Raw genomic sequence first — 57,671 nt, 5'->3', positions numbered from 1 at the left:
CTCATGGCCGGGGAAAATCTCTCGGCGGCGGCGCACGCGGCCGGCTTCGCCGACTCTGCACACCTGTCGCGGACGGCGCGAAGGATGTTCGGGCTGCCGCCCTCTGTATTGCAGATGCGCGGCCCCCTGAGCTCGCAGACGCGCGAGCAACATCACCTGGCCTGATCGACGGGGCCGGTGAGCATTCCCAGGAATGCGGCCAGGTCCTGAATGTCGGCGGCGAACGCGGCGGCCAAGGACCCAACCGCTTTCGGGCTCCCAGAGGCCGCCGCCACCGCGATCAGCGACCGGCTGAAGCGCTTCTCGAATCAATCCCGAAGTTCTATAGTGGCCGCCCGTGAGGTTGGCTGCCTGTCCGAAGGGCAACCAGCAAACGGGCAAGCAGGAGGCGGGCATCCGAACATCTTCGAATCGCCCTGCAATGGTTGAAAGCGAACTGCCAATGAGAAAAATCTCTTCGCACAGCCGCAAGCCATTGATCGCTGACGAGCCGCTCAGGCTGGCTGGCCTGGTGCTGGCACTGTCTGCAACCGGCAACGTCTGGGGCGCGTGCGCGACCAGCGGCCTCACGGTGACGTGCGACACGGGGGTTCCCAACCCCTGGACAACCCTCATTGGCAGCGGCCCGAACACGGCTACCGCCTTCACGGTGACGCTCAATCCCGGCGCACAGATCTCCGTCAGCAACGCAAGCGCGATCAGCCTGAACGATGGCGCGATCATCACGCTCGGCGATAACACGTCGGTCACCAACAATGCCACCATCGCCGGCAACAGGGGCCTGCACGGCGCGGGCGACAACACGATCGAGTTCGGCTCCAACGGCCGGCTCACCATCGGTAACGGCGCCAGCGTCTCTGCCATCGGCACGCAGAACATCGGCGAGCCGATCAACGTGATGGGCGTGGGCAATGTCATCACGAACGATGGAACGATCTCATCGCGCAGCGGGGCGGCCATCTGGTTCGAGGACAAGATCACGGGCGGCACCAACGCCATAGACAATTTCGGCATCATCCGCACCCAGCTCGGCACGAACTCCAACGTTATCGGCAACTCGAGCAATGGCAGCGTCACCTTCACCAACCGCACCGGCGCGCGCGTGGAGGGCAGCCTCTCGTTTGCTTCCGGCAACGACCAGCTCACGCTCGAAGCGGGCTCGGTCATTACCGGCAGCTTCAACGGCGGCGGCGGCACCAATACGCTGAACCTCAGCGGCGCGGTCGGCTCCTCGGACAGCCTGCCGGGCGACATCCGCAACTTCCAGACCCTGACCAAGACGGGGGGCGGCATCTGGACCTTGACCGGCTCCATCGGCGCCAACGGCGGCGGCGTGCCGCTGCAGGTGCTGTTGAGCCAAGGCACGCTGGCGCTCACGGGCAGTAATTCGTCCTTCAACGGCAGCATCACGGTCAACCCCGCCGGCACCCTCGCCGCGCGCGCGCAGAGCCTGCCGCCGCTGGTCACCGACAACGGGCTGGTGCGATTCGTGCAGGACAACCCGGGCACCTATACCGGGCGCATTCTGGGATCGGGCAGCGTCGAGAAGACCCTCGGCGGCACCGTCACCCTCTCGGGCGCCAACAACTACACCGGCGGCACGGCGATCCTCAGCGGCACGATCCTGATCTCGGCCGATGCCAACCTGGGCGCGGCAACGGGCCCCCTGACCCTGAACAGCGGCACCCTCGGCGTCACGGCCAACGTGACGACCGGGCGCGCCACCACGCTGGGCCCGGCCGGCGGCACGCTCGGCGCCGCGGCCGGCACCACCCTGACGCACAGCGGCTTCGTCACGGGCAGCGGCGACCTGAGCAAGACCGGTGCCGGCACGCTCGCGCTTACAGGCAGCAACACCTACGCCGGCACGACGGTGATCGAGGCCGGCGTGCTGCAGGTGGGAGCCGACATCAATCTCGGCGCGCCTTCAAGCAATATCCTGTTCAGCGGCGGCACGCTGCGCACCACCACCGACACGGCGACGGGGCGGGTGACCACGGTCGATGCCGACGGCGGCACGATCGAAACCGTTGCCGGGACCGGCCTCGCCTACAACGGCACCATCACCGGCCCCGGCACGTTGACCAAGATCGGCACGGGAACGCTGAACCTGACGGCCGCCAACAGCCAAGGCGGCACCGCCATCAACGCCGGCGTGGTCCAGATCTCCAGCGACGCCAACCTGGGCGCGCCGGCAGGCCAGTTGTCGTTCAATGGCGGCACGCTGCAGACCCTCAATGGCATGACCATCGCGCATGCCACGATGCTGAATGCGGGCGGCGGCACGTTTCAGGTGGGAGGCGAATCCGGGCAGGCATCGGCCCTCGTCTTCCATAACGGCCTCATCACCGGCCCGGGCGGCCTGGCGAAAACCGGCACGGGCAGCCTCCTCCTCAACGGCGCCAACAGCTATACCGGTCCTACCGCCGTCACCGGTGGCGTTCTCTTTGTCAACGGAAACCAGACCGCCGCGACGGGGCCGATGACCGTTACCGGCAGCAGCACCCGCTTGTCCGGCGCCGGCATCATCGGCGGCGACGTGACGATCACCGGCGGCGCGGCGATCGGGCCCGCCCTCCTGCCGTTCACCCCCGCCACGCTGACGATCAACGGCAACCTGACCCTCAGCGGCGATTCGGCCCTCTTCTACAACCTCGTCGAAGCGAACGTCGCAGGCGGCCCACTGAACGACCTGCTCGTCGTGGGAGGCAACCTCACGCTGGACGGCACCTTCAATGTGCTGGACCAGCGCCAGGAATTCGGGGACCTCGGCCCGGGCGTGTACCGCATCATCAATTACGGCGGGACGCTCACCGACAACGGCCTGACCATCGGCTCCCTGGTACAGCCTCCGACCACGCCCGTCGCTCCCCTGCCGCCCTTCATCGTGCAGACCTCGATCGCTCACCAGGTGAACCTGGTCAATGCGACCGGGCTCACGCTCAACTACTGGGACGGAGCCGCCGGTCCGAAGAACGACGGCCTCATCGCCGGTGGCAACGGCGTGTGGCAGAACCAGACCGGCAACGACAACTGGACCACGGCCATCGGCACGCCCAATGCCGCCTTCAGCAACGGGGACTTCGCAATCTTTGCCGGCGCGCCCGGCACGGTGACGGTCGATACCTCGCTCGGCGCGATCAATGTCTCGGGGATGCAGTTCGCCACCGACGGCTACCAGGTGCAGGGCGGCCCGATCCAGCTGGTCGGCACGGAAGGGGTCGTTCGCGTCGGTGACGGCACTTCCGCGAGCACCGGGATGACCGCGACGGTGAACTCGGTGCTGAGCGGCAGCGCCAGCCTGAGCAAGACCGACCTCGGTACGCTGGTGCTCAGCGGCGCCAACACCTACACGGGCGGCACCCAGATCAACGGCGGCGTGCTGCAGGTAGCCAGCGATGGGAACCTGGGCGATGCCGCAGGCGCGCTCGGCCTCGACAGCGGCACGCTTCGTACCACCGCGAACATGACGCTCGCGCGCGCCACCAGTTTGAACGACGATGGCGGCACCTTCGAGACCGCCCCCGCGACCACGCTGAACGTCGCCAGCGCGCTCGGCGGTGCAGGCGCATTGACCAAGACCGGCGCCGGCACGCTGCTGCTGAGCGCCGACAACACCTACGCAGGCGGCACCACGATCAGCGCCGGCACGCTGCAGCTCGGCAACGGCGGCACGACGGGCAGCGTGTCAGGCGCCATCGTCAACGACGCCACGCTGGCGATCAACCGCAGCAACACCCTGGTGCTCGGAGACGGCATCTCGGGCCTCGGCAGCCTGGTCCAGGCCGGCACCGGCACCACCATCCTGAGTGCCGCCAACACCTACTTTGGCGGCACCACCATCAGCACCGGAACGCTGCAGCTCGGCAACGGCGGCACCACCGGCAGCGTCGTCGGCAACGTCGTCGACAACGCCACGCTGGCCTTCAACCGCAGCGACCAGTCGATCTTCGCCGGCGTCATCTCGGGCACGGGAGGCCTCAACCAGGTCGGCAGCGGCACCACCATCCTGACCGGCAGCAACGGCTATGCGGGCAACACGGTGGTGTCGTCCGGCTCGCTCTACATCGATGGCGACCAGACTGCGGCCGCCGGCCCGACCAACGTCGCGAACGGTGCCCGGCTCGGCGGCAACGGCATCGTCGGTGGAGCCGTGGTGATTGCCGACGGCGCCACGCTGGCGCCAGGCATCTTGCCCGGGACCCCGGCCACCTTGACCATCAACGGCAGCCTGAATCTCAGCGAGAACTCGATCCTGGCCTACAACCTGGTCGAGGCCAACGTGGAGGGCGGCCTGCGCAACGACCTGACGGTAGTGCGCGGCAACCTCACGCTCGACGGCGTCATCAACGTCATCGACGAAAACCAGACCCTCTTGCCGGGGGTCTACCGCCTGATCAACTACAGCGGCGCGCTCACCAACAATGGCCTGAGGATCGGCAACTTCACGCCGGATGGCAGGGCGCTCACCGGCCCCATCACCGGCTTTGCGGTTCAGACCGCGGTGAGCCGACAGGTGAACCTGGTCAGCACGTCCGGTCTCGCCCTGACGTACTGGGATGGCACCGCCGGCCCGAAGAACGATGGCGTCATCAATGGCGGCAACGGCTTCTGGCGGCGCTCGGACTCACCGAACGACCAATCCAATTTCACCGGCTCGGACGGCGCGGTCAATGCCCCATGGTCCACCGGCGGCTTCGCCATCTTCACCGCGGCGCCGGGGACCGTGACTGTCGATGCCGAAGGAGGACCGAACATCGAGGTCTCGGGCATGCAGTTCGCATCCGACGGCTATGTGATCCAGGGCGATCCGATCGCCTTAGTCGGCGGCAGTCCGGACATTCGCGTCGGCGACGGCACGGCACAAGGGGCGGGCATCACGGCCACGATCAATTCGGTCATCACGGGCGCCACGGCCTTCAACAAGATCGACTCGGGCACTCTCGTCCTGGGCGCCGCCAACACTCTCGTGGGCGGGATCAACGTCCTGGGCGGCACGCTGCAGATCTCGAGCAACGCGAACCTCGGGGAGGAGAGCGGCCGCCTGACGCTCGACAACGGCACGCTCAGGACCACGGCCGACATGCGCCTGGTCAGCCCGACGGGGACCAATCGCGCCGTGCAAGTGGGCCCGGACGGCGGCACCTTTGAAACGCAGGGCGGAACGACGCTCACCGTGCCGGGCGCGATCGACGGCACGGGCTCGCTTGCCAAGACGGGGGACGGCACGCTGGTGCTCGCCGCCAACAACATCTACAGCGGCGGCACCACGATAAGCGCGGGCACTTTGCAGCTCGGCAATGGCGGCACGACGGGCAGCGTCGTGGGCGCCATCGTCGACAACGCCAGGCTGGTCGTGAACCGGTCGGACACTTTTACCTTTCCGGGCGCGATCTCGGGCACCGGCTCGCTGGAGCAGGCCGGTCCCGGAGGCCTCATGCTCATCAACGAGAACACCTACACCGGCGGCACGACGATCAGCGCTGGCACGCTGCAGATCGGCGACGGCGGCACGACCGGCAGCATCGTCGGCAACGTGGCCGGCAACGGCACGCTCGTCTTCAACCGGTCGGATGTGGTCACCTTCTCCGGCGCGGTGTCCGGCACCGGCAGGCTCGAGCAGCAGGGCTCGGGCACGACGATCGTGACAGGTAGCAGCACCTACACGGGGGGCACCACGGTCAGTGCGGGGACGCTGCAGATCGGCGACGGCGGCACCACCGGCAGCATCGTCGGCAATGTGGCCGACAACGGCACGCTCGTCTTCAACCGGTCGGACGCAGTTACTTTCTCCGGCGCGGTGTCCGGCACCGGCAGGCTCGAGCAGCTGGGCTCGGGCACGACGATCCTGACGGGTAACAACACCTACACGGGCGGCACCACGGTCAGCGCGGGCACTCTGCAGATTGGCGACGGCGGCACCACCGGCGCCATCCTCGGCGATGTGCTCAACGAGGGCATCGTCGTCATCAACCGCGCCGACGACCTCGTCTACGGCGGCGTGGTCTCGGGCATCGGCTCGGCGATCAAGGCCGGTGCCGGCAGGTTCATCGTGACCGCCAACCAGACCTACACCGGCGGCACGACCATCAGCGGCGGCGCGCTGCAGATTGGCAACGGCGGCACCAGCGGCAGCGTGCTCGGCGACATCGTCGACAACGCCGCGCTCGTCATCAATCGCTCCGACCAGGTGGTGCTCAACGGCACGATCTCGGGCACCGGTTCGTTCGAGCAGGCCGGCACCGGCACCACGGTATTCGGCGGAGCGAATACCTATACGGGCGGCACGCTGATCAGTGCCGGCACGCTGCAGGTCGGCAACGGCAGCGTCATCGGCAACCTCGTCGGCGACGTGGTCGACAACGGCATCCTGTCCTTCAATCGCGCCGATAGCCTCACCTATTCGGGCACCGTTTCTGGCAGTGGCGAACTGGTGCAGGCAGGTCTCGGCACGCTGATCCTCACTGCAAGCAACAGCCACACGGGTGGCACCGCGATCGAGGAAGGAACGCTGCAGATCTCCAGCGATGCGAATCTGGGTGCGGCCACGGGCGACCTGCGGCTGTCCGGCGGCACGCTGGTCACCACGGCCACCATCAGCTCCTCCCGCCCGACGGTGCTCGCGCAGCGCGGCGGCACCTTCGCCACCGCGGTGGGCACCACCTTGACCATGACAGGCATCGTCGACGGCGCCGGCGGCCTCACCAAGAGCGACGCGGGCGGCCTGGTGCTGACCGGCGCCAACAGCTATGCAGGGCCGACGACCGTCACCGCCGGCACACTGCTGGTCAATGGCGACCAGACCCTGGCGACAGGGCTGGCGACGGTGCAAGCCGGGGCGAGGCTGGGCGGCATCGGCAAGCTCGGCGGCAGCCTGGTGGTGGCCGACGGCGGCACCCTGGCGCCGGGCCAATCGCCGGGCACGATCACGGTCAACGGCGACCTGAACCTGAGCCCTGGCTCGGTGCTCGACTACGAGTTCGGCCGCTCAAATGTTGTGGGCGGCCCCTTGAACGACCTCACCGTGGTGGGCGGCAATTTGGCACTCGACGGCACGATCAACGTGACGATCTCGCCCGGCGGGCTGTTCGACCCGGGGGTCTACCGCGTCATCAGCTATGCCGGCACGCTGACCAACAACGGCTTGCAGGTGGGCACCATTCCCTCGCCAACCTACAGTGTGCAGACATCGATCCCGAACCAGGTGAACCTGGTCAACACAACCGGGCTGACGCTCAACTTCTGGGACGGCGCCGCCGGCGCGCGCAACGACGGCCTCGTCGCCGGCGGCGACGGCCTGTGGCAGCACGCCAGTGGCAACGACAACTGGACCACCGACACCGGCACGCCCAATGCAGGCTTCAGCGACGCCGCCTTCGCGATCTTCATGGGCGCGCCCGGCACGGTGACGGCCGACCCTTCGCTCGGCGCGATCAATGTCTCGGGGATGCAGTTCGCGACCGGCGGCTACGTGGTGCAGGGGCAGTCCATCAACCTTGCGGGCAGCGCGGCGACGATCCGCGTCGGCGACGGCACCGACGCCGGCCTCGGCATGACGGCGACCATCAACTCGGTGCTGACCGGCAGCGCGGTTCTGATGAAATCCGACCTCGGCACGCTGATCCTGAGCGGCGCCAACACCTACACCGGCGGCACCGAGGTCAACGGCGGCGTGCTTCAGGTGGCCAGCGACGCCAGCCTCGGCGCGGCCGCGGGATCGCTCAAGCTGGATGGCGGCACGCTGCGCACCACCAGCAGCTTCGACAACTCCCGCGCGACCATCCTCGGCGCCCTGGGCGGTACCCTCGAGACCGCCAACGATTCGACGCTCACACTGAATGGCCCCATCTCGGGCGAGGGCAGCTTCACCAAGGCCGGCGACGGCACGCTGATCCTGAGCAGCGACAACAGCTATGCCGGCGGCAGCCAGGTCAAGACTGGCGTGCTCCAGGTGGCCAGCGATGCGAACCTCGGCGCGGCTGCCGGAGCGCTCGGGCTGGACGGCGGCACGCTACGCACCACCCGCAGCTTCACCAGTTCGCGAGTGACCACCATCGGCGCCGCAGGCGGCAGCTTCGAGACCATCAACGGCACGACACTCACGCTGAACGGCGCGCTGTCGGGCACGGGTGGCTTCACCAAGGCCGGCGACGGCACGCTGGTATTCACCGCCGACAACGCCGGCTACGCCGGCCCCGGGCGGATCGCCGCGGGCACCCTGGCGGTCGACGGCGCGCTGGGCAGCCTGATCGATGTCCAGGCCGGCGGGAGGTTGGAGGGCAATGGCCGCGTCGGTGGCATCACCAACAGCGGCGTCGTGGCGCCCGGCCGGAGCTTCGGCGTCCTCACCGCTGCGGGCAACTATGTCGGCAACGGCGGCCGGCTCGAGATTGAGGCGCAGCTCGGCGGCGATGCTTCGCCTGCCGACCGGTTGGTGATCGGGGGCGGCACCTCGGGCGGCACCCTGGTCATGCTGCTCAACCGCAACGGCCCCGGCGCGCAGACCGTCGAGGGCATCAAGGTCATCGACGTCGCCGGTCCCTCCGACGGAAGTTTCACGCTCGAAGGCGACTATATCTTCCAGGGGCAGCCGACGGTGATCGCGGGCGCCTACGGCTACCAGCTGCAAAAGAACGGCATTGCCAGTCCGAACGATGGCGACTGGTATCTGCGCTCCACGCTGCTCGAGCAGCCGGACCGGACGCCGCCACCGCTTTTCCAACCGGGCGTACCGGTCTACGAGGCCTATCCACAGACCCTGCTGGCGCTCAACGGCCTGCCCACGTTGCAGCAACGGGTCGGCAACCGGACCTGGATCGGCGACCGTCCCGATGGCCGCGGCGCCTGGATCCGCACCGAGCGCTCGAGCGATCGTCCAGATGGGTCGGTCTCGACCAGCATGATGGAGCGCAAGACCGACCGCTGGGAAGTGCAGGCGGGCATCGAGACTGAGCTGGTACGCGACGGCCAGGAGAGCGTGCTGATTGGCGGCATCACCGCGCACTACGGCAAGGCAGACACCGACGTCCGCTCGATCTATGGCGACGGCACCGTCAAGACCGAAGGCCATGGGGCGGGCCTCACGCTCACCTGGTACGGCCCGCAAGGCGTGTACGTCGATGCCCAGGCGCAGATGTCCACCTTCCAGAGCGATCTGCGCTCGGTCACCCTCGGAAACCTCGCCAAAGGAAACGACGGAATCGGCAAGACGTTCAGTGCCGAGGCCGGCCAGCGCATCCCCGTGAATGCCAACCTGAGCGTCACGCCGCAGGTCCAGTTGCAGTACTCGAGCGTCGACTTCGACCGCTTCACCGACCCGGCGGGCGCAGTGGTTTCCGCGAGCAGCGGCGACAGCCTGAGAAGTCGGCTGGGGATTTCGCTCGATCGGCAGGACCGCTGGGCCGGCAATCGTCGCAGCCATGTCTATGGCCTGGTCAACCTCAACTACGAATGGCTCAACGGTACCCGCGCGGATGTCTCCGGCACGCCGATCATCAGCCGGGACAACCGCTTGTGGGGTGAGTTCGGCCTGGGCGGAAGCTTCAGCTGGGTGGACAGCCAGGTCATTCTGTACGGAGAGGTTTCGGTGAATACGCCGATGCAGGACTTCGGCGATCATTACAGTGTCAAGGCAGCGGTCGGCGTTCGCATCGGCTTCTGACCGGGGTTCCGGCCCGCCTGCGCACAAAGCTGCATGCAATCGAATTTCGACTTCGCGAGTCCCCAAACCATCGACGAGGCCGCCCGACGCTCCCTCAGCCTGACCAATGAGCCGCTGCCCGGCTGCTACAGGCCGCGCTTTCACGGTGTCCATCACGACGACGCAAGTCGAGACCGCCAGGAAGGACCTCAAGGAAGGCTTCGACGTGATCGTGTTGGACGCCCGTTGCTCGCTTGATGCCCTGCAAATACCAGCTCGGCAAGAGAGTCGGCCAATTCCTTGCTTTCGCCGAAGAAGAAGGCTTCGTAGAAGCGCTTGTCTTTCACGCCGCCAACGGAGGCAGCGAAGGTGTTCCACCAATCGGTCACGCGCGCGGTAGTCATCCTGTGCGGCCGTACGTTTGAGCAGAGACGCATGCTCACCGAGGCAGCGCCGACAGGATAGCTGTCGCTCGTGGCCGACTGCTCATGGCCAATCGTGTTGAAAAACTCGTTTGCGCGAGGACGCGGGTCAAGGCCCGATTGCATGTCGCAGCGCCCGTGTGATGCATTGATGGCCGTCAGAGCCGCGCACAAGGGTTCTGACAGGATTCCCATTGAGGCGGGTCCCGAGGAGCAGTCAACGCCTGGTCGTTGGCCCCTGGATCGAAATCGCTCAAGGGACAGCGTTGATTCCGAGTTTTTCAACACAATTGGCCGCGAGCACCAGTTCGCGGCCGCGCTTGAGGACTGAACCGCTCCGCTCGCGGTAGCCCGCCGCTGAGCTCGGCGCGGAAGGCAAACATTGCGCCCCTGTCCATGTTGCGGAGCGAGGCCATCGGCCTCGTTCTTCGACAGGAGCACGACCATGACCCCAGCGACACCCGCGGTCCCTGCGTTGCGCCAACGCATGCTCGACGACATGCGCATGCGCAAGCTCGAACCCAAGACCCAATCCACCTGCATTCGCGCGATGCATCTCGCCGGCTTCCTGCAGCTGTGGCGCGACGATCCGGGTGAAAGGCTTCTCATCCTGATTTGACGCGCCGCAGGCATTCCGCGGGTTCCTCCCGCAAGGCTTGTCCGGGCCAAACGCCGTTCACCTTGCCCTGCTCCACGCGGGCTTCGAGAAGTCGCACACGCCCTGCGGGAAGATGCCTTGCAGGTGCAGCTTCTCCGGGCCCGTGAAGGCCACCGGCGCGCAGTCGGCGTGGCGCGGGAGTCTTCGGGTAACGCAGGGTCGTTGGGAGAGTGATCGCCGAGTCCGCTGCGCGCAACGCCCACCCCCTCCCGCAGGCAGGGGGACAGACAACCAACATGGACCTATCCTGACGGTTTGGTGTGAAACCACTCTTGGGTCCGAGATGGCCGGAGGCAGGTGGTTTCGCGAAGAGACATACAAGCAATGGTCACAAGCACCGCGAGGCGGACAGCTTTGCATTGCTTCCAAGGATGAGTTGGAGGTTTGGTAAGCATGCAGCAGTCCGAGCGAAACCTGGATCGGTTCCTGGCGTGGCTCAGAAGCGAGGGGCCGGAAGCGGCCTTGCAGTACCTCAATAGCGGCGTACCGCATCGCTACAGCGCAATCTACAGATTCGAAGGAGAGCTGCTTCGCAACGTGGCCCTCCATGACAAGCGCAGGCAGATGCGTCCACAGTTTCTGATTGCTGTACCGTTCAAGCAAAGCTTCTGCCAGTTCGTGCGCAGGGACCAAGTCTTTCGCACTGAAGATTCCGCAAGCGATGAGCGTCTCGCAGGCCATCCCTATCGAGGTGTTGTCGTCTCCTATCACAGCGCTCCAGTCTTGAACGACCAAGGGGCCTTGTGGGGAACCATGAGCCACTTCGACATGGGCCGCCAACCGCTGCCGGAACCGGAGTTCGATCTGCTTCGAGAAGCAGCGTTGGCGCTTGGAAGTTTTGTTGCGCATCTCGTCGAGTGACCGCGCGCTCCCCCTTGTCGGGCGGGATCCTGGCATCGCCTGCGGCCTCGTTCCGCGCTGGCTGAACGATCGAGCCATCGCGGATTGATCGACCGGCAATGATGATCGCCAGGATGACCATCGGACCTCCGCAGTGGCGGCAGAAGGAGTTCGGCCGCCCGGATGCCGGCGCGGCTGCCGCGCGAGCCGTTCAGTCTGCCGCCGCGAAGGCTCTGCGCCGCGCGAATCATGACTGGTCGCTGCCACTCGGGTCGACATGCCGGGATTTCCACCATGGGCATTGCCGATGATCCAGAGCGTGCATGGCGACTTCGAGTGGATGGGCTGCGACAACGGGATCCCGTGCATCACCTGGATCTCCCCTTCGATAGAAATCCAGTTGCCGTGTCCGCGCTTCGCGCGACTGCGCGAGCATGCCCTGAACCGTCTTATTGATCCGGTCCCGGGAGACGCAATCGCTCGTCAATGCCCTGCGTCGTACCACGACTGTGCCGCATGGTCTCCATGTCATGTGTGAGCGTCTCGTTCTGTCCGCGCAAGGTGGCCACCTCGTCTCGAAGCTGCTCGATCTCGTTGGCAAGGTCGAGCATGCTGCGACGAAGCTGAGCATTGTCTTCATTGGTTCTGCTGATCTCTTGCGCCGAGCGCTGCCGAGAAGCTTCGACCCTTTGCCGCAATTCGATGGCACTTGCGGTCGAGACGGCAAACAGGCCCTGCCCCAGGGTGCAGCCCACGGTGCACGCCGCACTGGCGCTGATCAATGCGGCGCCCATCAAACGGGAAAGCTCGGCCCACCCAGAGTCACCATTCGGCAGGCCGAGCGCGCCAGGCGCCGTTGCCGAGGTTTCCATTTGCCCATCTTATGGGGGCGGCCCGGAGTCGCTGAAACCGGCCGGCATGTCCCTGGGGAGCTGTAAAGATTTGCGGTGCGCCCCACTTCTGTTGGCTGCCTGTCAATCACGGGCAATCCGCCCGTGGTCCACGGCGTCAGTAGTCGAACTGGGCGTCCGCACTACCAGGGCCGATTTTCCGCATCCGGGCGTGAACCAGGCGGTGGTTGAGGTGCTGCTGACCGCCCGTTTGCGCACACGCTGTCCCCGATCATGCGTTGACGCAGCGGGGTAATTCCCGAGGTGATCGTGTCCATGATGGCTGCTGCGTTGATGTCGGGGCGGAACTGCCTCGCCGCCAACGATGGCGGCAAGCGGGTCACGACAAGTGCATGGGGTGCGCGAGGCGCATGGCGCGAAAATAGGAAGGGACTCTCCCTCCTTCCAGTGGTGGTGCTGAATCGCCACGATTGAGCTTGCGATCATCCATCGGAAGCCATTAACAGGAGAATCCCGAACGAAGTGCGCGCACCAATATCGCGGGCAGGTGTCGACCTTGCCATGCAAGTCATTCGGGTTCACGCGGTGGACACCTCGCGCCGACGTGTGGTCGCGCGAGCGTTCAAGCGCGATCAGTTCTTCGCATGGCGCGCACAACTGCCTGCTGGTTGCGATGGAAGCGTGCTCGAGCGTGCACTACCGGGGTCGCAAGCTGCGCGCGCAAGGGCTGGACGCCCGACTGATTGCGGCCCACTTGGTCACCCCAAACCGCAGGAAGGCAGGAGTGGAAAAACGCGATGCGACTGACGCCGTGGCGATTTGCGAGACTGCGTCGCGACCGAGCATGCGCTTCGTTGCCGATCAAGACGTCCAAGCGACAGGGCGTGATGGGTCTGCACCGTGTGCCTGCGGCGCGTCAATCAGGATGAGAAGCCTCTCACCCAGATCGTCGCGCCACGCGCCGCGACTGCGACAACCGATCAAAGATGCATTTGACAGGTCAGACCGGCAGCTGGTGAACTCGATCAGCCTTGCACGGCGGCAATCGGGCTCAACCACGTCGCGCGAATGGAGCCCGGCTGAGCAGCAAGGCCGTTTGCAGCTTCGCCGTACCGTCCACCCAGGATCGATCAGAAGTCACCCGGCCCAAAAAGCGAATCCGGATTTGGTGTGGGCGCGGGCTGTTGGGCGGTCATCGCCACGTGCCCGCGTGCGTTGCCAAAGCCACTTTGCGCACGAACGCGGCGGGCGAATCCGGCTGCGTGGCGTTTTTTTCAACAGGCCATGGAGGTCGCGCTGCAAACGAGCAGGTGCGCAGACACGGCTTGGCCGCATGGTGGTCCCAGACGCAACCCGCTCGCGGCGCGCCAAGTCGTCAGGCTTGCGCGCCTTGACATCGAATGGTGCTTCGCCCAAGCCGGAGCGGATCGGGTCGCGCACGGCTTCGGACTCGTTGGCGTAGACCTTGTGCCCCACCTGTTCGCCAACTGTGTGCCAGGCGCCCTGGACTGCGTCCGCGGCGTGTGCGTCCACCGCCATGAGGCGCGACTCGCCAACGTCGTTCGCGAAGATGACCGCAGGCAAGCCATGGTGCGCTCCTGCAAGCGAGCGGACCACCCTGCCCTGAACGACGCGGCCGGGATGTGGGACAACCCGGGCGCCCGCTGCGCTCGGCGGGCTACTCCACCCAAGCTTTCACGGCGCTCATCGGGTTGCACGTATCCCAAGGGCTCCGGCAGGGGCGAACCCGCTACGCCACAGGAGCCTGCCGAAGCCATAATCTTCGCCATGACGTCCGTCCAGGTCCTGGACGCTTTCTCCAAGCTACTGAAGACAAGAGGTCTCGCGGGTGGCCTCGCCTGGCTGAATGAGGGCGTGCCCCTGCGATACACCGCGGTCTACCGTTACGCCGGGCTCATCCTGAAGAATGTCTGCCTGCACGACGCCTTGGGCAAGCGGCGGCCGTCCTTCCTGACGGCGATGCCCCTCGACAAAAGCCTCGCCCAATATGTCCAGCCCGGCGAGCCGTTCCGGACACAGGATTCGACGCGGGATCCCCGGCTTGAAGGACATGTTTATGACGGCATCCTCGTGTCGTACCACGGCACCGCACTGGTGGTGCCAAGCGGCCATGCCTGGGGCGTGATGTGCCACTTCGACTTCGCCCCGGTCGCGCTGGCAGACAGCGCCTTTGAACTGCTGGAGGCCGTGGCGCCGATCGTGGCCTCGTTTGCCGTGGACCCCCATCGGGAGCCTTGAGGCGCCAGGCACCACGCCCGCGCTGGCCGGTGCGCCGGCCGCTGGCTGGCACGCAGACTGCACGGCGTGCACCCCCGGTGTGTCCATCCAGCGTCCGGGCCCCGAGACGCCTTCTTGTAATGCGCCCTGGGCGGGCTTGCGGCCTTGGCCGGACATGCCCGCTGGAGGTGGGAGCCGGCGCCCGAGGATGGGTTGCTTCGGCGACCGCCTTCGCCACCTGCGTCCCAGCGCACGCCCGCCGGCCAGCGGCGTGGGCATGGTGGTTCGCAGCAAGGTGGCGCAGGCCGGCAAAACCGCTGCAAGTGCCGGCGCCATCCCGGCACGCTCGTCGCCCTCCCTCGCGGAGGACTTTTTTTGGGGCCGGCGTCCCCCGCAACGGGATCTCCCCGAATGGCGATCGGCGGTCCCGCCACGCGCTCCCCGATGCGCTGGCCGTTGTGGCGTCTCTACAGGAGGCGCAGGGTGGCGAAGGCCAGCACCACGAAGATCACCACGATGAAGATGATGTTGCGCCATATGGACGGTTCACTGGAACCGCGATGGCCTGCCCCGCCCGGCAACGAGGCGTATTGGCTGGGCCGCTCGTCGCGATCGGGGCGATCGACCCACCAGCCGGTGTTGTGTTCTGTGTCATCTGGCATCCAGAAAGTGTAGCCAGCAGTACTACTCTCCTCGCCACAGCCCTGTGACATCTGGCCGGATCCGGGCAGAAATCTCATGGGCTCCGGCAACACTTGCGGGCCACTGCGCGGCTCGCCTTGCTTGATCCCGGCCTGCGCGTCCGGAGATCCCGGGACGAGCTGTCCGTGGCACCACGTTGCGCTGTGCAACAACAGCACACGCAGCGCACCTCGGGAGGCTGTCCGCACAGAAGGCGCCTTGGGCCCTGCCCTGCCGCCGCGCACGCCCCCACCCACCCGTCCTGGCCACTCCACCCGGCAGCCTGGCATGCCTGGCCACCGTCCGGCGGCGCGTCGCCCGTTCAGGGATCCGATCGCGGGCTGTCGCCGTGCCCCGACTGCCAGAAGCGCCACCAGGGCCGCTGCGCCTGTGGCGGCGTTTCCGGCGGCAATGCCTGCAGCTGGCTCGCCCGCGCACGCCGTCTCACTTCGACCTCCAGCGCGTGAGCGACCCCGTTGGCATCCTTTTCTCCACGCAGCGCCCGGCCGCGCCAAGCGACGGCCAGGGTCTGCAGTTCGTCATCCCCGACTTCAGCAAGCTGCTCGGGCGTAGGCAATTCAATCATCAGTTGTCACATCGAGACCGTTCAGGCCGACAGTTTGCACCTTTCCGGCATCCCCCGGCGCAACCCCACACCTCAAGGATCCGGTTTGCTCGCCTTTCAGGCCATATGGCAACGGCAGGAGACATGGGGCACATCCCTGCATCCTGTCCGCGCACGCCCAACGCCAAGCCACGCGCGGCGAACGCGTCGGCCCCGCTGGAAACGTCCGTCAAGGCCAGATGTAGGCGCTCACTGCCCAATCGCGTTTCTTGAAGAAGCCAAAGCCTGACTTTCAATCCCGCGGCGCCCGCATTGCGTTGTGTTCTCCAAAACAGTCTCATCGGAACCGTCCCGAATTGCAGTCGAACACCGGCAGTCGCCGTATTGAAAGTTTCCGTGAAACATTCTGTCGCATCGTTCCTGATGTTTTAAGAAATGCGATTTTTCTTTTCGTGACAAGGAGTTGCATTCGCCGCGTTGCGGCCGCGCCTAAAAAGTTTCACGCCATTGCAGCAAAAAGCCGACGACCGTTCCAGACAGCGCTATATTTGGTTAATACGTAACCATATTCAATTGCCCGGCCTTGCTTTCTGCCACTGATCGCACTGAATTTCCGTCCGATGCGTTGCCCGATGCGGCCAATGCAGAGACCACCGTCTGGCCCCGGGTGAGCAGCATCGCAGACCTTGGCCGGATCCTGGTGATCCTTCACGGGGCGAGCGCGCCGTCCGAAGCGACGCTGAAAAAGTGGAGCGCCGGCGGCGAATTCAGGGATTGCCGTGCCAGCCCCCCGTTGGCGCCGGATACCGAGCCCCCCGCGAACCGCGCTGCCACCAGCTATTCAAAACCTGGCCGGCCCGGCCTGCAGCTGCTCACGGACAAGGCGATCGCCCGCGTCTACGAGCTGTGGCCGCAACTGGCCGCCTCCGATCCCCGCGCGGTGTTCGAAGAGGCCGTCGCGCGGACCGCCCGGCAACTGGCCGCGGCATTGGGCCCGCTGGTCCACGAGAAGGCCGCAGCGGTCGCGCCGCCGCCCGGGGCGGCCAACGCCAGTTCGGCCCATGGCCCCGCCTCCCCGCAACCTTCGCTGGCCGCCTGGCAGCAGCGCGTGGAGCACACCCTCACGACCCTTTCGGAGGACGTGAAGGAATTGCGACGCGAGATGGCCCAGTTCTCCGCGATGCGCAACAACCTGATCACGCGCCTCGACGAAGTCGTGGCCCGGTCGCGCGAGACGCTCCTGCACGCGGGGCGTTCCGATGGCAGCGGGCATGACCCGGTCGTGGAAGCGCGCCGCGACCGCGACATGGGCGTCATCAAATCGACCATGGAGCAGATCGTGTCGGCACTCGAGCGAATGGAAAAATTGAGCTGACGCGGACCGGGCGCGCCGCCCCGGCAAAGGGCCGCTCGCGCGCAATGTTTCACGCCCCACCAAGGCATGCCAGCGACGCTTCCGGGTCATCGTGCGGGGCCGCTCGCAACTGCAGTACCGTACTGCACCCTGACAAGCGCCGCGCGCGCCAACCCCCATACGCGCCGGGATTCTCAAAAACGGGGAATCGAGGCCGCCCCGTGTCCGGTGCAGTACCGTACTGCACATCCGCAAGCATCAGCGGCGCGACCGTTCCCAGCACAAGTAATCTCGCGCAAGTGATCCGCTGCGACATCACGCGCTGGAGGGTGCAGTACCGTACTGCACTGCGATGAACCGTTGAATTTTCGAAGCCAGCACCTCCACGCGGGCGCGACGGTCGCGATTGCGCACACGTCATGCACAGGTCGGCGACCTGCCAAATACGCGCAGTGGGCGTGCAGTACCGTACTGCACGCTGGCGGATGCCCCGCCAGCCACGTCCGGGTCCGACGGAGTGGATTTGACTGCCTTGCTTTCCAGGGCGACGGATCGACGGACGCCACTGCACTACCGTACTGCACCCCTGCCGAGTCAGCCCTGCATGAACGTGAATCCGCGCCCACAACGAACCGGGCCTTGCCATCCGGGAGTGCAGTACGGTACTGCACGCCCGGCCAGACCGCCTTCAGCCGCTGCGGCCAGGCCCACGCGCACGCGCACGCGCACGCGCACGCGAAGGCTCCTTCTTTCTTGCCGCCGCCTTCTCCAAAGCGATGAAGTCTGCTGCAGTACGGTACTGCACCCCGCGGGCACCCCCTTCGTGACAATCGATGTTGCCCCAACAACGTGCCGCACCGCGCCGTCCGCAGGTGCAGTACGGTACTGCACCCGCCCGCACCCCAAAAAAAGAGCGCCTCGCGGCGCCCTCTTCTTTTCCATTTACCTGTTCCGACCGCCGGCTTCACCCGGCTGCGACAAAACGCTCCAGCCAACTGGCCAGTTCCCGTTGGCGTTCCGGGGTCAGACCGCCATGGATCCGGATGGTGCCCCGCCCTTCCCCCTCGATTTTCAGGGTCGCAACCGTCTTGCCATCCCGGGCGAACGCCTGCACGGTCGCGGCCGGTGGCAGCTGGACGGCCACTTCCTGCGGCGACGTAAGCGCCGCAAAGATTTCCTTCGCGCTCATGCTGCCGCGCTGCGCCGCGATCCGCTCCGCCCGCGCCAGCACCCCGGCCGGATCATTTTCATAAGCCGCCTTCAGGGGCGCCGACCAGCGGAACTGCAGGTCCAGCGGCGAGGCAAAGGCCTGCAGCACCTTGTCCGGCAGGCGCGCCAGCACCAGCGCCCTGGACAGGTTGGTCGAGTCCACCCCGATGGCAGCGGCCAACTGACGCAGGGACGGGTACAGGCCGCGGTCCAGCGCCCGCGCATACATGACGCCCTGCTCCCAGGCCGACAGGTCCGCGCGTTCGCGGTTCTCCCGCTCCATTTCCACGAACAGCGCCTGGTCGTCCAGGTTGTCGACAAAGGCCAGCACCGGCAGGCCCAGCTGCAGGCAGGCCTCATGCCGGCGATGCCCGAAGACGATCTCGAAGGCCGGGCCCTCGCCCGGATTGACGATCGCCCTCACCTTGATCGGCTGGACGTTGCCGCCCGCCTCCTTGATCTCGTGCTTGAGCGCCTCGAACGCCGCATTCGTGAAACTCGACTCGTGCCGGTTGGCGTAGTCACTGCGCCGGATCCCCTTCGGATCGAGCAGGCGCGTGGCCTTCGCCCCCTCCCAAGTCTGCAGCTCCTCCACCGCATCGTGCAGGCGCCCTTCCAGTTCCGCACTCCTGGCCGCCTGCTCCCGCAGCTGTTCGTTTTCCCGCAGCAGCTCCGAGCGCTGGTCGTTGGCCAGCGCCATCATGGCGCCCGGCGCCGTCTTGGGCCGCGCCGCCTCCGGGTTCGGCGTCGCCACCGGCATCAGCGACGCGAAATCAATCCGGGAAGCCTTGTCTTTGAGTCCCATGTCAGACCACCGTTTCAAGAACCTGCCGCTCCGCCACCTGGCGCGCCCACACAGCTTCGATCTGCTGCTCGATCAGTTCGCACATCCGGTCGTAGGCGACGCGGGCCCGCGAAAACGTCTTGGAGTTCACCGACCCGCGCGGCAGGTCATAGACGGTCCCGAACTCGGCACTGGCCGTGGCGGCCACCGAAGTCTTCGGGATCTCGATCGGCAGCACCTTGTCGCCATACCCTTCCAGCACCCACTGGCGCACCACCGAACTGGCCGTGTCAGAAGCCTCCACCCGGGACAGCAGGACATCGATGAATTCGAAGCTCTTGTCCTTGCCGCGACTGCGCACGAGCTGGTTGCACAGGTCGGAAAACAGGTCCCAGAACTGGGCAGAACTGGCAAAGTCCAGCGCCGACGGGGGCAGGGGCATGATCACCCCGTCGGCCGCCATCAGCGCGTTGATCGTCACATAGCTCAGCGAGGGCGGGGTGTCGATCACGATGACGTCGTACTGCTCGCGCGTCAGGTCCAGGCCGCGGTCCAGCACCCGCCAGAACTCGAAGCCGGCATCACGCGCCTGGCGCGCCGGCAGGTGAAATTCCGCGCCGTAGAGGAGGGGGGCTGCGCAGACCAGATCGATGTTGGGCCAGTAGGTGGACCGGATGGCGTATTGCAGGTTGTCCTCGTCACCCGTGAACAGCGACATCGCCGTGTGTTCGGTTTCCACCTCGGCATCGGGCAGCACGCCAAAGAGGGTGGTGGCCGAGCCCTGTGGGTCGAGGTCCACCAGCAAGACCCGGTGCCCCCGCATGGACAAGCCCTGGGCGAGGGTGACCGCGGAAGTCGTCTTGGCCACGCCGCCCTTGAAATTGGCCACCGTGATCGTGATGCCGGCCGCACCTTCCGGGCGCAGGTGCTCGGCGCGCAACTCGCGCGCCCACACCTGCGATTCGGCCATCGTCCACTCCCGGCTGTTGCCATGGATCTCGCCGGTGGGCAAATCCCCGCGCGTCAGGCGATAAGAGATCTTCGACTTGTCCACCCCGCACAGCTCGGCCAGTTGCACCGCCTTGAGCCTCGGTGCAGACTTGGCCGCCGTCGGGGCCAGCATCGCCGCGCGTATCCGGTCCATCATGCCGGCAACCCTGTGGGCCTGATGCTCGATGTCCTCCAGGTTCTGACGTCGGATGGTTTGCTTGATGTCCACGGATTCTTTCTTGGAAGTTTGAGTGTCATGCGATTATGCCCATGACCCTTGAAAAAACGAAGAAACGTGCGCGTCTCTCAGAAAGCGCCCGCCCGCGCCGTCGTTTTTTGCCGTTTTTTCCTTGCTTCTCCCGGGATTAAGAGAAGGACTTGAATACCTTAATAAGATTAAGGCCCGGCGCAAGAAAGAAATTCCTGTTTTAAATCAACAAGTTACAGAGTTTCTCTCGTGCCATTTGTCCGACTCCGCATCGAAAGTGTCCAGCTTCTGATCGCTTGTGTCCGGACTTCCATCGCTTCACGTCCAGCGCCTGATCGCGCTGTTCAAGACTTGTCCACAACCCCAAAACCGGGCCGAAACGGCGCCTTTGGGGCGATATGGGTGAAGTGTCCCGCTTTCCATCGCCCCAAAACAAGGCGGAAAAGCCGTCTCGACGACCATGTGTCCGGGTTTTAACCGCCCGCCGGCCGGTGCCACCACGCGCAACTTTCTCGAACTGTCCAGCTTCTGATCGCCTTTGGCGGCTCCGATCCCGTCCTGGACGCGCGGCTGCCTCCCCTCCGCAGCCCTGCACGGTCCTCCGGCTTGTGTCCAACGCCGTTTGGACATACGATTGGCCGCCCATGAACCTTCCGAAGACCGTTGCCCATTCCGGCACCGACGATGCCCTCGAGCTGCGCAAGCCGCACGAGATGATCGTCATGATGCCGCGTTCAGCGCGCGTGACGCTGACCGGCCGGCGGATCTACACCGCGCTGCTGCAAATCTCGCAGACCCGGCTGGTCGACATGCCCGCCATGCCCGCCGCGGACTTCATGTTCGAGGCGCCGCTGGCTGCGGTGCTGCGCACCACAGGCTCCAGCGGCAGCGAACGCACGGCCGCCAAGCGCTACCTGCTGGAGATGCGCAGCCTGGAGGTCGACTGGGAGTCCACGGCCCCGGGGGACGGGGTCAAGTGGCGCGGCTTCTCGATGCTCTCCGAAGTCGCGCTGGAAGTGCGTCGCGGCGAAAACTGGGTCAGCTGGTCCTACCCGCCCACCATCATGTCCGCCCTGCGCGAACCCCAACGCTGGGCGACCATCGACCTGGAAGTGCTGGGCAAGCTGGGTTCGTACACGGCCGTGGCCCTCTACGAGATCTGCATCCGCTACCGCGACAACCCCAGCGGGGTGACCAGCCGCAAGCCCGTCAACTGGTGGGTGGATGCCCTGAGCAATGGCCCCGGGCCGGAGCGGCGCGAGTGGCGCAAGTTCAAGAACGAGCGCGTCAAGGACGCCATCACGGAAATCAACGCGGAAACCGAGCTCGAGATCGAACTGATCGAGCACAAGCAGGGCAGGCTGATCCATGAGGTGCAGTTCGCCGTGAAGAAAAAGCGGCTGGCGCCCGCACCCCGGCCCGCGAACCTGGCCCCGGTGGATGCCCATCTGGTGTTTCGCGCCGAAACGCTGGGCATCCGTGAAATCAAGCTGGAAGGCCTCATCAAGGAGTTCGGGGACGACCGGGTGCGCGAACAGATTGCAGTGCTCGAGCGCCGCGCCGCCAGCAAGAACCTGCGTTCGATCGAAAACGCCTTCTCCTACCTGCGCTCGCTGCTGCGCAACGAGCCGGCGACCGACCCCGCGCCGCCCGTCGCCGCGGTGCCGGCGCCATCGCGCCCCGCGCCGCCCGCACCAGCGCCCGCCACGCTCCAGCCCGCGGCCAGCGACAAGTCGACCTGGTTGCGCGAGCAGATCGACGTCATGAAAAAAGAACTCGCCGCACTCGATCCCCCCACGCTGCAGGGGTGGGTGAACCGCGCCCTGCAGGACCTGGCGCGCAAGGGCGCCCTGAACGCCGTCATCAGCCGGCGCGCCGCCCAGGGCGACGTGCTGCACGGCATGCTGGGCTCCGCCGTGGTCTACGCCTACGCCGACGCCACCTACGGACCCGACTGGAAAGTCGACCGGCAGCTGTTCGATGCGCCGGCGGGCAACGGCAAGTAGCCCGACACGGCGGCCGGAGCGGCCGCAATTTTCGCCATCGACGCCTGGAACTGCCTGCGCCTTCGCTCCAGCGCGGCTTCGTGCTCCCGCTGGATCTGGCCAGACATCTCCCTCATCTTGCCGGCGCCGGCCTTCATGGACAGGTGCAGCAACGACACCCGCCTGGACGATGGGCGGCAGGGCAGGGCAGGGCGGGGGCACCTGCCCATTCACCCGCCATCGACGGTGGCCCCCGGACCGGGCGCAGCCCGGCCCTTCCTCCTGCGCGCCGTTTGCGTCGCCCGTCCGGGCCTCACCCGCGCCCCACCTGCGCCCCACCCCCACCCGCGCCTCACGTCCGCGATCTTGCGCACGCGCGCAAGCTGTGCGCAAATCACGGACGACACCCCCATGCAAGAAATCCGCCTTTGCTGGTCACGCGGCCAGGTCGACGACAACGGCCGTCCCGTCACGGGCGGCCGCTGGTTCCCGGCCAAGCCCGTCAATCGCGAACTGGCCGAGCGCGTCCGGCAGGCGGGCGACGCAGTCTACGGGCCAGGCTCCCACTGGATCGAGGAACGTGAGGCCTGAACCGGCTTCCAGCGCCGGCGACGCCGCGCACGCGCCGGTCCGGCCTCGCCATGGCTGACCGCTATTTCCCCCAGTACTTCCGCACCAAGCGGCCGTACTACAACAACGCCTTCGTGGCCGCGGTGTACGAGGCGGCGCGCAACCCGCGCGTGCCCGTCGTGAAGCTCGTGCGCGACACCATCCTTCACAGCGCCGGCCAGGCCGGCCTGGGCCCCGACGCCCATGCGCAACTGTTCCTCTCGCGTGAATCGCCGATCACGCAGACGCTGGTGACCCTCGCGTGGAACGACACCCCGCTGTACGACATCAGCCCGGCCCTGCTGGAGGCGCTCGCGCATTCGGACACCGGCGACATGCGCCTGGCCGACCTGCGCTCGCCCAACCACATCTACTACCTCCACTGGGGCCCCCAGGGCGACCTGCTGCTGCACGGCCTGAACCCGGTCGAAGGCGCCATCGTGGTGACGCTGGGCGACCAGTGGCACGTGGCCCTGGTCGGGCGCAGCCCCGCGCCCTGGCTGTCGATCGCACAGCGCGACAGCTTCCTGCTGAAGTTTCCCGAGGCGTCGCGTTCGCTGCGCTTCGACCAGGCCGTGGATCTCGCGATCGACGCGGAGCGGCAAGAGATCCTGGAGCTCTTCGCCGCGTGCCAGTCCGGCCAGAGCGACTGGGGCATGACCCCTGACATCCGCGATCAGCTCGCCGACGAACTGCAGTCCAACGCGCCCACCCTGAAGCGCGCCCTGGCGCTGGCGGGCAACTGCATGGCCTACCTCACGGCTTATCCCGACGATGCGCGCTTCGACTGGGAAGCCGATGCGCCAGCGCGCATGCTGGCCAAGCTGCACCATGGCGACAAGGAAGCCAGGCGCACGGCGTCCAGGATGAAGTCGCTGGGCTACCTGCAGATCCACCGCGTGGGACTGGACTTCCAGCAATCGATGGACGAAGCAGCCCACGCCAGCGATCGCGCCGGCACGGCAGGGGAGGGCACCGGGCCGGCACGCCGGCCGCACTGGCGCCGTGGCCACTGGCGCCACCAGGCCTGGGGTCCGCAGCACGCCCAGCGCAAGCTGATGTGGATGAAGCCCGTGCGGGTGCTGGGCGGACCCGCGATGTCGGGCCCCTGACCCCCCGGCGCCCCGGTACTGCGCGCAGCGCGATCCGCCGCGCGCGGGCCGGCCCGACCGATCAGGCGCAGGGCCGCTCTCCCGGGCTGCGGTCGGACCGGCCTGCAATGACCGTCGGGAAGTCGTCGTCGCGCGCTTTTGTCCGCACCATGGCCAAGCCGAGCGCCGCCATGGCAACCTGCGTACCGGCTCCGTCCTGCTGCACGACACACCGGGTGTGCGCCGTGATCCGTGACAGCAGGACCGTGGCGGGCACGGCGAAGATCATGCAGCCCTGGAGCCTGGGCGCAAAGCGCGGATCCAGGTGCATCTGCACCTGGCACACCGTGGCGGGGCAACCTTCATCGTGCACCCCGCACCGGCCCTCGAGCCAGGCGTCCGCCACGGATGGCTGGCCCGGCGATGACTGCGTGCGCCGACAGGGCCTTCCCAGCGCCCCGATGACTCCGTCACGGTCGCCGCCCAGCCGGACAGATCCACGGCATACAGCGGCAGGATGTCGAAGGCCATCACGGGGTGGCACCCTTGTGCTTCGACAGTGCGAGCCGCGGCGCGGCGCGCTGGCGGTCCGCCTTTTTTGCGAAGCCGGCGCGTCTGGCTGACAGCGTCGCGCGCATTTCATCCCTTGATCACGTCCTTCCCTCCTGAGACAAACGCTGCATGTGTCGCACCGGCGGCGTGCGTCGGGCGCGGGTGCTCGCGTTGATCGGTCGCGCAGCGCCTGCCGCCATCCACACATCTTGCCCGCATCCTTGCTGGTTGCGATCCGACAGTCTGCCCGTATTTTTTCAGGATCCCCGGGTCCAGGAAGGCGCCACCCCATGCAGCACCAGCAGGTCCTCACATACCGGGGTTGGACCGTGACGATTGCCCTGACCACGTCCGCTTCGGGCGAAATGACAGGCGGCGCCACAATTGGCGAGGGCGAGGTCAACCGCAGCCGGATTTCCCTGACCCTGCTCACCCACGATGTGGCCTCCGCGACGGACGTCCTGATGAAGATGGCCAGGGGCTATGTGGACGACTGGATCGCGCGCGAACACCAGGGCGACACGGGCTTTTCGGAGCTGTAGGCCGCGCGGGCGGCCCACCACCCGATCTGCGGTGGCACGGACACCCCGCGAACCGCCATGTCCATCGCCTCGCGCATCAGGCATTCCACATCGTTCCCGACGATCACGTCCCGCATGACGCCGGGGGGTTGGCGCGCCTTGAAACCCGGCCCATGCGTCCACATATTCCCGCCGGGCAGCGCTGGATCGCGCTGTCACGACGGGGGCCCCTCGTCGTTGAGGGGACGGGACCCTTGCCGCCGTGGGTGCCCTGCGAGTGCGGCGTGCCACTGCCGGCCCGCCGCCGTCAGCGCCGTCACCCACGCAGGCGGCTGCACCGCGCGCCCCGCCTTGTGTACAGGCTCCGGGATCTGCGCCTCCACAAAGCCGGCCGCCCGCAAGCGGCGCAGCGCGTCCACCCGTTCCGCACGCTCCCCGTGCGCGGGTAGGGGGCGCGACAACAACCCGTCAAAGGTGCGCAGTGCTGCCGCACCCGTGCGCAGGGCCCGCTCCCGGCTTTCGGGTGACACCTGGGACGCACCGCTTTTTTCACCTCAGGGCTTGTACGAGCGGCTGCTCGCGCACTTTCTTTGCGCTGTTGCCAGGGGCCTGGACCGCCGCTCGCCACTGCGGTCGAGGGCGGTCCTCGTGGGGTCGTCTTCAGCCATCGGGTCGCGTCTGCGCCGTGGCTTGTGGTTTCCCAACTTCGCCGGCGCAACTTTCTGGGTCTGCACGCCTGAAGGGCGAGCGTCTGCAGGCGGCGGCCGCACAATGTGTGCACTCGCTACGCTACCAAGGGGCGCCAGATGACACTTCAGAAAGTTGCCAAGCCCATCGCCCGGCATGGGCGGGCTTGGTCCAATGGCGGCGCTTTCCCAAGGCGCGACCCCCCGCCGCCCGGGACGTCGGCACAGCATTTCCTCCTGGATCGTGAAGCTGCCGTTCCTGCCTGCCCTGTCCCGGCGCACGCGGCTGGCACTGTGGGCCATCGCCCTGGCCGTGCTGGCCGGCAACATGGGCGGCGAATTGTTCGGCTTCTTCGACTACAGCGAAGACGTGGCCACCGCGTGCCTTGTGGTACTGGCGCTGCTGGTCTTGACGCCGGTGGACCGCACCCGGCGCACGGTGTGGATCGCGCGCAAGCTTCACACCAACGACGGGCCCAGGCGTTGGGTTGAAGTGCGGTGCGATGAGGCCCAACACCTGAAGCGCGAGCCGGGCTGGCAGGTGCGGCGTCTTGTGGTGGTGGATGACACGGTCGTCGAGGAACATGCCGAGTAGACAGTGGGACCCGGCGGGTGCTGCAGACCCGCGGAAGTCCTGCGCGACTGGATTGCAATGGTCGACTCTGGTGATGCCACATCCAGCCGAAGCGGCATGGATCGCGTTGCCGGTTGGCCGCGATGCCATGGCTTGGCTTGGCGAAGCCGCCCTCAAGTCGAAGTCGGGGCGGGATCCCGTTCGGGCCTGGGCGAACCGGGCGCGACAGGACGGCCAGCGGCGCCCCGAGGGTCAGGGCGCAAGCCGTGCCCCCGCCGGGGAGCGGCCGCATCGGGTCATGGCTCGCCGGTGAGGAACACCGAGGCATTGCCGGACCAGGGACCTCGCCGTTGAGCGAAACAGCCCCTCCGATCCCCGCGGGTTCATACGCCCCCAGCCCTTCGCAACGGCTCGTCAAGAACAACTGCCTCGCATGTCGCGATGGGAGGCCCGGGGAGGTCCGCTCAAGCCTGGCGTGGTGCGAAATCCGATTGCAGGGCCCAGGGGCCATGAACCGGCGTCCGGACTCCCGATGAACGGCCCCTGGTTGGCGTCGAGGCGTCGAGGGGATCCCCGGTTCCCGGGAAATCGTTTGCGGCCCCGCCCTTCACCCATTGAAATGCTCGAGACCTTTGTCCAGGAGGGCATGCGGGATGAAAGAGGACAACCGGACAAGGGGTGCGCATTGAAAGGGGAGCCTGAACGCCCGCGGCCGACCCGTCCCCGGGAAGCGGCCTCGCCATGGCTCACGCATCAGCGCGTCAGCACGCGCGAAGCGCGCGAGTTCTTGCGCCTGCGCGTGCTTTTGCGCGCCAGCGTGGGTCTCGACTCGTGCTTCCACGCTCTGGCGTGACACACCTTCATGGCCGCCTCGGTGCCGATATCGAGCATCGCCGCGATTTCCCGAAAGGTCAGGCCGGCAAGGCGCAGCGTGTAGGCCATGCTGGCGGTCTCGGCCTGCAAGGTCCTGGCACGGGCCGGAGACACGAGGGCCGTGAAGCGACCGGCTTCGATCGCCTTGCGCAGGCTCGTGCTGTTGCTGCACCACTCGAGGTTGGATGCGTCGTTGTTGGCGCGGTTGAAATCCTTGTGCCGCACGAAGGGCAATCCGCCAGGATTCGCAACAAAGCAGGTTGCGACCAGGCGGCTGACCGACACCTCCCTGGTCACGCCGTCACCGCACAGGCAAACCCGCAGGTGCCCGCGCTGGTTGGGGCGGCCCTTGAGGATTCTTCCCCTGACGGAGCCTGAGCCGCGCCCGGAAGCGGTCACCATCTTTCGCGCGATGCTCCTCACCCGGCCCTGGTTTGAGACCTCATAAGCGAAGCCTGCGATCGGTTTCCACTTCTCCATGCCATTCCTTTGCCGCCAAGCCGCGAAAGATCATGTTGTCCCACACTGTCGCCAACTATCCGCAGACTCCGGCGGAAAAGCAAACAGGCCTGAAAGCCGCTCCCATGGGTGGCGGGCCCCATCTCGCGGCACAAGGACCGCGCACGCCTCCATCCGATCGTGGAAAACTGGCCCGCACAACTTGCTGGAGCTGCCGAGCGGTCGGCAGCATCCCCTTCATTTCGGCCGGCAGCTTGCGCTGGAGTTGGTATTTGGCCACCCCGATGGGGTTGGCCTTGCTCCTGAGTGCGAACTCCACCTCGATGTTGTCCTTCCCTGCGCACAGGATGATCCCGATGGAAGGCCATCGTCGGGCGCACGCTCCCTTTCATTGAGCAGGTTGAGATCGAAGTCCGTCTTCCCCGCATATTCCGGTTCAAAGGCGCCCACCTTCAGTTCGGTCGCCACCAGCGCCTTGACAGAGCGATGATGGAAGAGCAGATCGATGAAGTATTCCTTGCGGCCCAGCGTCAGCCGGTGCTGGCGGCCGACAAGCAGAAACCGTAGCCCCAGCTTGAGGATGAAGTCGCGCAGCCGATCGATCCGTTGATCCTCGAGTTCGCGCTCCTTGATTTGGCGCTTGATGCCGGGGAACTCAAGGTTGTAGCTGCTCTTGAGCGCTTCCTCGGCCTGCCCGGCAAAGTGCTCAGGCAGCGCGAGCGCGACGTTGTGCGCCTTCCCTTCGACCAGCGATCTCTCAAAGCCCGGGCCTTGATCTGGTTGGGCAGCACGTTGCGACTCCAGCCGGAACGCGCGGTCGCCTGAAGCCACTACAGGCGCTGCGCGGGATCGTCCAGCTTCGACAGCAGGTTGACGTGGTGGCCCCAAGGCACCGCTTCCACCATTTCCCGCACAGCCGTGCGAGTTGACGATGGTCCACCACTGACACGTGGCGCTTCGGGTGCGCTTTGACGCGCGCTCCCTTTCTCGCACAACCCGTGCGAGAAAACTCCGGCGCGGCGTAGACCTCGTGGAACTGCCGCATCCGCCAAAGACTGGCGACGGAAAAACCCCTGCTCCCCGGAAAGGACGCCTCCAGATCGCGTGCGAGCCTGTCCACCACCGCGTCACCCCATCCGCGGGTCGCCTGCTGCTCGCTAAAGGCACCCCCGATGTCCCAATACAAAGCCACGAGTTCGCGGTTGGCCGCGCGCGCCGCAGACAGCCGCGCACCTTCGATGCGTCGTTTCAGATCGGCGACGAAGCGGAGATAGTCGAACAGTGTGGGCGCGGCTGTGGTAATCCCGGAAATGCAGTGGCTCGCAGGGCGCCGATTGCTGGCGTTGCAACGCGTGTTTCCCAGGCAGAGGTCACCAGCGCCATGACGCTCACGCAGGTTGGCGCTACAGAGCGGTGACATGCCGACGGGCGGCACGCCCCATCCCGCCCATCACGGAAGCTGCCGACCTGTCGTTCGTGACGAGAGCCGGCGTCAGCAAGGCCGCGCCTGGAATGCCCTTGAAAATCGTTTGTCGCCTCGGGCGGCACACGCAAGCGCACGTTGCCATCCCCTGTGATGCCGCCGGCGAATTTGAGAGTTCCATGCGATCGAACAGACGGTGGTGAAGTACCCTGGTCTGCTTGTGCCGGCTGGCACCGCCCCCATGCTGGAAATCAAGATCAGCCAAGTCGCCAGGAGACCCCGTGGACCATCAGCGGGAGACCATGAGAATTCCTCAGCCATCGGCGGAGTCCGTGATGAATCCCGTGGTCAATCGCCGCATGACGAAGCGTCAGCAGGTGCGGTGGTCGATGAAAGGGGCGCATGCCTCTTGCAGACCCGAGCTCGTCAGGCCACGCAGGATTGCCAAATCGGCGAGCGGTGACCGGAATTGATCGAGGAGCCCACCGGGGTCATTCCGGCTGCTCGCACAGCGCCTGCTGGATCAACCCATGCACGTCGACTTTTGCGAAGAAGGCCCTCGATCCCTCGCAATCGCCCGGATGCACAGCGCAGATCACGTTGATCGCGCGCTTCGCTTTCCCGGCACCAAGTTGACGGTCGCAACAGCGACTGCCGGCACGACGCCGCGCACACCCACCTCAAGGCGCAAGGTGCTCCTGCATCCAAGCTGCCAGTTCGCGCCGCTGGCATCCTTCAGCCCTTGTTTCGAACGATCTAATGGAGGCGCTGCCTGCCCAGCGACAGGTCAGGCACAGGCGACGGCCGGCCCGAGCGCAGGCGCCCGCCCGCCCGCCTAACTTCGCACCTCGACCCAACGCGGCATGAAAGCCATCGGGGTCCCCGTGGAGGGGCGGAGAGGGCTTGCCTGTGTGTCCTCACGCTACCCCACCGTTCTCGCGTTCAAGGCCCTGCGCACGCTGCGCGTGCTCGGCGCCTCCTGGCGTCCGGCGCGCCTGCGGCGGCCTTGAGCGCTGCGCTGCGGCGGGGTCGATCCGGGGCCCACAGGCAATCCCGCCTGTGCCGACCGCAGGAGCCCAACATGACCGCTTCACCCGCTTCCTCTTCTTCTTCCAGCCTCAGCCTGCGCCAGCAACGCATCGTCGATGCACTGCGCCCGTTCTTCGGCGCCGAGGCCGATGCACTACGAGGCCCATGGCCGCTCGCTGCAAAAGCTCGCCTACAGCGCGCGCCAGTCGAGCCTGCCCAGCTTCCACCGCCTGGCGACCGGGCTGGCCCTGGCGCAGGAACTGCTCTGCGAGGAATTGACCAGCCGCCCGGTGTTCGACGCGCCCCATGCCGTTGCCGACTTCCTGAAGCTCCATTTCGCCGGGCAGCCGCACGAAAGCTTCGTGGTGCTGTACCTGGACTCCAGGCATGCGCTCATCGCCTTCGAGGAGCTGTTCCGTGGCACGCTGAGCCAGACCAGCGTCTATCCGCGCGAGGTCCTCAAGCGGGCCCTGCACCATGATGCCGCCGCTGTGGTCGTCAGCCACAACCACCCGTCAAAATCCACCCAACCCTCGAGCGCGGACAAGGTGCTGACGCAGGCGCTGGATGCCGCGCTGAAGATGATCGACGTGCAGGTGCTCGACCACATCATCGTGGCCGGCGCACGCTCCAGTTCTTTCGCGGAGATGGGGCTGCTCTGAAGGCGCGGGGCTGCGGCCCCTTGCGTAAGTGCCGGTCCTCCGCGCACTGCGCGCGATCGCGTTGCGCCGTGTGCCAGGTGAACGGCCACGGATCGCCCGGCGCGGCGCACCCACCGGCGAAGTACCGCCGTTGCGTGCGGCCCGGCCGAGGGCGCCTGCAAGGCGCTGGTTGGGCTGGACGTGCGCTTCCGGGCGGCCCGCCGTGCCAGCGGGTCGCCCGTCTGCGCCCTTTACTGTCCTGAAGCGCCGCGGCGTGCCCAGTTGCCCGGGCCGTCAGGCCGTTGCCTGGCGGTCGCGTGGCGGGCCCCGGGTGGGGCATGCGCGCCGGGCATGCGCGAACCCGGGCCCGTGCGGTGTGATGAAGGGAGAAGCGAATCGCACTTGCATGTGGACACCCCCAGGAGATGCGACGGGCAAGCGGGGCGCGTGGCCGAGCCATGCCGGCCTGGAACCCAGAAAAAATTCAACGATGCTGGGCGCGACGTTTGCCTCGCGTTCATGCTTTTCATGGACACTGACGACCTGCCGAAGGCTTGAAGCGAACGGCGAAACTTTGAGAGGCGGGCGGGCGCAATGCACTGGAATGCCGCAGGTTGTCTAGTGGCCGCGCTTTCGCTGTCCGCTTTCCATTGTGTCCAGGCCATCGCCCAGGACGGGGCAGGCGCCGAGGACCTCGAGCGCGCGTTCGCCGCCTCCTTTGCCCTGGTGCCGGAACTTGCAAGGCACCACGTCGCAGCCGCCTGCAGCAAGCACGGCCAGCAGGCCGCCCAACTCGTGCGTGCGCGCGATACAGGGATGCAGCGCGCCACCGCTCTGGCGCTCCTGACGCCGCCGCAAGGGTCTTCCCCGGACGCCGAGGACCAAAGGATCCATGCTGCCCTCGTCAGCGCCAACACCGCCATCGTCGCATTCGTCTTCGGCCCGGCACAGCCGACCCCTGAATTGGCGGCTGCGATCGTGAAGGGGGCCTGCCTGCTCATGGCGGGCAAGGCCATGGGGCGGACCGCCACCTGACGGGTGGCGGCCACGGCGGCGCGCCAACCGTGTCGTCGCGCAAGGAAAAGGACCGTGGATGCCGGCCACCCCCATGAACGCTTCGCGGTCATGTCCCTGGACGCGCAGAACGCCCTGATCGCCTTCGAGGACTGTGCCGGGGCACGCTGACCCAGGCCAGCGTCCATCCGCGCGACGTGCCCAAGCGCGCGCTCCACCACCACTGCGCGGCGGTCATCCTGGCGCACAACCATCCCTTCCATCCGTCGGGCGCGACCGATCCGTCGCCCCCGGACCTGGTGCGCACCAGGACGCTGCGCTCCGGCCCGGAGATCGTGGACGTGCAGGTGCTGGACCCCTTCATCGTGGCCGGCGCGCGCGAACTCGCCGGCGGCGCACGGCCTGGAGTGAGGGCACCCAGGGGTTCCGCCCCCTGGGTGCACTCCGCCGTCCGCCGTCCGCCGTGCCGGCGCGCCTGCCCCCGGCCCCGGCAGAGGGCCGGGGAACGATCCGCAAAGACAAAGGGGAGGGCGGCCTCGCTGGGCCGGCAGGCTCGCACACCGTTCTCGCCGTCAAGGCCTGCGCGCCCTGCGGGCGCTGGCGGCCTGCGGCCGTCTTCGCGCCTTGACCGCTGCGCTGCGCCGTGCGCCCGGCGCCCGCGGGCAATCCCGCCCGCCAAGCATTCAAGGAGAACGAGATGACTCCCCTCATCACGGATGACCAACAGGCGGTGCTGCGCGCCAACGGCGAGGCAGCCCGCACCACCCGCGACTTCGACCCCGCGCCCGTGGTCAAGCTCTTCACACCCGATGCCGGCGCCACCTGGCTGCTGGGTGCCATCGACCCCGAAAACCCGGACCTCGCCTACGGGCTGTGCGACACGGGGGTGGGCTTTCCGGAGATCGGCTGGGTGAGCCTGGCCGAGCTGCGGACGGTGCGCGGCTGCATGGACCTGCCGGTCACGCGCGACACGCACTTCCAGGCCGGGAAACGCCTGAGCGCCTACGCGCGCGAAGCCCGCGCAGCGGGCCGCATCATGGCCTGAGGGCCCGGCCGCCGGCGTACCGGCGGCCTCGCGGCGCGCTCCCGCCGCCGCGGCCACCGCCACGGCCACCGCCGAAGGCGGTGCCGATCCGCTGTCGACGACCGGGTGTCCACGGCAGGTTCCGGCGGCTGCCGGACACGGCGTGCAGCAACCGCGGTGGGCGATGGATGGATCTGCCCCGGTGCCGCCTCTGCATCGACGCCTGGCACGCACGCTCCGCTGTCAAGGGCCAGGGCTTTGCCACCGCCCTCGCCCGGTCCTCGCTGCACTCGGCTGCGGCCTGCGGGCGGTCCCCTGACCGCGTTCCCTTGCGCGCGCCTGCATGGCGTCGAGGCGGCTCCGAAAGCAGATCCCTTCCACCCCCCCCCCGCGGCATCGCCGCAGAAAGGCCACGCCATGTCCTGCCTTCTTCCTCTCCTTCCTCTTCTTCCCTCGTCGTGCCTGGCGCGCGCATCGATGGACACCGCGGGCGTTCCCCCCGCACCCCCCGAGGACCCACCAAAAGCAGATCCAGGTCATGCCCCTGCCTGCCTGCCAGGGAGCGCGCCATGACACTGCTGCGCGAGCGGCTGCCCGAGCCGCAGGGCTACTTCGAAGCGCAGGGACTGGTGCTGGTGGGCCGGGGGCCCTGGCGCACCACGCGCTGTGCCTTCCACGGCGGCAGCGACAGCATGCGCGTGAACCTGCGCAGCGGCGGGTTCTGCTGCATGGCAGGCTGCGGCGCACGCGGCGGCGACGTGCTGGCCTACCACATGGCCGCGCACGGCCTGGGGTTCGTGGAAGCGGCCCAGGACCTCGGGGCCTGGGAGCACGAACCGGGTTTCGCGGGGGCGCCCGCGCTGCACCGGCGCCCGCGCGGCCTGCCGGCACGCGAGGCGCTCGCCCTGCTGCGCGAGGACGCCCTGGTGGCCGCCGTGGCCGCCGCCAATCTCGCCCACGGCGTGCCCCTGAGCGAGGCCGATCGCCAGCGCCTCCTGCAATGCGCCGCACGCATCCAGCGCATTGCCGATCAGGTGGGCGTGGACGCGGTCCGTTGACGGCGCGCGAGGCGGATGCCTCGCGCTTGCCGATCCCGCCGCCCCGGGCCAGCTCCCGGTCCCCCGGCGGCCGGCTCGCTTCGCATCGCGTCGGCCCCGGAGGTGGGAAGGTCAGGAGGTGGGGAGGGCAGGCCGCAGGTGGCGGGCCGCCACCTGCAGCATCGCCCTGGCGCGCGCCGTCGAGGCCGGCGCGCAACAGGGCGCACTGGCGGCCTGTGGCCCTCTTCAAACGCTGGCCGCTGCGCCGCAGCGGGCCGGCGGCGGAGCCGGCCGTCCCGCCCTCAACGGCGCCATCCTGGAGACGCCATGTCGTCCCGTTCCCTTTCATCAACAACGCGCACTTCACCGCGCTGCCGGCCGACGGCCGGATCGCGCTGGCGTGACGCCGAAGGACCCGAATTCCGATTCCGATTCCGATTCCGATTCGGTTGCCAATTCCGTTGCCGTTGCCGTTGCCGTTGCCGCTGGTCCAAGTCTTCACGCCCGATGGGTCGCGACGTGGCGACTGTCCCGCATGGATCCATCCGCATGCCCACGGCACGGCGCACGGCCCATGCGATCCCGCCCCGGGCTTTCCTCGGATGCGGTCCCGTGCGCTTGCGCTTGCTCGCTGCGTTGCGCCGCAGGATGAAGCGGCAGATCACGCAACCTGCTGCCGGCGCGGCCAGCGGCGCTTGCTTTCTTCGCCGGGACGCGGGATGCCGGTCCGGCTCGCCTTCGGCCCCGCAACCTGAGAAGAGAGGGGAAAAAGCGGAGAAGAAGGGCAGAAGAAGGGGAGGGTGGGCTTGCCTGTGCCCCGTCACGCTATCACGCGGTTCTCGCGTTCAAGGCCCTGCGCCCGCTTTCGCGTGCCCGGCGCCTCCGGCGCGCCTGCGGCGGCCTTGAGCGCTGCGCTGCCGCGTGAGCCAGGGACGGTGCAGGCAATCCCGCCTGTGCCAACCAGGAGCTCCCCATGACCTCATCTCCCATTGCCTTCGCCGCCCGGACATCCCTCACGCTGGAACAACTCGAGCACAGCGCCCCAGCCGTCTTCGCCGACCGGGCCGCCGACCACACCGGACCCAAGTACGTCTTCATCAGCACGCGCGACATCGTCACCGCCCTGATGGACGCCGGCTTCGAGCCGACGCTGGCCGTGCAGACCCGCGCGCGCAACGGCCATGCAGGCTTCGCACGCCACCTGCTGCGCTTCCAGCCGGTCGTGCGCAGTCGCTGTCACTGGACGACGTGCTCGGCGAGATCGTCCTGATCAACTCGCACGACGGACGCAGCGCCTACCAGCTGCGCGCAGGCCTGTTCCGCCCCGTCTGCACGAACGGCATGCTCACCGCCATCGGCGACTTCGGCCTCATCCACGTGAGCCACCGCGGCAACGTCGTGGCCAACGTGCTCGAGGCCGCCCAACGCATCACCCGCGAATTCAACCGCGTCGGCGACGCCGTCCAGGCCATGCGCGGCACGACACTCACCCAGGCCGAGCAGCTGGACTTCGCCCGCGACGCCCTCGCACTGCGCTATCCGGCCCCCGTGCAGCCGCCGGTCCAGCCCGTACAACTGCTGGAGCGCCGCCGCATGGCGGACGTCGGCGACGATGTCTGGCGCACCTTCAATGCCCTGCAGGAACACGTGATGCGCGGCGGCCTGTGCGGGCGCAGCGGTTCCGCGCTTCTCGCCATGCCTCACTGCGATTGACTGTCCGCCACCCTTTGTCGAGGCATCGCCCCCGTCGCAGCCGGCGACGCCACACCATGCGATGGCCAGCCCAGGAAGCGCAGGCGAGCGTTCAGAGGTGGCGCAGGTGCATGGCGAGCAAAGGACGGGGAGATCGCGTGCGCGGATGTTCTGACACTACACTTCGGCGACGATGAACAGCATCGCCCGACGCGCCTCGACAGTCCTCGCATGAACATTGGCGCACCCTTTCTTGACGTGGCATGCAGCGGTGTCCATGGCCTGGGGACGTTTGTGACGCGGGATCTTCCGGCGCGGGCATTTCTCGGCATCTACCGGGGCCGCCGCTATTCCGCGGAGCAGTTGGCCCAGCGACGATGGGACGACGCGCTCACGTTCCTGTTTTCGCTCTCCAATGGCGAAACCATCGACGGGAGCCGGGGAGGCAATGCCACGCGCCACATCAATCATTCGTGCGACCCAAACTGCGAAGCCGTCGAGGAGTTCAATTCCAGGGGCCGCCTGGTTCTCAAAATCTATGCGCTCAGGTCACTGGGGGCGGGAGAAGAGGTCTTCCTGGACTATGCACTTGTCGTCGACGAATCTGCCAATGCCTCTGACTATCGCTGCCTTTGTGGTTCCCCTTCATGCCGCGGAAGCATGGTGAGCCCCCTCCATCCCCAAGTTCGACCTGGTTCCCGGACCGGAATTTGACGCGGGCCGTGGTGCTCATGGGTTCTCAACGGTCGGCATTTCTCTCGGCAACGCGCTGTCCGGCGTCGCGGCGACAAAGTCGCCGATGATGGCCCGCGCAGATAACCCGCGCTCGTCGACGCCGTGGCGGCGAGGACGATCCGCGCAGAGGTCTCAAGCGCACTGATGCTCATTCCATGAAGTGTTCCCGATGCCGGAGGGAAGGGCGATCTGGGCGACAGGCGCCTTTCTTTGTCATCGGCGCGGCTCGAACAGGCAAACCGGACTCGCACCAATCCACTGCACGCGCCAGTGGCCGCCATCAAGTGCCTTGCCTCCCTCTAGCCGCCCACCGCCACCACCTTGCGACCATTCAATGGCTGCACGGGACGTGCATTCATCCTGTAGAGCTTCCGGAACGCCGCCAGCTGCGCAGTGGAGACTTCAACCGGCGTCTTGAGCACTTGCCAGCGCACCTCTTCGCTGCACGGTGGTGTGGTCAGCGAGCCCAAAAAAGCGTAGAAGGCCCGGTTGGGCGGGAGCATCCCTGAGGCGTCAAAGGCAGCATCAAGCTTGTGGGACTGGCCTTCCTTGCCCGGCAGCGCATCGAACACGGGCTTCAGCACAGCGTTCTCCTTGCCGACCTTGAACAGCACTGCGACCACGGCCAACTCGCCCTGCGCGTTCTTGTGCACCAGATGCGCGACCAGGGGAAACCTCTTGCCGTTGATCATCTCTTCGCTGGGCGTATGGAAATGAAACTGCAGCAACTTGTAGTCGACCCCATCGATGAGGGCCGAGCCGCCCTCGGGCAAGTTCACCTGCACTGTGTGGCCCGTGTTGATTACCTCCGCGGTCCCGGCCGCGTAGGCGAAGCCGATCGGCTTGGCGTCCGGGGTCCTTTGCGCCGCCGTGGTATCGATATTGATCGGGGACTGAAGTCGGCCCAGCTTGCAGGTCACGAAGCTTTTGTCCAGCTGGGCCCAATGATTCGCACTGCCGTGACCCTTGTAGCCCCAATGCGCTTGACCTTCGGCAACGGCCGAAGGCGTCGCGCTGATCGCGAATGCTGCTGCCAGCAGCAGTTTCCATGTCATGGATTTTCCTTTGCCAAAGCGTAAGGGGTGGCGTTCGCGACAGGAGGACGCCTGCGTCGGCAGAGGTTCAACCTATGGCAACCCGCTGTCAAGCCGCGCCGGGTCCACTCGCCGGTGCTCGGCGTGAGGTCCTCGGCCAGGCGCGAACGACAGCGCTGTGCGGGAGCGGCACCTTCGCATTCGCCAGAACCTCGGGCGTCTGCACCTCTGGAGAGACCACGCCGCGCCCGCCGCAATTCGGAATGCGGTTCTTCAGTCAGGATGGACCCACGCACGCGCAAGATGGGTTGGCCGGGGATCAGCTTTGCAATCAGTGCCTTCGCGCCAACGACGGTTGACATGCTGGTGCACCACGCCAGACGAAAACTTGCCTGGGCTGGCGCGGCCATGGCAACACCTCCCCTTGCGGCCCTCTACAATTGCTGCACTGCACCATGATTCGATGGCGAACATGCAATCCCCGGCCCTGGCCTCGCCGGCAGGTCCGGCCCTGACCCCTGTCGATTCCTGGCCGTCACGGCCGGCCCCGCAGATCCGGAGCACTCCATGACCCAACCACACCGCCCACTTTCCGGCAGCGACAATCCCTCATTGATGCGCCGCATCCCATTGGCTTTCGGCGCATTGTTCAGCCTGATGGCGAATGCCGAACTCGCCGCGCGGTATGCGGCGCTGCGTGACGGTGCTCCCTCGGCTTCTGCAGCACCAGCACCTGCACCTGCACCAGCACCAGCACCAGCACCAGCACCAGCACCGGCAGCACCGGCATTGAAGGAAGCAACCCCTGACGCCGCATTGCAACTCCTGGCGCTGTTGCAGCGCGAAGCACGCCTGATCGACTTTGTCGGAGAAGACCTCGGCGCCTATGGCGACGCCCAGATCGGCGCGGCGGCTCGCCACGTGCATGAAGGCTGCGCCAAGGTGCTGCGCGAGCACTTCAGCATCGTGCCCGTGCGCGACGAGGCCGAAGACAGCCGCGTCACGCTGCAGGCGGGCTTCGACGCCGCGGCGGTCCGCCTGACCGGCAAGGTTGTCGGCCAACCACCCTTTACCGGCAGCCTGCGCCATCGCGGCTGGCGCGTCACCGACGTGCGCCTGCCCAAGATGGCCGGGCAGCACGACGCACGTGTGGTTGCGCCGGCGGAGGTTGAACTGTGAGCGCCCCGCGCTATGCCATCGGCATCGACCTCGGCACGACGCACAGCGCCCTGGCATGGGTCGACATCAGCGCCAGCGACGGTGAAGCGGCCGTCCACGGCACATTGGCGATCCCGCAGCTCACCGCCCCCGGCGCGGTCGAGTCGATGCCCATGCTTGCGTCGTTCCTGTACCTGCCGCACGCCGACGAGATGGCGCCGGGCGACTTGGCACTGCCATGGGCGCCCGAAGGCCGGCACGCCGTTGGCGAGATGGCACGCAGCCGCGGCGCGACCACACCAATCCGACTGGTCTCGAGCGCCAAGAGCTGGCTGTGCCACCCCGGCGTCGATCGGCGCGCTGCCATCCTGCCACACGACGCCCCGCCCGAGGTGGAGCGCGTGTCACCCCTGAACGCCTCGACGCTGTACCTCGAACATGTGCGCAACGCCTGGGAGCACGCGCACCCTGAGGCGCCATTCGCCGAGCAGGATGTGACGGTGACGATCCCGGCATCGTTCGACCCTGCCGCGCGTGAACTGACCGTCGAGGCCGCGAAAACGGCGGGCTGCAGTTCGCTCACGCTGCTTGAAGAGCCCCAATCGGCCCTGTACAGCTGGATCGAGGCCAGTGGCGGCGCTTGGCGCAAGCAGGTGCGGCCGGGCGACATCATCCTGGTGATCGACGTCGGTGGGGGCACCAGCGACTTCTCGCTGATGGCCGTGCTCGAACGCGACGGCAGCCTTGAATTGCGCCGCGTCGCGGTCGGCGAGCACATCCTGCTGGGCGGCGACAACATGGACCTGATGCTCGCGCACGTTGTCGCCCGCAAGTTGGCAGCGGTGGGCACCACGCTGGATGCCTGGCAGCTGCGTGCGCTGACCTACGCCTGCCGCAGCGCCAAGGAAAAGCTGCTCGGCAGTGCCGGTGCGCCAGCCGAGAGCGCCACGCAACCGATCGTCGTGCCCAGCCGTGGCAGCAAATTGATCGGCGGCTCGATCCGTACCGAGCTGACTGCCGATGAAGTGGGGGCAACGATTGTCGAGGGCTTCTTCCCCCGGGTCGAAGCCTCTGCGCGGCCGGTGAGCCGCGTGCGTGCCGGCCTGGCGCAACTCGGCCTGCCCTATGCACAGGACGCCGCGATATCGCGCCATCTGGCGGCATTCCTCGGCCGTCAGCTGGGTGCGGTGGCCGAGCTGGAAGGCTTCAGCGAGGCCAGCGGCACGGGTAGCGAGGATGCAACGTTCCTTCATCCGACCGCGGTGCTGTTCAACGGCGGCGTCTTCAAGTCAGCGCTGCTCGCCGAGCGCACGCTGACGACCGTCAACGGATGGCTTGCCGCCGAAGGCGCGGCGCCGGCACGCTTGCTGTCCGGCGCGGACCTTGACCTGGCGGTGGCGCGCGGCGCCGCCTACTACGGCTACGTGCGACACGGTCGCGGCGTGCGCATCCGCGGCGGCACCGCTTTCTCCTACTACGTGGGCGTCGAATCGTCGATGCCCGCCGTGCCCGGCATCGAGCCACCGGTCGAGGCCCTGTGCGTGGCCCCTTTCGGCATGGAGGAGGGCACCGAAGCCGAACTTCCGGCGCTCGAACTGGGGCTGGTCGTGGGCGAGCCCGTGCACTTCCGGTTCTTCGCCTCCTCGGTGCGGCGCCAGGACGGCGTCGGCACCCTGCTGGACGCCTGGGCGCCCGACGAATTGCAGGAGCTCGCGCCGATCTCCGCCACGCTGCCGCCGGAAGGCCGCAGCCCTGGCGAGATGGTGCCGATACGACTGCAAGCACGGGTGACGGAAGCCGGCACGCTGGAGCTTGAAGCCGTGCCGCGCAGCGGCAGCGAACGCTGGAAGATCGAATTCGATGTGCGCGGCGAGCGCGAGCTGGACGCATAGCGGGCCAGCATGAAGGCCGCCTGGACGGTCGGCATCGACCTGGGCACGACCCACACGGTTGTCGCCTTTGCGCCCGCGCAAGGCCGCGTGGCGGACGATGCCATCCAGCTGTTCGACATCGAACAACTGGTCGCGCCCGGCGAGGTGGCGTCGCGGCCCTTGCTGCCGTCAATGCGCTACCACCCGGCGACGGGCGAATTGGCGCCGGGTGACCTGATGCTGCCCTGGATGCCCGCCAACACCGACGGGGCGGTGATCGGCACCCTGGCACGCCGGCTCGGCGCCCAAGTGCCTGGGCGGCTGGTGTCCAGCGCCAAGAGCTGGCTGTCGCACGGGGCGGTCGACCGGCTGGCACCCATCCTGCCTTGGGGCGCCCCGGCCGAGGTGCCAAAGGTCTCCCCGGTGCAGGCCAGCGCGAGCTACCTCTCGCACGTTCGCGCGGCCTGGAACCTGCGCTTTCCGCAGGCCCCGCTCGAACACCAGGAGCTGGTGCTGACAGTCCCGGCCTCGTTTGACGACGCAGCGCGCACGCTGTCGCTGGCAGCCGCCAGCGATGCGGGACTGCCCCGGTTGCGCCTGCTGGAAGAGCCGCAGGCGGCGCTGTACGACTGGCTTTTCCGCCACCGGCTTTTGCTGGCGACAGAGTTGACGCAGGCACGGCTGGTGCTCGTGTGCGACGTCGGCGGTGGCACCACCGACCTGAGCCTGGTGCGCGCCGACTGGGAGGGCACCGAACCGCGGTTTGAACGCATCGCGGTCGGCCGGCACCTGATGCTCGGGGGCGACAACATGGACCTGGCGCTCGCGCACCTGGCCGAAACCCGGCTGCACGCAGCGGCGGGAGAGGGTGCCGCACGCCTGACACCCGGCCAGTTCTCGCAACTGGTGGAGCGCTGCCGCGCAGCAAAGGAAAAGCTCCTCGGCGCCAACGCACCTGACAGCGCGCAGGTCACGCTGCTTGGCTCGGGGTCACGCCTGATCGGCGGCGCGCGCTCGGTGACGCTGGGCCGCGACGAAGTCGAGCGCATCGTGCTCGATGGCTTCTTTCCGCAGGTGGGGGCGAGCGAACTGCCGCGGCGCGAGCGCGCCAGCGGCCTGGTCGCGTTTGGCCTGCCGTATGCCAGTGACCCTGCCGTGACGCGCCACGTTGCCGGCTTCCTGCAACAGCACGCCCGGGCCGGCTGGCCCGATGCGCTGCTGCTCAACGGTGGCGTGTTCCATGCGCAGGCCATCGCCGCGCGGCTGCACGCAACGCTGGGTGCGTGGCGCGGCGTCCCGCTGCAAACATTGCGCAACACCGACCCGGACGTCGCAGTCGCGCGTGGCGCGGTCGCCTTCGGGCTGGCGCGCCGTGGCTTGGCGCCGAAGATTGGCGGCGGGTCGGCGCGCAGCTATTTCCTGCCGCTGGACGACGCCAAAGGCCGCGGCGTCTGCGTGTTGCCGCGCGGCTGCGAAGAAGGCCGCGAGGTCCGCCTCGAGGGCCGCAGTTTCGAGCTGCGCGTGGGCGAACCCGTGCGCTTCCACCTAGTGTCGACAACAGGCGGGACGGCGGACAAGCCGACACCGCTGGCTGGTGACCTGGTCGAACTCGACGACGTCGACGTGCAGCCGCTGCCCCCTGTGGCCACGGTGGTGCAGGTCAGCGGTGCTGATTCCCGGCGCTACATCCCGGTGCAACTGGCCGCGACACTGACGGAGGTCGGCACGCTCGAGATGCACTGCATCTCTGCCAACGACCCCATGCAGCGCTGGAAGCTCGAGTTCCGATTGCGTGACGATCCGGCGAATCCACCATCCGCCGGGACAAGACTGCCCCCTCGCTTCGAGGAAGCCGTCGAGCACATCGAACGCGTCTTCGGTGCGCGTGACAGCGCCGTGGGTCCCAAAGCCGTCAAGCAATTGCGCTTGCAGCTGGAAGCCCTGCTCGGCCGTCGCGAGCGCTGGCCAACGCAGCTGCTGCGCCCGTTGTTCGACGCGCTGCTGCAACGCGCGCGCGGCCGACACCGCTCGCCCGATCACGAGCGCCTGTGGCTCAGCCTGACCGGCTGGTGCCTGCGGCCTGGCTTCGGTCACGCGCTGGACGAGTGGCGTATCGAACAGTTGTGGCCGCTCTTTGAGACGGGTGTGCAGCACGGTCGCGAGAGCCAGATCCAGGCGGAATGGTGGACGTTGTGGCGTCGCGTCGCGGGCGGCCTGGACGCGGCGGCCCAGCAGCGGCTGCTCCAGGATTTCGCGATCAACCTGCGGGGCGATGAGGCCGGTATCCGTGAACGGCCACCCCAGCTCGTCAAGGGAGGCTGGGATGACATGGTGCGCCTGGGCGCTTCGCTCGAACGCATCCCGATCGACCACAAGGTGGAGATCGGCGACTGGCTGGTCGAGCGCCTGCAGCGATCTTCCGGCGCAGCAGGCAACCCGGAGGCACGCGATTCCTGGACGCTATGGGCGATCGGCCGCATCGGTGCCCGCGCGCCCCTCTACGGCGGCGCGCAAGGCGTCGTGCCCGCGGCCAACGCTGCTGCCTGGCTCGATGCACTGCTCGCACTGGACTGGAAACGCGAAGCAGGTGCTGCTGCCGCCGCCGCCAACCTGGCCCGCCTGAGCGGTGATCGCGCCCGCGATCTGCCGCTGGAGATGCGCGAACGCGTCATCGTCCGACTCCAGTCCCATCGGATGCCGCCGTCGTGGATCGGCCGACTGCGCGAGGTCGTGCCGCTTGACGAAGCCGGCGAACGCGGCGTGTTCGGAGAAGCCTTGCCGCCGGGCCTGAGGCTGGTCGGTTGAGGCAAAGATCTCGTCCGAATCCTGTTGTGGCAAGAAAACTGGCGTCGACGTGTCGAGCCGGTTCGACGGTGCGCATCAGGCCCCGCCAATTGGGCGTCGCGGATTGGCCTCGCTTCCTGGAAAAAATGGAACAGCAAAGATCGACGCAGTGAACATGCCAACATCGACGAGGTAGCGCTTCAACCCGAGGCAAACGGCTCCCTTCGTTGGAGGAGGAGGTCGACGGATGGAAATGACATGATGCGGCGATTGGTCAATGGCTTTTTGACCATGTGACGGTATTCCCGGAATCGATCATTTCGGCATGCTGGCGGGCGCGGGCTGAATCCTTGCTCGCGCACACACCGTCTGCACGCCAGCATCCCGCCTGGCGGGAGCCGAGGCGCCATCTGAGCCAAGAACGAGGGGCATCGCCATGAAACGATCGCTGGCTTACGTAGTTCTCCTGCTTTCGATCGCCTCGGCACACGCACAAGACGTGATCTATCTGAAGCGATCCGAAGTCTTCGGCTTTGTCATGGGCCAGCAGATCGGCACCGCGGCAGGACAGGTGCTGGAGGCACGCCAGTACGCAGCCCAAAGACAAGCCGGGTATCAGAAACTGGATGCACTTCGCAAGGACCTTGCGCAATGCGGAAACTGCGCTCAGCGTGATGCATTGGCCAAGCAAGTCCAAGAGCTTCGGGACGGCCTTCTGCGCCAAGACGGGATGCTTTGCGGGGCGTTCGACGCTCTGGCAGACGGGAACCCTGCGGTGCCTGCGATGAAGAAAGTGATGGGCTTCGATCCGGTTTGCAATCGCTACTTCAGCGAATCGTCCATCATGATCGCGGACGAAAGGCACAAGCGCAACAAGGAGGAGTTCGCGGCCCGGGTCAAGGCTGGAGACATGGCAGCCTACTCGTCGATGGGACGAAAGGTGATGACGACGTTCCGAAACCTTTCCGTCGAGCAGCGCCTGGACATGGCTTGCCCGTATTGGGCGGAGGGGGCGCGTAAAAACGACCGGATGTCCATCACGTTTCTCACCGACGAGTGCCAAAGCGGGTCCACGAACTCTGGCATGAGCAGGAAGGAGGCTGCGTCCCGACTGCAAACCTGTTCTGCCAACGACCACCTCTGCGCACAGAGCTTGGCCGTTACGTACGAGACCACACGCCGCAAGGATCGCACGTGGGCTGTCGAGGCCGACGACAGGGAAGCGCTTCGACTTTATGAGCAGGTCGTCGCGCACTACGAAAGCGAGCACGCAAAGTGGCCGAAGGATTCGACAATCGCAGCCAAACTGGACTCTTCCAGGAAAGACGCAAGTCGTGTGAGACAGCGGCTTGCGTCAAACTAGCCGCTGGCCAAGGCCCAGGTTCTCCGCGGTTGCGCCCAGGCCTCGCGGAAGCACGCAACGTGGCGCCAGCGCTCCGATCAAATGCTGCACTGCCCGCGCGGCATCTACCTTGCGCCAATGAGCTTGAGTTCCGCCTCGATGAAGCGCCGGTGGCCGCCCTTGCACCAGAGCCAAACGGACGGGTTCCCGATTGTCAGGCGAAACGCAACCATGGTGCTTCGGAATAGTCACTTCGCTTGCGACACCGTGGAGCCGATCGGCTCAAGTGGCCGGCTGCAATTGGTCGAACTCCAGCAGGAGATAGCTCGCGGCCCGTCCGGTCTTTCGATCGCGATCGTCGCTGACGATGAGGATCCGTCCCCTTCCGTGCCGGGCTGGCCGAACACACGTCTTCCGCGCGCTTCAGGCTCGTCAGGTCCCGGAACGACAACACGGCGCGCCGGACTGCCTTTCTGGCCGGCCCTGTGCCAGGATCGAAGGGCCCGTTCTTGCGCGACACGGGGCCGCTGATGACCAAGTACTCGGCCAGCGTGCGCACGCAGGCCAGGCCGCGGATCCCTTGACCGCCCGGATTCAGCGCATCGAGATCTGCGGTCATCGGGGGATCTGCATCTGCTTCGAACATGCAACTGGGATTCTCGATGCACGCAAAGAGCGCGCGCCCGTCGCGCACGGGCCACGAAAGCCGATCAACAGTTGCTGGTGGTCCTGAGTGACCTCCAGCGCCTCGACGTTGAGTCCCGCACCCGCCTTGACCTCCAGCACCTGGCCGGCAGCCGCCAGTTCAGGATGCGCTGTCGTCAAGGCGCGCTTCAAGCCCTTGACGACTTTCGGGTCCTTGACCGGTTTCCCTCGACACAAAACCTGACCAGTCGTTCACGCGAGTCCTTCTCTTGCCATCATCGTCCCGGGCGTGCGACGCGATGGCATAGACGAAGCCGTCCCGATCCGTGGCAAGGCCTTCGAGGTCATGCAGTTTCCAGAAGTCGCTGAAGAACTGAAGCAGGCTGCGGCCAAGCTTGGTCTGTCGACCTGCCCATCGGCCCCGATGGTGTTCAAGCTGAAAGGTTGCTCCTTCTCGTCTTCCACGATGAGAAACCGAACGTCCGTCAACTGCTCAATCTCCGACGGCTCATGGATGTCCGGTCAGTGGTGAAAACGCGGGAGACTCCTTGTTCGCTGCCAAGGCATTGTCTACCCACCAAAGCAGGGTGCGGTCACTGAACTTTGCGGTGGCGATTTCGTTCGTCCGACGCTCTGGAGTTTCACCAGGCGGCCACGAAAAAGCTCGAGGAATCGGGCGCGCACTCCGTCATCCAAAGCGTGGCGACTTGCCGCCGGTGCTGGACGAAATCCAAGGTAGGCTGCGCCGCAGCGATCGCCCTTGCCGCAACCGTCGGGAAGCGCCGCTGTGAGGCGCGCAAGCGGGAACCCGGTGCCACGGCGGCGTGAGAACCGATCCGCCGTATTCCTGACTTCGGGCCGATCGGGCCTACGGCGGTGGCACTGCGCCAACCCTTTGATCGTACGTTGTGGCCACGGTAACGCGCTGCTTTTGGAGCCCAATCCGTCGACGCCGCCCAACGCGTCGACGTCCGAACTCAGGCTGTCACGCAGCAAGCCTGCGTGACGCGCAATCCAGACTACACCACGTCACGCTCTCACGCGCGGCACGTCAGACCATCGCGTCGTGTAGTCAGGCGTCTTGAGGGTCTGCTTCATCGTCCAGCGGCGCGTGCCGCTGGCTTGGCCGGTGGCGGCGAGGGCGATGGCTCCGCGTCCGTACCGGTCGTTGAGCCGATCGACGGCGGCCATCAAGGTGCTGCGGTCCGCGCCTTCGTCATCGAGTGCCAGTTCCTTTTGCTCGACCGAGGCGTCCTGCAGATCGAGCAGCATGACGCCGGCCTTTGCATAGTTGAATCCCGGCCGGTACGCGGCACGCACCGCCTGCACAGCCGCCTGGACAAGCGACGTCGTGTCGGCGGTGGGCCTGCGCAGCGGCACGGTGATCGAGCGCGAGTACTGCCTGTCCTGGCGCCGGAACGGGCTCGTGTGGATGAAAGCCAGCACCTGCGAAGCGTGACTTCCTTGCCGGCGCAGTTTCTCGGCCGCACGACTTGCGAACTGGCTGACCGCTTCGACCAGGTCTGCAAGCTGCGTAACCGGCTGCCCGAAGCTGCGGGTGCAGGCAATTTCCTTCTTCGCGGGAGCTTCGCTCTCGAACCCGTTGCAGGGCTGCCCCTGCAATTCGCGCACGGTTCGCTCGAGGACCACCGACCATCGTGCGCGCACCATCGCCGGATCGAGCCGCACGACGTCGAGCACGGTCTTCAAGCCTTCGGCCTGCAACTGCGCACCGATCTTGCGGCCGATGCCCCACACCTCCGTGAGTTCAGTCGCCGCGAGAACCGCATCGAGATCGCTCGCCGGGAGCGCGCCCAGGTTGAACACGCGTGCGAACTCCGCCGGGTAACTGCCGGGCTTGCGGTCGGCCGTCTTGGCCACATGGTTCGCGAGCTTGGCCAGCGTCTTGGTGGCACCGATGCCGATGCCGCAAGGAACGCCGATCCATTGCAGGATGCGCTCGCGCACGCGGTGGCTGCGCGCCACCATGTCGCCGCGCATGGCGCTCAGGTCGATGAACGACTCGTCGATGGAATAGATCTCCTGTTCGGGCCCGAGGCCCGCGGCAATCGCCATCATGCGGTTGCTCATGTCGCCGTAGAGCGCGAAGTTGGCGCTCAGCGCGACGACGCCCGCATCGGGCAACTGCTGCTGGATCTGAAACCATGGCGCCCCCATCGCGATGCCGAGTGCCTTGGCCTCGTTGCTGCGCGAGATGGCGCAGCCATCATTGTTGCTGAGCACCACCACCGGCCGTTGCTGCAGGCTGGGGCGGAACACGCGCTCACAGGAGACGTAGAAGTTGTTGCCATCAATGAGCGCGTACATGCTGCTCAAGTCACGAAGCGCTTGATGGCGCAAGTCACCACGCCGCAGATGATGAGTTGCTGGCCGTCCTTGAACGTGATCTCGGGAAAGGTCGGATTCGCCGCCGTGAGCTTGATACGACCACCGCGCTTGTAGAGGTATTTCACGGTGAAGTCGCCATCGACCTGAGCGACCACGATATGACGGTGTACCGGCGTCAGGGCGCGATTGACCACGAGCAGGTCGCCATCGTCGATGCCGGCATCCACCATCGACCTGCCGCTGACTTGCCAGAAGAAGGTGGCGAGCGGGTGGGTGATCAGCAGGTCGTTGAGGTCCTGCCGCTTGATGGAGAAATCGTCCGCAGGCGACGGGAAGCCCGCGCGCAACTTGCCCTCGACGACCGGAAGCGCGAGCGCGCGTGGCTCGTGGCTTGCCCATGTCGACGAGGAAGGGATACTGTTCATCCATCCAGTATATTGCTACGATGGCGCGATGAGTAGACAAGTCGGCAGTTGGCCTCGACGAGGTTCACGATGAAAAATGCGCAAACCTCCATCGCCATCGTTGGCGGCGGCATCGGTGGACTCACAGCGGCCATCGCGATACTGCGAGCAGGATTGGACGTGCACGTGTATGAGCAGAAGCACGATCTTCGCGAGGCCGGGGCGGGCATCCAGATCAGCCCCAACGCGTCCCGCGTCCTGCACCGCCTCGGCCTCGCAGAGAAGCTGGCAAAGACGGCCGTGCGGCCACAGGCGTGGCATCAACGGCGCTGGGACGACGGTAGAACTCTGCTCCGTACCCCGCTGGGCGACACAGTCGAGGCGGTGTTTGGCTTCCCCCACGTTCAGATGCATCGTGCCGACCTGCTGGATGTGCTCAGGGATGCATTTCCTGCCGAACGCCTGCATCCGGGACACCGGTTCACAGACTGCACGGACCACGGCGACCATGTCAAGGTGAGCTTCGACAACGGAACGCGAATCGAGTGCGACGTGTTCGTTGGGGCGGATGGCATTCACTCTGCGGCCCGCCGCGTCCTGTTTGGCGACGACGCCCCCCGCTTTACAGGATGCGTTGCCTACCGTGGGCTGGTGCCTGCCAGCCGTTTGACCCCTCTGGGGCTTCCGCTGGAATCGCAAGTGTGGATGGGCCCGGGCAAGCACTTCGTGCATTACTTCGTGCAGAGAGGAGCCATGGTCAACTTCGTGGCGGTCGTGGACCAGGACGCCTGGGCGCGCGAGTCATGGATCGAGCCCGCCGACATCGCCCAGTCGCTGGCCGCGTTCGAGGGATGGCATCCACAGGTCCGCACGATCCTCGCGGCAGTCGACGAGACTTTTGTCTGGGGCCTCTTCGATCGTTCGCCCATGGCACAGTGGTCCATCGGACGATGCACCTTGCTGGGCGATGCCTGCCACGCAATGCTTCCCTTCATGGCGCAGGGGGCGGCACAGGCGATCGAGGACGGTGCGACCCTTGCTGCGTGTCTTGCGAAGATCGGCCCGCAAGACTTCCCCGGCGCGCTGATGCTGTATCAATCCGTGCGCTTGCCGCGCGCGTCGCGCGTTCAGGCTGCGTCGAAGGAAAACAAGACCCGCTTTCATCTGGCAGACGGGCCATTGCAGCATGCGCGCGATGCGCAGATGGCCAATGGTGCAACCGACTGGTCGTTCAAGGCCGTCGAATGGCTTTACGGGTATGACGCCGCGGTCGTTGACGTATAGCCTTGCGGGGCCCAAGTGAGTCTACGCATCTGGGTGAACAGCATGCGGCCATCTTTACGCCACACGTTCAAAGCACGTCCGGTTCCTGCCGACCACGCTGCGACGGTCTCGTGGATGAACTGCAGCTTGGCAACCGCCCTGTAGGGCACGATGAAGGGGTAGACATCGGCTTGCCCCATGCTGCGAGCGAGTTCGTTCATGACCTGCGTGAGCCCTACCCATGCATTCAGCAGCTCGAGAAACTTCTGCGCGCCGGGCAGGTCTGCCCGCCAAAGATGCGCTGCTTCAAACGGCTGCGACTCCGACTCCGCCTGGTCGGAATCGATACGGAAACTGGCCGCCGTGTCCACCGTGTCCGTGATGTGAAGGTAGTGGGCCCAGGTTTCAGCCCAGTCCTCCCATGGATGGGTCGACGCATAGCTGCTGATGTACTGGTGCGCCCACAGCCGCTGTGGTCCATCGCGATAGTGCTTTTGCAAGGACTTGCCGTAGTCGGCTTGTTCGTTCCCGAACAAGCTTCTGAACTGGGCCAGGCGCGAAGCGTCGTCGCGGACGAGGCGATCCCAGTAGTAGTGTCCGATTTCGTGGCGGAAGTGGCCAAGCAAAGTTCTGTAGGGTTCGTGCATGGCAGCGCGGATGGCCTCGCGCTGCGCATCGTCAGCCTCGGCGACATTGATGGTGATGATGTCATCCTGATGGCCTGTGAGGATGGGCTTGCTGTTTGGCATCTGCTCGAGCATGTCGAAGGCAATGCCTGTCTTTTCGCCGTCCTGACGGGCCTCGACGGGCAACCCGAGCGCGAGCAATTGCGTCAGCAATCGGCGCTTGGCCGCTTCAAGCTCGCGTGCGCGGTGCCAGTTGCGCGGCTGCGAGACGTCGAACATGTGGCGGTTCAGCCGGCATGCGAGGCATTGCACCTCCACTGTCGCGCTTGACTTGGCACCGGAGTCCACTTTCACCAGCCAGTTGCAAGCGGCTGCCCCTTGGCGGTTTGCGCAGCACTGGTACTCGCTTCCGGTCGCGTCTGTTGCAACGCACCACAGGTGCGGTTCAGAACCGGGAATCAGTGCGACCAGGGTCAGTCGCTCGGTCTCATATCCCAGCTGGCTGCCGCAGTTCACGCATTGTGTGTTGCGCAGAAAGATTGGGCGCCGGCATGGGCATTTGTAGGCGCGGCTGACGGCCGGTACGAGCAGCGCTGACATGGCGCGCCCGCGCCGCAGTTCAGTCTTCGCGCGACGGGCTGTCGCTGGCGGCTTCTGCTACCCGAGCCGAATTTGTCGTCCTTCTGCTTCCCTTGAGGTGCGCTTCAACGTCTGTCGCGCGATCGCCGACGATTGCGACTGCCTCCTTGATTTGGGCCGCTGTGACGGCGAGTCTCTTTGCCCACTCTTCCAGAGCGATGTCTGACTGGACATCGATGGCGTCGGGGCTCGTCGCGTTGGGCGCAATCGTGGTGTCGGGACTTGCCTTGGGGTTCTCCGTTGAGCACTTGAGCTTCGGGGATGCGTTGATCGAGGCCGGTAGGCTGTCTTCCCATCGATGCGTAGGCGTAGCTCTTGCCAAACCCCGCAGGATCGCTCTTGTCAAGCCGAGTGCGGGACGGGCCCATCGGACGCAGGCGGGTGAACCGCAGCGCCCTGGACGAAGTCCGTGAATATCCGTGGTATGTCAGCCCCCTTGTATACCAACGTCACAAGCGTGGCGGCAGACAGCAGCTTCCAGGGCTTGAGCACGACCAGCAACGCACCGGTGCCTGCACTCCAGGCCACCAGTTTGCCGGGGCTCTTCCTTGCGAATTTTTCGAGAAGCGGCAGGCCCAGTTCGGCGGCGCTGCCCATTGGGCTTCGGTGCCACCACTTGACGACAATCGAATTCGACATCGGGCCAACCCGCCCACCGCCAGATGGACTGACGTCAACAACCGCGACGACTTCGTTCTCCTCGTTCTTGACCGCTTCAAATCCCATCGCGCCAAGGATCTCCGCTCGTGAGTGTGCAAGCCTTTCCCTGGCGGTAAGCGCCTTTGCAGCATCAATCATTTTGGACTTCCTTGACGAGACGAAACACTTGAAGGTCGGCTTGGAGTTCATCCTTGACGTCGTCCATCTGCTTCTCCAGCACGGGCCTGCGCGCTATGGCAACACCGAGCAGCGCGAGCAACCAGGTAACGCCGGGCACGGCGATGAGAATCCAGTGGAACGATCCGTGAAGAACACCCAGCATCACTGCGAACCCAGTCAGGGCGAGCGCAAGCAACAGGGCCGCCGACGCCAGGAAAGCGCCGCCGGCCCGCATCGCAGCCGACTTTCCAGTGGCTGCAAATTCCCCTTTCACGAGGGCGAGGTAGTTCGCAGCATGATTGACGAACAAGCCAGGGTGGCGAAGCGCCACCATGTAGATGGGGTGGATCACGGCGTGGCTCGGTAGTAGCTGGGCCGGCTGCGTCGTGTCGAAGTCATCAACAACGCTGCCAACAATGAACCACAGGCCGCCGCGAGCATGATGGCTTTCGTTGGCTCATCTTTGATGTACGACGCGCAAGACTCGGTGGTCCGGTCCAACTGCCCCTTCCAGGCATCGATTTTCTTGCCTGCTGAGTTGACAGCCTCCTTCGCATAAGCGCGGCCAGAGTTGGCGGCCTTGCTCAATCCATGGCCTGAGGCATCTGGAAAAGCATCGAAGTCCTCGCGCCCGCGGATTCCCGAGGAGGCTGGACCTTGCGAATGGGCTTGTGAGCTCCAGTCCTTGGCGTTCGTCTCGCCATCGCGCGGGTCGGGGAAATGGGTGAATTCATTCATCGAAATTGGTTCCTTGAGCTTTCGACCAGTGCACAGCGCACTACCTCGTGTCAATTTGGTTCTGGCGGCTTCGGGACCGTGTCGGGGAGTGCGAGGTGCTGACGTAGGCGTACTGCCGGGTGGACAAGTGCGGCCCATCCAACAAGCCCTCATGCTTTCAAGGCCTTCGCCATCTGCTTGCGCTGCTTCGTCAACGTCTTCAATCGCCGGTCTGCAAAGATCCCCAGCACCGACATCGCGGCGAGCGCAAGCAATCTGGGCATGGGAGAATGCACCGTGTGATCCGCGTCGCCATGAAAGACGATGGTCGGCTTGCCAGAGGTACTGCTTTGGCGGGGCGTACCTCGCCCCGCATGGCGGCAAGCGCCGAAGCCAAATCGCAAGCCACGCCACGCGGGCCGCCAGTCCCGAATGCACGCCCACAGCCCTATGGATCTCCGGCCAAAGCTCGCCCATGAGCGTAGCCATGGCGCCGCCAGCTGACATGCCTGCCACGTACACGCGCTGCGGGTCCACATCGAAGCGGGCCGTCCTCGAGTCCCTTCAAGAGGGGAGCGCAGTGGACGATCGAAAGTGCGCGGGAGCATCTCTCCTTTCAAAGTACGCACCCATGGGCTGAATACTGGAAAAGCAGACAGGCGCTGTGCAAGCCCATGCAAATCCTGGGCTTCAAACCATAGCGGTGAGCGTCGTCAATGCGTGTCGATGCATGAACGGGAGCATGCTGGTGCTCCGTGCAGGCACCTCGCTTGCCCCTTGCGCAACTCCTTCCCTGCGTTTTTCCAAAAGGAGTTTCACATGAGTCCCATCACCCGCGACGACCTCAACCTGAAGGGCACAACCCCGCCAGCGATGTCTGTCATCGACTGGATTGCCTTGCTCATCATGATCGTGGGCGCGGTCAACTGGGGCCTGGTCGGGGCCCTGGATGTGGACCTTGTGGGCGCCATCTTCGGCCCGCTGTCGGCGGCAAGCCGCGTCGTCTTCGTGCTTGTCGGACTTGCCGGGCTGTACGGCATCAGCATGCTGTTCCGGCTGCGTCGAATCGTCTAGAAGCGACCCGACTCGGCAAGGGCTCGCGTCACGTCAACTCGGGCGTGTCGCGAGTCCGGCGCAATCAGACCTTGGGCTGCCGACCCGCGCGGCTGCGCAGCGCGAGATAGCCCAGCCCCAGCACCCCAGCGATCACCAGCGCCTTGCGCACGGCACCTTTGGGGTTGTGCTTCAGTTCAGCGGCGCCACCCATTTCGGCGTACAGCCTCGGCACGTGGCCCCGCGCAAGATCCTCGATGACGCCCTCGCCAACGTCGACCCGGTCGGCCAGCAGCAGGAGCAACCAGTGCCGCAGATCGTTCTCGCTGAAGCGGAACGCCTTGCGGCGGATGATGCCGCTCACACCTCGAGGCGGGCACGACGTGCCGAACACGGGTGTCATTTCGGGTCGTTCATTCGAGCGAAGGATTTCAACGTGTTGAGGCTGGCGCTCGGGTGGCTGGCTCCGTGGCACGTCGTCCAGGCGGGGCGGCTTGCGCTCCATGGGATACGCAGGGCGATCGGCCGTTGCCAGATCGGCGCCCCAGCCGCCTTCAAGAGAACGGTGCGCGAGTGGACCGAAGTCATCGACCGCGACTACAGCCATCCCTGCGTCATCGTGTGGGTGCCGTTCAACGAGTCCTGGGGCGTGCCGGAGTTGCCCAGCGTCGACGCACAACGTCATGCCGTCGAAACGCTGTACCACCTCACCAAGACCCTCGATGCAACGCGGCCGGTGATCGGCAACGATGGGTGGGAATCCAGCGCCACGGACATCATCGGGATCCACGACTACGACGCGGACATCGACCACCTGCACCGGCGCTATGGCGCCGAGGTGGTCCCTGAAAAGCTTTTCGAAAAGAGTCGGCCTGCAGGCCGCCTGCTGACGCTCGACGGGCACCCGCACAAAGGGCAGCCCATCATGTTGACCGAGTTCGGCGGCATTGCCGTGAAAAGATCCAACGTTGAGCCCGGGCATGAAAAGACCTGGGGCTACACGACGACGCAGAGCGCCGAGGAGTTCGGTGACCTGTATGAACGGTTGATCAAGACCATCGTCCATGCCGAGCTGTTCAGTGGCTTTTGCTACACCCAGTTCGCGGACACCTTTCAGGAAGGGAATGGCCTCCTGAACGCGGACCGCAGTCCCAAATTGCCGCTCGCACGCATCCACGCCGCAACCACGGTGCCGCGCTCGTGGAGCCCGGGGATGGTGTAGGGAGGCAAGGCGTGTGCGTGGGCATGCCGCTTGCCAAATGTTCCTGGATCAACCCCCGCAAGGAACATCCCATGGCTTTCCGATTCAATCCACTGGCTCTCGCCGCAGTCGCGACCATCGCGCTCCTGGGAGCATCCACGGCAACGCTGGCTGCCCAGCTAACTGGTGCGGACGCCGGCGCCATCAAACAGATGGCCCAGTCCAACATGGCCGAAGTGGCGAGCGGCGCGCTGGCGCTGCAGAAATCGCAGGACGCACAGGTCAAGCAGTTCGCGCAGAAGATGGTCGATGACCATTCGGCAGCGCTCAAGGAGGTGGAGCAACTCGCGCAGCAAAAGGGCGTGACCCTGCCAGCGAGTCCAGACCCGAAACACAGGGCCGCCCTGTCCAGGCTGAATGCGCTGGAAGGCACCTCGTTTGACAAGCACTACATGGCGAGCGCCGGACTGGACGACCACCCGTCCCCCAGGCCCTCGTCCGACCGGACGCCCGGCAAGATGTTGAAGGCAGTCGCGCAAATGATTTCGCATTCGACACCCAGGGCCGAGAGCGCATCGCGCACATCGCCGAGCATTGCCGCCGTCGACGACGGTTGTTCCGGCGGTTTCAGGCTGCAGTTGAAGGCGATGGCGCGCAGGACGCCGGGCCGTGCGGCGCTCAACCTTTCGCCTCCTCGATTGTCGGGGGCTTTTCCTGGTTGCGTTGCGAGCCGAGGTCTTGCGTCAGCCCGAAGGGGGCGGAGTCATCGGCCTTGGTGCCTTGCACATCACGCTTTTTATCGCGCATGCGCTCGACGGGCGCCGGACCCGCGACGTCTTCGCCAACGCGGTTGCGTGACGACGAGAATTTTTCGCCGGCCCCCATGTTGTCGACGCCGCCATCTGTGCTGGGACGGGTGCCGTCGCCGGAATTGAAATTTGAGTTCGAGTTGGTCATCGGCTCACCGTAAACCTGCAAAGGTTCTGCGGTGTCAGGGATTGGTGCGACTTGCACTCCGACAATTCCCTGGACACGGACAAGAACTCGTCGTGCGCGCTATTGCGATCCATACCTACGTCCTCGAGAAGTTGCGACGCTCATCTTGTTGATGGCCTCATCAACCTCGCGCCGACTGCGTTGACCCTCATCGCGGTGGAACCGGGGCGCGGGCTTGCAAAGGATCGACTCGATGTTCCATACGGCCTCCCCCGTCCTGAGCGCGGCCATCGACTGGCTTGCGCACGGCTTGTGGGACCTTCAATGGTGGCAAGTGGTTCTGTACACGCTTGCGACCACCCATATCACGATCGCTGCCGTCACGATCTTCCTGCACCGCACGCAGACGCACCGGGCCATGGATCTGGGCCCGATCCCTTCGCATTTCTTCCGGTTCTGGCTGTGGCTCGGGACCGGCATGGTCACCAAGGAGTGGGTAGCGATCCACCGAAAGCACCACGCGAAATGCGAAACGGCAGAAGACCCGCACAGCCCGCAGGTCAGGGGTATCGACGAAGTACTTTGGCGCGGTGCGGAACTCTATCGGGCCGAATCGAAGAACATGGCAACGCTGGAACGCTTCGGTCACGGCACGCCGGACGACTGGCTCGAGAACAACCTTTATGCGCGCTACAGCTGGCAAGGGGTGGGGCTGATGCTGGTGCTCAACGTGGCGCTTTTTGGCGCGCTTGGCCTCGCCGTCTGGGCGGTTCAGATGCTCTGGATACCGATCACTGCGGCCGGCATCGTCAATGGCATCGGGCATTACTGGGGATACCGCAACTTCGAGGCGCCTGACGCAAGCCGCAATGTCGCGCCCTGGGGGTTGATCATCGGTGGCGAGGAGTTGCACAACAACCACCATACCTATCCGACTTCCGCCAGGTTCTCGGTCAAGAAGTACGAGTTTGACATCGGCTGGATCTACATCCTGATGTTGCAAAAAATCGGCTGGGCCAAGGTGAAGAAGGTCCCGCCGAAGCTGCTGGTGGGTGACGTCCAGCCGGTGGCCGACGAAAAGACGCTGGAGGCGGTCATCGAAAACCGCCATGAGGTGATGGCCCGCTACGCACGTGCAATGCGGGGCGCCACAAAAAGCGAGATGGCCCAGCTCAAGGCGATTGGCGCGGATCCGTCGGTCCTGGAGGCGGCCCGGCGCTGGTTGCACCGTGACGACGACAAGGTGCCAGCGGCCGTCCGTTCGAGCCTGGTTCGGGCGCGCGCCGCGCACCCCGTGCTCGACAAGATGGCGACCATGCGCGAAGAGCTTCGCCAGCTCTGGCTCAACACGTCGCAGTCGCGCGAGCAACTGGTCGATGATCTCGCCGCGTGGTGCCGTCGCGCGGAAGCGAGCGGAATAGCAGGCCTGCGTGAGTTTTCGATGCGCCTTCGCGCGATCCGCATGGAGTCGCGGTTGGGTGAAGGGGGAAGCAAGCGAGTTTGATGCAGATCGCACGACCACGTAGGAAACCGTTTACACCAGTTCACGCCCAATGCTGCGCTGCAGCATACATTGCGCCTTCATATTCGGCTTATCGGCCATCGGCCAGAACTGAAAGTCGTGTCATGCGCCAACCAAGTACATCAGGAATTCCGCTGACGACCATGTGGCTCGGCGTCACAAAGACAATGCTTGGACTTGCCTCCGGTCAAGCGACAGGCGCCGTGAAACCGCAGCCCGTTTTGGCGACGCCCCCGGTCAAGCACATGGCTGATGTGTGGAGCGGGAAGCCCGTGCTTGCTGCGTACAAACGTACTCGTCGCTGGTCGCGCCGTTTCGATGGGCTTGTCTCCATCAGCTGATCACGTTCAAGCCTTTCGGGCGTGCAGGCTCTAACTCGCACTCCGCGTTTTTTGACGTGCCCGGATACGGGCACATCGATTGCCCGCAATCCAAAGCGGCTCCCATCTTTCCAGACTACGACTGCTCACACGAAGGAGTGTCCATATGATTTTCGACTCAGTCTCTCCCATGAACCTGATGGCCAAAACGGTGGCTGCAGGGGGTTTCCCATGAAATCCTTCTCAAGCGACCCCGCCACGCCGATTTCTACGCCGGCTCAAAATGCCATGAAGCAGACTGCGAAGACGCCTGCCGAGCGGGGCGAAGAGCCAAAGCCCCCCATTGCTGGTGACAGTCCCCCCAAACGAGAAGTCCGCGAAGGCGACGCGGGCGTGGGAGAGTCGACGAACACGGGCAGCTCGCCGTATGCGGACCGCAGCAGGCCGGAAGAGGCAGAGCGCGACTCCGTTTCTTGAATAGACGCAAAGGACCGGCCGCTTCGCGGTCGCGACCCAACGACCTCAAATGCGCCGCAGCAGCGGCGCGTGCGAGCATCTTTCTTTCCGCGGGGCCTCTCGAGCGAAAGCACAGGGGTTTCGCAT

At 66.1% G+C, this 57,671-nt stretch carries 48 protein-coding genes and 3 pseudogenes (1 of these 51 running past the window's edge); 28 read left to right on the top strand and 23 right to left on the bottom strand.

From position 1 onward, the window contains the following. Positions 1 to 165 carry the 3' portion of a helix-turn-helix domain-containing protein gene (locus QTI66_RS34835; protein WP_286564945.1) on the top strand. Its footprint begins 801 nt before the window's first position, so the window shows 165 of its 966 coding nt (coding positions 802-966); its start codon lies beyond the left edge, outside the window; its stop codon occupies positions 163 to 165. A gap of 277 nt (positions 166 to 442) precedes the next feature. After that, a complete protein-coding gene (locus tag QTI66_RS34830; RefSeq protein WP_286564944.1) occupies positions 443 to 9,661 on the top strand; it encodes an autotransporter-associated beta strand repeat-containing protein in 9,219 nt (3,072 codons plus the stop codon). A 188-nt stretch (positions 9,662 to 9,849) separates the two neighbouring features. Here the strand turns inward: QTI66_RS34830 and QTI66_RS34825 are convergent, their stop codons facing one another. After that, positions 9,850 to 10,257, bottom strand: a complete 408-nt coding sequence (locus tag QTI66_RS34825; protein WP_286564943.1) for an ASCH domain-containing protein — start codon at positions 10,255 to 10,257, stop codon at positions 9,850 to 9,852. Between the two features lie 250 nt (positions 10,258 to 10,507). Between QTI66_RS34825 and QTI66_RS34820 the strand changes: the two genes are divergently transcribed. Continuing rightward, positions 10,508 to 10,681 (top strand): hypothetical protein, encoded by a 174-nt coding sequence (locus QTI66_RS34820; RefSeq protein ID WP_353506267.1) that lies wholly within the window; start codon positions 10,508 to 10,510, stop codon positions 10,679 to 10,681. 57 nt (positions 10,682 to 10,738) lie between these two features. Here QTI66_RS34820 and QTI66_RS39755 read toward each other — a convergent pair whose 3' ends face one another. Continuing rightward, entirely contained in the window at positions 10,739 to 11,080 is a 342-nt protein-coding gene (locus QTI66_RS39755) for a DUF6351 family protein (RefSeq protein WP_353506266.1), read from the bottom strand. A 33-nt stretch (positions 11,081 to 11,113) separates the two neighbouring features. Here QTI66_RS39755 and QTI66_RS34815 point away from each other — a divergent pair, with 33 nt between their 5' ends. Continuing rightward, positions 11,114 to 11,581 (top strand): GAF domain-containing protein, encoded by a 468-nt coding sequence (locus tag QTI66_RS34815; RefSeq protein ID WP_286564942.1) that lies wholly within the window; start codon positions 11,114 to 11,116, stop codon positions 11,579 to 11,581. Between the two features lie 428 nt (positions 11,582 to 12,009). Here the strand turns inward: QTI66_RS34815 and QTI66_RS34810 are convergent, their stop codons facing one another. Beyond that, the gene (locus QTI66_RS34810; protein ID WP_286564941.1) at positions 12,010 to 12,432 is read right to left on the bottom strand and encodes a YbgF trimerization domain-containing protein; all 423 of its coding nucleotides are present in this window, start codon (positions 12,430 to 12,432) and stop codon (positions 12,010 to 12,012) included. Between the two features lie 1,767 nt (positions 12,433 to 14,199). Between QTI66_RS34810 and QTI66_RS34805 the strand changes: the two genes are divergently transcribed. Continuing rightward, positions 14,200 to 14,670, top strand: coding sequence for a GAF domain-containing protein (locus QTI66_RS34805; RefSeq protein WP_286564940.1), 471 nt, complete (start codon positions 14,200 to 14,202; stop codon positions 14,668 to 14,670). Positions 14,671 to 15,116: 446 nt separating this feature from the next. Here QTI66_RS34805 and QTI66_RS34800 read toward each other — a convergent pair whose 3' ends face one another. Both QTI66_RS34800 and QTI66_RS34795 read right to left on the bottom strand, forming a co-directional pair. Then, entirely contained in the window at positions 15,117 to 15,311 is a 195-nt protein-coding gene (locus tag QTI66_RS34800) for a hypothetical protein (protein ID WP_286564939.1), read from the bottom strand. A gap of 341 nt (positions 15,312 to 15,652) precedes the next feature. Beyond that, entirely contained in the window at positions 15,653 to 15,916 is a 264-nt protein-coding gene (locus tag QTI66_RS34795) for a hypothetical protein (protein ID WP_286564938.1), read from the bottom strand. 562 nt (positions 15,917 to 16,478) lie between these two features. On the opposite strand from QTI66_RS34795, the gene QTI66_RS34790 reads away from it, so the two are divergent. Next, entirely contained in the window at positions 16,479 to 17,270 is a 792-nt protein-coding gene (locus QTI66_RS34790; protein ID WP_286564937.1) for a hypothetical protein, read from the top strand. A gap of 943 nt (positions 17,271 to 18,213) precedes the next feature. Here QTI66_RS34790 and QTI66_RS34785 read toward each other — a convergent pair. Together QTI66_RS34785 and QTI66_RS34780 are read right to left on the bottom strand one after the other, a co-directional pair. Continuing rightward, positions 18,214 to 19,263: a ParB/RepB/Spo0J family partition protein gene (locus QTI66_RS34785; RefSeq protein WP_286564936.1), complete on the bottom strand. Its 1,050-nt coding sequence runs from the start codon at positions 19,261 to 19,263 to the stop codon at positions 18,214 to 18,216. Between the two features lies 1 nt (position 19,264). Further along, positions 19,265 to 20,461: a ParA family protein gene (locus QTI66_RS34780; RefSeq protein ID WP_286564935.1), complete on the bottom strand. Its 1,197-nt coding sequence runs from the start codon at positions 20,459 to 20,461 to the stop codon at positions 19,265 to 19,267. A 623-nt stretch (positions 20,462 to 21,084) separates the two neighbouring features. Here QTI66_RS34780 and QTI66_RS34775 point away from each other — a divergent pair. The 3 genes from QTI66_RS34775 (at position 21,085) to QTI66_RS34765 (ending at position 24,146) form a co-directional block, all read left to right on the top strand. Beyond that, positions 21,085 to 22,446 carry a replication initiation protein gene (locus tag QTI66_RS34775; RefSeq protein WP_286564934.1) on the top strand — a complete coding sequence of 454 codons (1,362 nt, stop codon included), beginning with the start codon at positions 21,085 to 21,087 and terminating at the stop codon, positions 22,444 to 22,446. Between the two features lie 390 nt (positions 22,447 to 22,836). Then, a complete protein-coding gene (locus QTI66_RS34770; RefSeq protein ID WP_286564933.1) occupies positions 22,837 to 23,016 on the top strand; it encodes a hypothetical protein in 180 nt (59 codons plus the stop codon). Positions 23,017 to 23,066: 50 nt separating this feature from the next. Then, a complete protein-coding gene (locus tag QTI66_RS34765; RefSeq protein WP_286564932.1) occupies positions 23,067 to 24,146 on the top strand; it encodes an AcrVA2 family anti-CRISPR protein in 1,080 nt (359 codons plus the stop codon). 61 nt (positions 24,147 to 24,207) lie between these two features. On the opposite strand, the gene QTI66_RS34760 is transcribed toward QTI66_RS34765, so the two are convergent. Beyond that, on the bottom strand, positions 24,208 to 24,498 hold the full coding sequence (locus tag QTI66_RS34760; protein ID WP_286564931.1) for a hypothetical protein: 291 nt from the start codon (positions 24,496 to 24,498) through the stop codon (positions 24,208 to 24,210). A 469-nt stretch (positions 24,499 to 24,967) separates the two neighbouring features. On the opposite strand from QTI66_RS34760, the gene QTI66_RS34755 reads away from it, so the two are divergent. Beyond that, positions 24,968 to 25,219: a hypothetical protein gene (locus tag QTI66_RS34755; RefSeq protein WP_286564930.1), complete on the top strand. Its 252-nt coding sequence runs from the start codon at positions 24,968 to 24,970 to the stop codon at positions 25,217 to 25,219. 909 nt (positions 25,220 to 26,128) lie between these two features. Continuing rightward, positions 26,129 to 26,479 (top strand): hypothetical protein, encoded by a 351-nt coding sequence (locus QTI66_RS34750; protein WP_286564929.1) that lies wholly within the window; start codon positions 26,129 to 26,131, stop codon positions 26,477 to 26,479. A 732-nt stretch (positions 26,480 to 27,211) separates the two neighbouring features. Here the strand turns inward: QTI66_RS34750 and QTI66_RS34745 are convergent. The 3 genes and pseudogenes from QTI66_RS34745 to QTI66_RS39750 form a co-directional block, all read right to left on the bottom strand. Further along, positions 27,212 to 27,811, bottom strand: coding sequence for an NUMOD4 domain-containing protein (locus QTI66_RS34745; RefSeq protein ID WP_286564928.1), 600 nt, complete (start codon positions 27,809 to 27,811; stop codon positions 27,212 to 27,214). Positions 27,812 to 27,866: 55 nt separating this feature from the next. Continuing rightward, positions 27,867 to 28,621 (bottom strand): annotated as a pseudogene (locus QTI66_RS34740) (PDDEXK nuclease domain-containing protein). Further along, positions 28,548 to 29,210 carry a DUF1016 N-terminal domain-containing protein gene (locus QTI66_RS39750; RefSeq protein ID WP_353506268.1) on the bottom strand — a complete coding sequence of 221 codons (663 nt, stop codon included), beginning with the start codon at positions 29,208 to 29,210 and terminating at the stop codon, positions 28,548 to 28,550. Before QTI66_RS39750 ends, QTI66_RS34740 begins: the two are co-directional and overlap by 74 nt. A gap of 1,274 nt (positions 29,211 to 30,484) precedes the next feature. Between QTI66_RS39750 and QTI66_RS34735 the strand changes: the two are divergent. The 8 genes and pseudogenes from QTI66_RS34735 to QTI66_RS34700 all read left to right on the top strand — a co-directional run. Further along, positions 30,485 to 30,904, top strand: a pseudogene (locus QTI66_RS34735) (JAB domain-containing protein); the annotation flags it as partial. 600 nt (positions 30,905 to 31,504) lie between these two features. Then, positions 31,505 to 31,918, top strand: coding sequence for a hypothetical protein (locus QTI66_RS34730; protein ID WP_286564926.1), 414 nt, complete (start codon positions 31,505 to 31,507; stop codon positions 31,916 to 31,918). Between the two features lie 176 nt (positions 31,919 to 32,094). Further along, the gene (locus QTI66_RS40030) at positions 32,095 to 32,598 is read left to right on the top strand and encodes a JAB domain-containing protein (RefSeq protein WP_444815086.1); all 504 of its coding nucleotides are present in this window, start codon (positions 32,095 to 32,097) and stop codon (positions 32,596 to 32,598) included. Next, positions 32,595 to 32,942 (top strand): DUF2958 domain-containing protein, encoded by a 348-nt coding sequence (locus QTI66_RS34720; protein WP_286564925.1) that lies wholly within the window; start codon positions 32,595 to 32,597, stop codon positions 32,940 to 32,942. Before QTI66_RS40030 ends, QTI66_RS34720 begins: the two co-directional genes overlap by 4 nt. Positions 32,943 to 33,490: 548 nt before the next feature. Next, positions 33,491 to 33,979 carry a hypothetical protein gene (locus tag QTI66_RS34715; RefSeq protein WP_286564924.1) on the top strand — a complete coding sequence of 163 codons (489 nt, stop codon included), beginning with the start codon at positions 33,491 to 33,493 and terminating at the stop codon, positions 33,977 to 33,979. 952 nt (positions 33,980 to 34,931) lie between these two features. Further along, entirely contained in the window at positions 34,932 to 35,228 is a 297-nt protein-coding gene (locus QTI66_RS34710) for a hypothetical protein (RefSeq protein ID WP_286564923.1), read from the top strand. Then, a complete protein-coding gene (locus QTI66_RS34705) occupies positions 35,207 to 35,671 on the top strand; it encodes a DUF932 domain-containing protein (protein ID WP_286564922.1) in 465 nt (154 codons plus the stop codon). Before QTI66_RS34710 ends, QTI66_RS34705 begins: the two co-directional genes overlap by 22 nt. Before the next feature lie 210 nt (positions 35,672 to 35,881). Then, on the top strand, positions 35,882 to 36,364 hold the full coding sequence (locus QTI66_RS34700; protein WP_286564921.1) for an SET domain-containing protein: 483 nt from the start codon (positions 35,882 to 35,884) through the stop codon (positions 36,362 to 36,364). Between the two features lie 320 nt (positions 36,365 to 36,684). Here QTI66_RS34700 and QTI66_RS34695 read toward each other — a convergent pair whose 3' ends face one another. Then, the gene (locus QTI66_RS34695) at positions 36,685 to 37,440 is read right to left on the bottom strand and encodes a carbonic anhydrase (protein WP_286564920.1); all 756 of its coding nucleotides are present in this window, start codon (positions 37,438 to 37,440) and stop codon (positions 36,685 to 36,687) included. Positions 37,441 to 37,986: 546 nt separating this feature from the next. Between QTI66_RS34695 and QTI66_RS34690 the strand changes: the two genes are divergently transcribed. The 4 genes from QTI66_RS34690 (at position 37,987) to QTI66_RS34675 (ending at position 44,595) form a co-directional block, all read left to right on the top strand. Next, positions 37,987 to 38,598 carry a DUF2760 domain-containing protein gene (locus QTI66_RS34690; protein WP_444815085.1) on the top strand — a complete coding sequence of 204 codons (612 nt, stop codon included), beginning with the start codon at positions 37,987 to 37,989 and terminating at the stop codon, positions 38,596 to 38,598. Next, positions 38,595 to 40,469, top strand: a complete 1,875-nt coding sequence (locus QTI66_RS34685; protein ID WP_286564919.1) for an Hsp70 family protein — start codon at positions 38,595 to 38,597, stop codon at positions 40,467 to 40,469. The genes QTI66_RS34690 and QTI66_RS34685 overlap by 4 nt, the downstream gene beginning before the upstream one ends. Before the next feature lie 9 nt (positions 40,470 to 40,478). Then, complete coding sequence (locus tag QTI66_RS34680) at positions 40,479 to 43,253, top strand: Hsp70 family protein (protein WP_286564918.1); 2,775 nt, start codon at positions 40,479 to 40,481, stop codon at positions 43,251 to 43,253. A 415-nt stretch (positions 43,254 to 43,668) separates the two neighbouring features. After that, the gene (locus tag QTI66_RS34675; protein ID WP_286564917.1) at positions 43,669 to 44,595 is read left to right on the top strand and encodes a hypothetical protein; all 927 of its coding nucleotides are present in this window, start codon (positions 43,669 to 43,671) and stop codon (positions 44,593 to 44,595) included. A gap of 594 nt (positions 44,596 to 45,189) precedes the next feature. Here QTI66_RS34675 and QTI66_RS34670 read toward each other — a convergent pair. From QTI66_RS34670 to QTI66_RS34660, 3 genes are all read right to left on the bottom strand, one after another. Continuing rightward, positions 45,190 to 45,399, bottom strand: a complete 210-nt coding sequence (locus QTI66_RS34670) for a hypothetical protein (RefSeq protein WP_286564916.1) — start codon at positions 45,397 to 45,399, stop codon at positions 45,190 to 45,192. An 849-nt stretch (positions 45,400 to 46,248) separates the two neighbouring features. After that, positions 46,249 to 47,547, bottom strand: coding sequence for a Y-family DNA polymerase (locus tag QTI66_RS34665; protein ID WP_286564915.1), 1,299 nt, complete (start codon positions 47,545 to 47,547; stop codon positions 46,249 to 46,251). 5 nt (positions 47,548 to 47,552) lie between these two features. Next, on the bottom strand, positions 47,553 to 47,993 hold the full coding sequence (locus tag QTI66_RS34660; protein ID WP_286564914.1) for a LexA family protein: 441 nt from the start codon (positions 47,991 to 47,993) through the stop codon (positions 47,553 to 47,555). Positions 47,994 to 48,062: 69 nt separating this feature from the next. On the opposite strand from QTI66_RS34660, the gene QTI66_RS34655 reads away from it, so the two are divergent. Continuing rightward, a complete protein-coding gene (locus QTI66_RS34655; RefSeq protein ID WP_286564913.1) occupies positions 48,063 to 49,256 on the top strand; it encodes an FAD-dependent monooxygenase in 1,194 nt (397 codons plus the stop codon). Here the strand turns inward: QTI66_RS34655 and QTI66_RS34650 are convergent. Genes QTI66_RS34650 through QTI66_RS34630 form a run of 5 tightly spaced genes read right to left on the bottom strand, consistent with a single transcriptional unit; the run spans position 49,223 to position 52,057 of the window. Beyond that, complete coding sequence (locus QTI66_RS34650; RefSeq protein WP_286564912.1) at positions 49,223 to 50,461, bottom strand: zinc-binding metallopeptidase family protein; 1,239 nt, start codon at positions 50,459 to 50,461, stop codon at positions 49,223 to 49,225. The genes QTI66_RS34655 and QTI66_RS34650 overlap by 34 nt on opposite strands. Before the next feature lie 19 nt (positions 50,462 to 50,480). Continuing rightward, complete coding sequence (locus QTI66_RS34645; protein ID WP_286564959.1) at positions 50,481 to 50,822, bottom strand: DUF3606 domain-containing protein; 342 nt, start codon at positions 50,820 to 50,822, stop codon at positions 50,481 to 50,483. A gap of 20 nt (positions 50,823 to 50,842) precedes the next feature. Beyond that, complete coding sequence (locus QTI66_RS34640) at positions 50,843 to 51,298, bottom strand: hypothetical protein (RefSeq protein ID WP_286564911.1); 456 nt, start codon at positions 51,296 to 51,298, stop codon at positions 50,843 to 50,845. Further along, the gene (locus tag QTI66_RS34635; protein ID WP_286564910.1) at positions 51,291 to 51,671 is read right to left on the bottom strand and encodes a hypothetical protein; all 381 of its coding nucleotides are present in this window, start codon (positions 51,669 to 51,671) and stop codon (positions 51,291 to 51,293) included. The genes QTI66_RS34640 and QTI66_RS34635 overlap by 8 nt, the downstream gene beginning before the upstream one ends. Then, complete coding sequence (locus QTI66_RS34630) at positions 51,668 to 52,057, bottom strand: hypothetical protein (RefSeq protein WP_286564909.1); 390 nt, start codon at positions 52,055 to 52,057, stop codon at positions 51,668 to 51,670. The genes QTI66_RS34635 and QTI66_RS34630 overlap by 4 nt, the downstream gene beginning before the upstream one ends. A gap of 798 nt (positions 52,058 to 52,855) precedes the next feature. Between QTI66_RS34630 and QTI66_RS34620 the strand changes: the two genes are divergently transcribed. Continuing rightward, entirely contained in the window at positions 52,856 to 53,110 is a 255-nt protein-coding gene (locus QTI66_RS34620; protein ID WP_286564908.1) for a DUF378 domain-containing protein, read from the top strand. A gap of 64 nt (positions 53,111 to 53,174) precedes the next feature. Here QTI66_RS34620 and QTI66_RS34615 read toward each other — a convergent pair whose 3' ends face one another. Beyond that, positions 53,175 to 53,453 carry a hypothetical protein gene (locus QTI66_RS34615; RefSeq protein ID WP_286564907.1) on the bottom strand — a complete coding sequence of 93 codons (279 nt, stop codon included), beginning with the start codon at positions 53,451 to 53,453 and terminating at the stop codon, positions 53,175 to 53,177. Between the two features lie 201 nt (positions 53,454 to 53,654). Here QTI66_RS34615 and QTI66_RS34610 point away from each other — a divergent pair, with 201 nt between their 5' ends. Then, entirely contained in the window at positions 53,655 to 54,311 is a 657-nt protein-coding gene (locus tag QTI66_RS34610; RefSeq protein ID WP_286564906.1) for a glycoside hydrolase family 2 TIM barrel-domain containing protein, read from the top strand. A 23-nt stretch (positions 54,312 to 54,334) separates the two neighbouring features. Continuing rightward, positions 54,335 to 54,709 (top strand): annotated as a pseudogene (locus QTI66_RS39745) (DUF4142 domain-containing protein); the annotation flags it as partial. Positions 54,710 to 54,738: 29 nt separating this feature from the next. Here QTI66_RS39745 and QTI66_RS34600 read toward each other — a convergent pair. Both QTI66_RS34600 and QTI66_RS34595 read right to left on the bottom strand, forming a co-directional pair. Continuing rightward, positions 54,739 to 54,972, bottom strand: a complete 234-nt coding sequence (locus QTI66_RS34600) for a hypothetical protein (RefSeq protein WP_286564904.1) — start codon at positions 54,970 to 54,972, stop codon at positions 54,739 to 54,741. Next, positions 54,969 to 55,247, bottom strand: a complete 279-nt coding sequence (locus QTI66_RS34595) for a hypothetical protein (protein ID WP_286564903.1) — start codon at positions 55,245 to 55,247, stop codon at positions 54,969 to 54,971. Before QTI66_RS34595 ends, QTI66_RS34600 begins: the two co-directional genes overlap by 4 nt. A 232-nt stretch (positions 55,248 to 55,479) precedes the next feature. On the opposite strand from QTI66_RS34595, the gene QTI66_RS34590 reads away from it, so the two are divergent. Continuing rightward, entirely contained in the window at positions 55,480 to 56,730 is a 1,251-nt protein-coding gene (locus tag QTI66_RS34590) for a DesA family fatty acid desaturase (protein ID WP_286564902.1), read from the top strand. The last annotated feature ends 941 nt before the right edge of the window (positions 56,731 to 57,671 follow it).

This window comes from Variovorax brevis (genome assembly GCF_030317105.1).
GTDB classification, from domain to species: domain Bacteria; phylum Pseudomonadota; class Gammaproteobacteria; order Burkholderiales; family Burkholderiaceae_C; genus Variovorax; species Variovorax brevis.
This window is presented reverse-complemented; position numbering and strand designations above follow the sequence as displayed.

Excerpts from the sequence above, each read along its gene's own strand:
- QTI66_RS34675 (WP_286564917.1), top strand. The coding sequence starts at position 43,669 with ATGAAACGATCGCTGGCTTACGTAGTTCTCCTGCTTTCGATCGCCTCG.
- QTI66_RS34755 (WP_286564930.1), top strand. The coding sequence starts at position 24,968 with ATGCAGCACCAGCAGGTCCTCACATACCGGGGTTGGACCGTGACGATT.
- QTI66_RS34745 (WP_286564928.1), bottom strand. The coding sequence starts at position 27,811 with ATGGAGAAGTGGAAACCGATCGCAGGCTTCGCTTATGAGGTCTCAAAC.
- QTI66_RS34665 (WP_286564915.1), bottom strand. The coding sequence starts at position 47,547 with ATGTACGCGCTCATTGATGGCAACAACTTCTACGTCTCCTGTGAGCGC.
- QTI66_RS34795 (WP_286564938.1), bottom strand. The coding sequence starts at position 15,916 with ATGATTGAATTGCCTACGCCCGAGCAGCTTGCTGAAGTCGGGGATGAC.
- QTI66_RS34785 (WP_286564936.1), bottom strand. The coding sequence starts at position 19,263 with ATGGGACTCAAAGACAAGGCTTCCCGGATTGATTTCGCGTCGCTGATG.
- QTI66_RS34590 (WP_286564902.1), top strand. The coding sequence starts at position 55,480 with ATGTTCCATACGGCCTCCCCCGTCCTGAGCGCGGCCATCGACTGGCTT.
- QTI66_RS34810 (WP_286564941.1), bottom strand. The coding sequence starts at position 12,432 with ATGGAAACCTCGGCAACGGCGCCTGGCGCGCTCGGCCTGCCGAATGGT.
- QTI66_RS34690 (WP_444815085.1), top strand. The coding sequence starts at position 37,987 with ATGACCCAACCACACCGCCCACTTTCCGGCAGCGACAATCCCTCATTG.
- QTI66_RS34680 (WP_286564918.1), top strand. The coding sequence starts at position 40,479 with ATGAAGGCCGCCTGGACGGTCGGCATCGACCTGGGCACGACCCACACG.
- QTI66_RS34830 (WP_286564944.1), top strand. The coding sequence starts at position 443 with ATGAGAAAAATCTCTTCGCACAGCCGCAAGCCATTGATCGCTGACGAG.
- QTI66_RS34710 (WP_286564923.1), top strand. The coding sequence starts at position 34,932 with ATGACCTCATCTCCCATTGCCTTCGCCGCCCGGACATCCCTCACGCTG.
- QTI66_RS34720 (WP_286564925.1), top strand. The coding sequence starts at position 32,595 with ATGACTCCCCTCATCACGGATGACCAACAGGCGGTGCTGCGCGCCAAC.
- QTI66_RS34695 (WP_286564920.1), bottom strand. The coding sequence starts at position 37,440 with ATGACATGGAAACTGCTGCTGGCAGCAGCATTCGCGATCAGCGCGACG.
- QTI66_RS34815 (WP_286564942.1), top strand. The coding sequence starts at position 11,114 with ATGCAGCAGTCCGAGCGAAACCTGGATCGGTTCCTGGCGTGGCTCAGA.
- QTI66_RS34765 (WP_286564932.1), top strand. The coding sequence starts at position 23,067 with ATGGCTGACCGCTATTTCCCCCAGTACTTCCGCACCAAGCGGCCGTAC.
- QTI66_RS34825 (WP_286564943.1), bottom strand. The coding sequence starts at position 10,257 with ATGGGAATCCTGTCAGAACCCTTGTGCGCGGCTCTGACGGCCATCAAT.
- QTI66_RS34630 (WP_286564909.1), bottom strand. The coding sequence starts at position 52,057 with ATGAATGAATTCACCCATTTCCCCGACCCGCGCGATGGCGAGACGAAC.
- QTI66_RS34655 (WP_286564913.1), top strand. The coding sequence starts at position 48,063 with ATGAAAAATGCGCAAACCTCCATCGCCATCGTTGGCGGCGGCATCGGT.
- QTI66_RS34700 (WP_286564921.1), top strand. The coding sequence starts at position 35,882 with ATGAACATTGGCGCACCCTTTCTTGACGTGGCATGCAGCGGTGTCCAT.
- QTI66_RS34820 (WP_353506267.1), top strand. The coding sequence starts at position 10,508 with ATGACCCCAGCGACACCCGCGGTCCCTGCGTTGCGCCAACGCATGCTC.
- QTI66_RS34620 (WP_286564908.1), top strand. The coding sequence starts at position 52,856 with ATGAGTCCCATCACCCGCGACGACCTCAACCTGAAGGGCACAACCCCG.
- QTI66_RS34775 (WP_286564934.1), top strand. The coding sequence starts at position 21,085 with ATGAACCTTCCGAAGACCGTTGCCCATTCCGGCACCGACGATGCCCTC.
- QTI66_RS34805 (WP_286564940.1), top strand. The coding sequence starts at position 14,200 with ATGACGTCCGTCCAGGTCCTGGACGCTTTCTCCAAGCTACTGAAGACA.
- QTI66_RS34660 (WP_286564914.1), bottom strand. The coding sequence starts at position 47,993 with ATGAACAGTATCCCTTCCTCGTCGACATGGGCAAGCCACGAGCCACGC.
- QTI66_RS34770 (WP_286564933.1), top strand. The coding sequence starts at position 22,837 with ATGCAAGAAATCCGCCTTTGCTGGTCACGCGGCCAGGTCGACGACAAC.
- QTI66_RS34800 (WP_286564939.1), bottom strand. The coding sequence starts at position 15,311 with ATGCCAGATGACACAGAACACAACACCGGCTGGTGGGTCGATCGCCCC.
- QTI66_RS34715 (WP_286564924.1), top strand. The coding sequence starts at position 33,491 with ATGACACTGCTGCGCGAGCGGCTGCCCGAGCCGCAGGGCTACTTCGAA.
- QTI66_RS34640 (WP_286564911.1), bottom strand. The coding sequence starts at position 51,298 with ATGATTGATGCTGCAAAGGCGCTTACCGCCAGGGAAAGGCTTGCACAC.
- QTI66_RS39755 (WP_353506266.1), bottom strand. The coding sequence starts at position 11,080 with ATGCAAAGCTGTCCGCCTCGCGGTGCTTGTGACCATTGCTTGTATGTC.
- QTI66_RS34595 (WP_286564903.1), bottom strand. The coding sequence starts at position 55,247 with ATGACCAACTCGAACTCAAATTTCAATTCCGGCGACGGCACCCGTCCC.
- QTI66_RS34650 (WP_286564912.1), bottom strand. The coding sequence starts at position 50,461 with ATGTCAGCGCTGCTCGTACCGGCCGTCAGCCGCGCCTACAAATGCCCA.
- QTI66_RS39750 (WP_353506268.1), bottom strand. The coding sequence starts at position 29,210 with ATGTCACCGCTCTGTAGCGCCAACCTGCGTGAGCGTCATGGCGCTGGT.